Origin of the sequence: Anaeromyxobacter paludicola (genome assembly GCF_023169965.1) — a bacterium.
GTDB classification, from domain to species: Bacteria; Myxococcota; Myxococcia; order Myxococcales; family Anaeromyxobacteraceae; genus Anaeromyxobacter_B; species Anaeromyxobacter_B paludicola.
Genome location: NZ_AP025592.1, coordinates 4235605 through 4291740, shown reverse-complemented (window position 1 = coordinate 4291740; position 56136 = coordinate 4235605). Strand labels below are relative to the sequence as shown.

Annotated in this window: 49 protein-coding genes and 6 tRNA genes (2 of these 55 cut by a window edge); 17 read left to right on the top strand and 38 right to left on the bottom strand. The window is 73.8% G+C overall.

The genetic code is table 11. The features are described 5' to 3' along the window. The 5 genes in view from AMPC_RS19125 to boxC are tightly spaced (at most 46 nt apart) and all read right to left on the bottom strand, a layout consistent with a single transcriptional unit that may run on beyond the window. Nucleotides 1–1302 carry the 5' portion of an MXAN_5187 family protein gene (locus AMPC_RS19125; protein ID WP_248343131.1) on the bottom strand. It extends 474 nt beyond the left edge of the window, so the window shows 1302 of its 1776 coding nt (coding positions 1–1302); it begins with the start codon at nt 1300–1302; the stop codon falls past the left edge of the window. Next, nucleotides 1299–2462 (bottom strand): pyridoxal phosphate-dependent aminotransferase, encoded by a 1164-nt coding sequence (locus AMPC_RS19120; RefSeq protein WP_248343130.1) that lies wholly within the window; start codon nt 2460–2462, stop codon nt 1299–1301. Before AMPC_RS19120 ends, AMPC_RS19125 begins: the two co-directional genes overlap by 4 nt. A 46-nt stretch (nt 2463–2508) precedes the next feature. Then, a complete protein-coding gene (locus AMPC_RS19115; RefSeq protein ID WP_248343129.1) occupies nt 2509–3237 on the bottom strand; it encodes an oxygen-binding di-iron domain-containing protein in 729 nt (242 codons plus the stop codon). Next, a complete protein-coding gene (boxB, locus tag AMPC_RS19110; RefSeq protein WP_248343128.1) occupies nt 3237–4652 on the bottom strand; it encodes a benzoyl-CoA 2,3-epoxidase subunit BoxB in 1416 nt (471 codons plus the stop codon). Before boxB ends, AMPC_RS19115 begins: the two co-directional genes overlap by 1 nt. 3 nt (nt 4653–4655) lie before the next feature. Beyond that, nucleotides 4656–6290: a 2,3-epoxybenzoyl-CoA dihydrolase gene (boxC, locus tag AMPC_RS19105; RefSeq protein WP_248343127.1), complete on the bottom strand. Its 1635-nt coding sequence runs from the start codon at nt 6288–6290 to the stop codon at nt 4656–4658. Between the two features lie 192 nt (nt 6291–6482). On the opposite strand from boxC, the gene AMPC_RS19100 reads away from it, so the two are divergent. Continuing rightward, entirely contained in the window at nt 6483–8540 is a 2058-nt protein-coding gene (locus AMPC_RS19100) for a S46 family peptidase (RefSeq protein ID WP_248343126.1), read from the top strand. A 65-nt stretch (nt 8541–8605) separates the two neighbouring features. On the opposite strand, the gene AMPC_RS19095 is transcribed toward AMPC_RS19100, so the two are convergent. Then, nucleotides 8606–10702: a PAS domain-containing hybrid sensor histidine kinase/response regulator gene (locus AMPC_RS19095; RefSeq protein ID WP_248343125.1), complete on the bottom strand. Its 2097-nt coding sequence runs from the start codon at nt 10700–10702 to the stop codon at nt 8606–8608. A gap of 161 nt (nt 10703–10863) precedes the next feature. On the opposite strand from AMPC_RS19095, the gene gpt reads away from it, so the two are divergent. From gpt to AMPC_RS19070, 5 genes are all read left to right on the top strand, one after another. Next, nucleotides 10864–11424: a xanthine phosphoribosyltransferase gene (gpt, locus tag AMPC_RS19090; protein WP_248343124.1), complete on the top strand. Its 561-nt coding sequence runs from the start codon at nt 10864–10866 to the stop codon at nt 11422–11424. Nucleotides 11425–11489: 65 nt separating this feature from the next. Next, on the top strand, nt 11490–12959 hold the full coding sequence (locus AMPC_RS19085) for an ABC transporter ATP-binding protein (RefSeq protein WP_248343123.1): 1470 nt from the start codon (nt 11490–11492) through the stop codon (nt 12957–12959). Then, on the top strand, nt 12956–14029 hold the full coding sequence (locus tag AMPC_RS19080) for an ABC transporter permease (protein WP_248343122.1): 1074 nt from the start codon (nt 12956–12958) through the stop codon (nt 14027–14029). The genes AMPC_RS19085 and AMPC_RS19080 overlap by 4 nt, the downstream gene beginning before the upstream one ends. Next, entirely contained in the window at nt 14026–14946 is a 921-nt protein-coding gene (locus tag AMPC_RS19075) for an ABC transporter permease (RefSeq protein ID WP_248343121.1), read from the top strand. The genes AMPC_RS19080 and AMPC_RS19075 overlap by 4 nt, the downstream gene beginning before the upstream one ends. Nucleotides 14947–15001: 55 nt before the next feature. Further along, nucleotides 15002–16147, top strand: coding sequence for a BMP family ABC transporter substrate-binding protein (locus AMPC_RS19070; RefSeq protein WP_248343120.1), 1146 nt, complete (start codon nt 15002–15004; stop codon nt 16145–16147). A gap of 212 nt (nt 16148–16359) precedes the next feature. Here the strand turns inward: AMPC_RS19070 and nadA are convergent, their stop codons facing one another. Both nadA and AMPC_RS19060 read right to left on the bottom strand, forming a co-directional pair. Then, entirely contained in the window at nt 16360–17364 is a 1005-nt protein-coding gene (nadA, locus tag AMPC_RS19065; protein ID WP_248343119.1) for a quinolinate synthase NadA, read from the bottom strand. Further along, nucleotides 17361–17579 carry a hypothetical protein gene (locus AMPC_RS19060; RefSeq protein WP_248343118.1) on the bottom strand — a complete coding sequence of 73 codons (219 nt, stop codon included), beginning with the start codon at nt 17577–17579 and terminating at the stop codon, nt 17361–17363. Before AMPC_RS19060 ends, nadA begins: the two co-directional genes overlap by 4 nt. Before the next feature lie 55 nt (nt 17580–17634). On the opposite strand from AMPC_RS19060, the gene AMPC_RS19055 reads away from it, so the two are divergent. Beyond that, nucleotides 17635–18420, top strand: a complete 786-nt coding sequence (locus AMPC_RS19055) for a class I SAM-dependent methyltransferase (protein WP_248343117.1) — start codon at nt 17635–17637, stop codon at nt 18418–18420. 30 nt (nt 18421–18450) lie between these two features. On the opposite strand, the gene lon is transcribed toward AMPC_RS19055, so the two are convergent. From lon to AMPC_RS19025, 6 genes are all read right to left on the bottom strand, one after another. Next, on the bottom strand, nt 18451–20937 hold the full coding sequence (gene lon, locus AMPC_RS19050; protein WP_248343116.1) for an endopeptidase La: 2487 nt from the start codon (nt 20935–20937) through the stop codon (nt 18451–18453). 116 nt (nt 20938–21053) lie between these two features. After that, the gene (locus AMPC_RS19045) at nt 21054–22907 is read right to left on the bottom strand and encodes a sulfatase-like hydrolase/transferase (RefSeq protein WP_248343115.1); all 1854 of its coding nucleotides are present in this window, start codon (nt 22905–22907) and stop codon (nt 21054–21056) included. 32 nt (nt 22908–22939) lie between these two features. After that, on the bottom strand, nt 22940–24178 hold the full coding sequence (clpX, locus tag AMPC_RS19040; protein WP_248343114.1) for an ATP-dependent Clp protease ATP-binding subunit ClpX: 1239 nt from the start codon (nt 24176–24178) through the stop codon (nt 22940–22942). A 48-nt stretch (nt 24179–24226) separates the two neighbouring features. After that, the gene (gene clpP / locus AMPC_RS19035) at nt 24227–24838 is read right to left on the bottom strand and encodes an ATP-dependent Clp endopeptidase proteolytic subunit ClpP (RefSeq protein WP_248343113.1); all 612 of its coding nucleotides are present in this window, start codon (nt 24836–24838) and stop codon (nt 24227–24229) included. Between the two features lie 45 nt (nt 24839–24883). Further along, nucleotides 24884–26173 (bottom strand): trigger factor, encoded by a 1290-nt coding sequence (gene tig / locus AMPC_RS19030; protein WP_248343112.1) that lies wholly within the window; start codon nt 26171–26173, stop codon nt 24884–24886. A gap of 64 nt (nt 26174–26237) precedes the next feature. Further along, nucleotides 26238–26319 (bottom strand) — tRNA-Leu (locus AMPC_RS19025). A 114-nt stretch (nt 26320–26433) separates the two neighbouring features. Between AMPC_RS19025 and AMPC_RS19020 the strand changes: the two genes are divergently transcribed. Beyond that, nucleotides 26434–26844: a hypothetical protein gene (locus AMPC_RS19020; protein ID WP_248343111.1), complete on the top strand. Its 411-nt coding sequence runs from the start codon at nt 26434–26436 to the stop codon at nt 26842–26844. Nucleotides 26845–26906: 62 nt separating this feature from the next. Here the strand turns inward: AMPC_RS19020 and AMPC_RS19015 are convergent. From AMPC_RS19015 to AMPC_RS18955, 13 genes are all read right to left on the bottom strand, one after another. Next, a tRNA-Lys gene (locus AMPC_RS19015) sits at nt 26907–26979 on the bottom strand. Nucleotides 26980–27088: 109 nt separating this feature from the next. Further along, nucleotides 27089–27165: transfer RNA gene (locus AMPC_RS19010), tRNA-Arg, on the bottom strand. 34 nt (nt 27166–27199) lie between these two features. Further along, nucleotides 27200–27275: transfer RNA gene (locus AMPC_RS19005), tRNA-His, on the bottom strand. Nucleotides 27276–27299: 24 nt separating this feature from the next. After that, nucleotides 27300–27376: transfer RNA gene (locus AMPC_RS19000), tRNA-Arg, on the bottom strand. Between the two features lie 40 nt (nt 27377–27416). Next, nucleotides 27417–27490 (bottom strand) — tRNA-Pro (locus tag AMPC_RS18995). A 44-nt stretch (nt 27491–27534) separates the two neighbouring features. Beyond that, a complete protein-coding gene (locus AMPC_RS18990) occupies nt 27535–28248 on the bottom strand; it encodes a non-canonical purine NTP pyrophosphatase (protein ID WP_248343110.1) in 714 nt (237 codons plus the stop codon). Then, entirely contained in the window at nt 28248–28967 is a 720-nt protein-coding gene (rph, locus tag AMPC_RS18985; protein ID WP_248343109.1) for a ribonuclease PH, read from the bottom strand. Before rph ends, AMPC_RS18990 begins: the two co-directional genes overlap by 1 nt. Then, on the bottom strand, nt 28964–29737 hold the full coding sequence (locus tag AMPC_RS18980; protein ID WP_248343108.1) for an N-acetylmuramoyl-L-alanine amidase family protein: 774 nt from the start codon (nt 29735–29737) through the stop codon (nt 28964–28966). The genes rph and AMPC_RS18980 overlap by 4 nt, the downstream gene beginning before the upstream one ends. A 114-nt stretch (nt 29738–29851) precedes the next feature. Beyond that, nucleotides 29852–30898, bottom strand: coding sequence for a selenide, water dikinase SelD (gene selD / locus AMPC_RS18975; protein ID WP_248343107.1), 1047 nt, complete (start codon nt 30896–30898; stop codon nt 29852–29854). A gap of 45 nt (nt 30899–30943) precedes the next feature. Next, nucleotides 30944–31696 (bottom strand): nuclear transport factor 2 family protein, encoded by a 753-nt coding sequence (locus AMPC_RS18970; RefSeq protein WP_248343106.1) that lies wholly within the window; start codon nt 31694–31696, stop codon nt 30944–30946. Further along, on the bottom strand, nt 31680–32456 hold the full coding sequence (locus AMPC_RS18965; protein WP_248346362.1) for an outer membrane protein assembly factor BamD: 777 nt from the start codon (nt 32454–32456) through the stop codon (nt 31680–31682). The genes AMPC_RS18970 and AMPC_RS18965 overlap by 17 nt, the downstream gene beginning before the upstream one ends. A gap of 17 nt (nt 32457–32473) precedes the next feature. Next, nucleotides 32474–33919 (bottom strand): MFS transporter, encoded by a 1446-nt coding sequence (locus tag AMPC_RS18960; RefSeq protein ID WP_263009625.1) that lies wholly within the window; start codon nt 33917–33919, stop codon nt 32474–32476. A gap of 43 nt (nt 33920–33962) precedes the next feature. Beyond that, nucleotides 33963–34202, bottom strand: coding sequence for a hypothetical protein (locus tag AMPC_RS18955; RefSeq protein ID WP_248343105.1), 240 nt, complete (start codon nt 34200–34202; stop codon nt 33963–33965). Between the two features lie 58 nt (nt 34203–34260). Between AMPC_RS18955 and AMPC_RS18950 the strand changes: the two genes are divergently transcribed. After that, complete coding sequence (locus tag AMPC_RS18950; protein ID WP_404800621.1) at nt 34261–35052, top strand: ATP-binding cassette domain-containing protein; 792 nt, start codon at nt 34261–34263, stop codon at nt 35050–35052. After that, a complete protein-coding gene (locus AMPC_RS18945) occupies nt 35049–36512 on the top strand; it encodes a glycine betaine ABC transporter substrate-binding protein (RefSeq protein WP_248343104.1) in 1464 nt (487 codons plus the stop codon). Before AMPC_RS18950 ends, AMPC_RS18945 begins: the two co-directional genes overlap by 4 nt. Before the next feature lie 19 nt (nt 36513–36531). Here the strand turns inward: AMPC_RS18945 and AMPC_RS18940 are convergent, their stop codons facing one another. The 5 genes from AMPC_RS18940 to AMPC_RS18920 form a co-directional block, all read right to left on the bottom strand. Continuing rightward, the gene (locus tag AMPC_RS18940; protein WP_248343103.1) at nt 36532–37179 is read right to left on the bottom strand and encodes a regulatory protein RecX; all 648 of its coding nucleotides are present in this window, start codon (nt 37177–37179) and stop codon (nt 36532–36534) included. Nucleotides 37180–37185: 6 nt separating this feature from the next. Next, nucleotides 37186–38478 carry a type IV pilus twitching motility protein PilT gene (locus AMPC_RS18935; protein ID WP_248343102.1) on the bottom strand — a complete coding sequence of 431 codons (1293 nt, stop codon included), beginning with the start codon at nt 38476–38478 and terminating at the stop codon, nt 37186–37188. A gap of 210 nt (nt 38479–38688) precedes the next feature. Further along, a complete protein-coding gene (gene rpsI, locus AMPC_RS18930) occupies nt 38689–39081 on the bottom strand; it encodes a 30S ribosomal protein S9 (protein ID WP_248343101.1) in 393 nt (130 codons plus the stop codon). Between the two features lie 10 nt (nt 39082–39091). Beyond that, on the bottom strand, nt 39092–39538 hold the full coding sequence (gene rplM / locus AMPC_RS18925; protein WP_248343100.1) for a 50S ribosomal protein L13: 447 nt from the start codon (nt 39536–39538) through the stop codon (nt 39092–39094). 90 nt (nt 39539–39628) lie between these two features. Next, complete coding sequence (locus AMPC_RS18920; protein WP_248343099.1) at nt 39629–41644, bottom strand: ATP-dependent helicase; 2016 nt, start codon at nt 41642–41644, stop codon at nt 39629–39631. Between the two features lie 176 nt (nt 41645–41820). On the opposite strand from AMPC_RS18920, the gene AMPC_RS18915 reads away from it, so the two are divergent. Continuing rightward, a complete protein-coding gene (locus AMPC_RS18915) occupies nt 41821–42057 on the top strand; it encodes a hypothetical protein (RefSeq protein WP_248343098.1) in 237 nt (78 codons plus the stop codon). 368 nt (nt 42058–42425) lie between these two features. Beyond that, a complete protein-coding gene (locus AMPC_RS18910; protein ID WP_248343097.1) occupies nt 42426–43229 on the top strand; it encodes a M23 family metallopeptidase in 804 nt (267 codons plus the stop codon). 31 nt (nt 43230–43260) lie between these two features. Here AMPC_RS18910 and AMPC_RS18905 read toward each other — a convergent pair whose 3' ends face one another. Together AMPC_RS18905 and AMPC_RS18900 are read right to left on the bottom strand one after the other, a co-directional pair. Further along, nucleotides 43261–44016, bottom strand: coding sequence for a hypothetical protein (locus AMPC_RS18905; protein ID WP_248343096.1), 756 nt, complete (start codon nt 44014–44016; stop codon nt 43261–43263). A gap of 6 nt (nt 44017–44022) precedes the next feature. Continuing rightward, on the bottom strand, nt 44023–44829 hold the full coding sequence (locus AMPC_RS18900) for an inositol monophosphatase family protein (protein WP_248343095.1): 807 nt from the start codon (nt 44827–44829) through the stop codon (nt 44023–44025). 137 nt (nt 44830–44966) lie between these two features. Between AMPC_RS18900 and AMPC_RS18895 the strand changes: the two genes are divergently transcribed. Beyond that, nucleotides 44967–46730: an arginase family protein gene (locus AMPC_RS18895; RefSeq protein WP_248343094.1), complete on the top strand. Its 1764-nt coding sequence runs from the start codon at nt 44967–44969 to the stop codon at nt 46728–46730. On the opposite strand, the gene AMPC_RS18890 is transcribed toward AMPC_RS18895, so the two are convergent. Continuing rightward, a complete protein-coding gene (locus tag AMPC_RS18890) occupies nt 46727–47248 on the bottom strand; it encodes a TlpA family protein disulfide reductase (protein WP_248343093.1) in 522 nt (173 codons plus the stop codon). The two genes, AMPC_RS18895 and AMPC_RS18890, sit on opposite strands and share 4 nt — an antisense overlap. Nucleotides 47249–47486: 238 nt before the next feature. Here AMPC_RS18890 and AMPC_RS18885 point away from each other — a divergent pair, with 238 nt between their 5' ends. From AMPC_RS18885 to AMPC_RS18875, 3 genes are read left to right on the top strand one after another with little or no spacing between them, the layout of a single operon-like run. Then, nucleotides 47487–48527, top strand: a complete 1041-nt coding sequence (locus AMPC_RS18885; protein ID WP_248343092.1) for a CxxxxCH/CxxCH domain c-type cytochrome — start codon at nt 47487–47489, stop codon at nt 48525–48527. A gap of 12 nt (nt 48528–48539) precedes the next feature. Next, nucleotides 48540–49853, top strand: a complete 1314-nt coding sequence (locus tag AMPC_RS18880; RefSeq protein ID WP_248343091.1) for a hypothetical protein — start codon at nt 48540–48542, stop codon at nt 49851–49853. Next, complete coding sequence (locus tag AMPC_RS18875) at nt 49853–50920, top strand: cytochrome c3 family protein (RefSeq protein ID WP_248343090.1); 1068 nt, start codon at nt 49853–49855, stop codon at nt 50918–50920. The genes AMPC_RS18880 and AMPC_RS18875 overlap by 1 nt, the downstream gene beginning before the upstream one ends. A gap of 237 nt (nt 50921–51157) precedes the next feature. Here the strand turns inward: AMPC_RS18875 and mpl are convergent, their stop codons facing one another. The 3 genes from mpl to AMPC_RS18860 are packed head-to-tail and all read right to left on the bottom strand — an operon-like array spanning nt 51158 to nt 54598. Then, nucleotides 51158–52570 carry a UDP-N-acetylmuramate:L-alanyl-gamma-D-glutamyl-meso-diaminopimelate ligase gene (mpl, locus tag AMPC_RS18870; RefSeq protein WP_248343089.1) on the bottom strand — a complete coding sequence of 471 codons (1413 nt, stop codon included), beginning with the start codon at nt 52568–52570 and terminating at the stop codon, nt 51158–51160. 19 nt (nt 52571–52589) lie between these two features. Further along, complete coding sequence (locus AMPC_RS18865) at nt 52590–53684, bottom strand: serine hydrolase domain-containing protein (protein WP_248343088.1); 1095 nt, start codon at nt 53682–53684, stop codon at nt 52590–52592. Continuing rightward, nucleotides 53681–54598 (bottom strand): S66 peptidase family protein, encoded by a 918-nt coding sequence (locus AMPC_RS18860; RefSeq protein WP_248343087.1) that lies wholly within the window; start codon nt 54596–54598, stop codon nt 53681–53683. Before AMPC_RS18860 ends, AMPC_RS18865 begins: the two co-directional genes overlap by 4 nt. Nucleotides 54599–54765: 167 nt before the next feature. Between AMPC_RS18860 and acs the strand changes: the two genes are divergently transcribed. Continuing rightward, nucleotides 54766–56136 carry the 5' portion of an acetate--CoA ligase gene (gene acs / locus AMPC_RS18855; protein WP_248343086.1) on the top strand. 525 nt of this gene lie beyond the right edge of the window, so 1371 of the gene's 1896 nt are visible here — the first part of the coding sequence; the start codon lies at nt 54766–54768; its stop codon lies beyond the right edge, outside the window.

Here is a 56136-nt window from a genome sequence, read left to right as displayed (position 1 = left end):
CGGCTCGTAGGGAACCGCGGCCGGGGCCGGCGGCGGCTCGGGCGGCGGCGGCGCGGCGGCGGCGTGGCTCCCGGGCTCGGCGAACAGGCCGGGCTCGGGGCTCTCGGGCGCGAACGGCGCCGCGGCGGGCGCGGGCTCCGGCGGGAGCACCGAGGCGGCGGGCGGCTGCGGCGCCGGCTCCTCCGCGGCCCCCGGGCGCGCGGGAGCGGGCGGCGGCGCGGGCGCGAGCTGCGAAGGCGGCTCCTCGCGGCTGATGGCCTGCATGGCCAGCGCGGCCTGCGAGGCGCGGTTCATGGCCTGGGCGACCGTGCCGAGCGGGCCGGAGACGATGGGGGCCCGCGCGGTGTAGTCGCCCTGCCCCACCTTCTCCGCGGCGGCCAGCAGGTCGCGCGGCATGCGCGGCCCGTCGTGGGCGGTGGCCCCGAGCACGAGGCCGACGAGGAGCAGGAGCGCGAGCGCGACGAGGGCCGCGTACTGGAACGGGACCAGGCCGGAGAGCGCGGGGGCGGTGGGCACGGCCAGGACCACGGCGGCGCCGCTCGCGCCGAGCTTCTCGACCCGCGCCCGCCAGGCCGGCGCCGAGGCCAGCAGGAGCGGGGCGGGGACGCCGGCCACCTGCGCCGGCGCGAGCCGGCCGACGCCGGTGGGCGCCGCGCCGGCCGTCCGCGGCAGGGCGAAGAGCTGCGGCGACTCGGCCGCGGGCAGCGAGCTCACGGTCCGCTTCACGTCGGCGGAGACGAGGAGCTCCGCCCCGCTCTCGGCCCGGAACGCCTTCGCGAAGGCGGCGTCGAGCGGGAGGCCGACGACCAGCGCCGCGCCGGGGCCGGCCGGGAGGGCGACGGCGTACCAGACCCCATCGGCGGTGCGCACGAACCCCTTCTGAGCGGTCCCCGCGGCCGCCTCGACGGCGCGCTGCGCCGGCGGGTCCTTGGGGTCGAGCGGCTTTCCCGCGGCGTCCACGCGCGCGGTCTGCCCCTGGGCGTAGCCGGCGAGGGCGCGGGAGGCGTCGAGCCCGGCGCCCTTCAGCGCGGCCTCGAGGGCGGCCTGCGCGGCCAGGCCGAACCCGGCGCCGTCCGGCGGGGCGGCCTTCACGGCGTCGGCGCGGGCCGCCGCCTCGGCGACCTCGGTGGCCTGCCGGGAGAGGAGCTGGACGCGGGCGTCGAGATGGGCCGCGGCGGCCGAGAGGCGGGCGTCCTGCTCGGCCTGCGCGCGCTCGACGGCGTTGCCGGTCAGGAAGAAGAGGCCGGCCAGCCCGGCACCGACCGCGAGCAGCGTGAGGACCCAGATCTTGAGCCGGTTCATTGAGCCCGTTTATAGCGCAGCCGCGCGCCGATCCGCGAGATCCCGTCCTTGAAACGGCCGGGCTCCGGGAGGAGCGATATCACGAGGTGTCCGTTGCGCTCGAAGTCGTAGAAGAAGCCGGGCTGCGCCACCACGCCGTCCTCCAGCAGCGCGAGGCAGAGCGCCTCCTCGTCCACCGCCTCGCCGAGCCGCAGCACCGCCGACCACCCTCCCCCGCTCCGGAGCAGGTCGAAGGGGGCCCCCTCCGCCTCGGACGCGAGCGCGCGCCGGTTCTGCCCGAGCCGCTCGCGCAGCGGCCCGAGGAAGCGCTCGCGGCGCCCGAGCAGCGCCGGGAGGGCGAGCTGGGCCGGCCCGGAGACCGAGAGCCAGGTGTCGGCCACCACCTCGAGCCGGGCGAGCGCCGGCGCGACCAGCGGCTCGGGGCCGGCGGCCGCGATCCACCCCGCCTTGAGCTGCGGCAGCCCGCACACCTTGGAGAGCCCGGAGAGGTGGAAGGCGAGGCAGCCCCGCGCGCCGGCGGCGCTGGCGCGCGGCGCGAGCGCGGTGTCGGCGAAGACCTCGTCGCCGAGGAGCGCCAGCCCCCGCTCGCCGGCGAGCGCCTCCAGGAACGCGAGGTCGCCGGCGTCGAGCAGCCAGCCCGTCGGGTTGGATGGGCTCACCGCCACCACGGCCCGGGTGCGCGGCCCCACCGCCGCCGCGAGCGCCGCCCGATCGAGGTGCCACTCGCCGTCGTAGCGCAGGGGATAGCGGCGCAGGGCCACCGACTCGAGCCCGGCGAGGAGGTCGAGCAGCGGGTAGCTCGGGGACGGGACCAGCACCTCGTCCCCCGGATCGCAGAGGAGCTTGAAGAGGAGCGCGTAGGCCTCGCTGGTGGACGAGGTGAGCAGGATCCGCTCCGGCGGGACCGCGGCGCCGTGACCGGCGAGGTAGGCCGCCACCGCCTCGCGCGCCGCCGGCAGCCCCTGCGGCGTGGGCTCGTAGTCGGACACCCGCGGGTCGGCGAGCGCCGCGCCGAGCTCGGCGGCGGACCAGCCGAGCCCGCAGCGGGTGGGGTTCGCCTCGGAGAGGTCGAGGAGCGGGCGGCCCGCGGCGCGGAGCGCCTCGAGCCGGCTCGAGAGCCGGTTTCCGGCGAGGTCCCAGGCGGTGCGGCGCGAGAGCATCGGTCCGCTCGCGTACCACGGCGCCGGGGGGCCCGCCAGCCGCCGCTCAGCGCGCCAGCGCCACGGCGAGCTCGCGCAGGAGGGCGGCCCCGTCGCCCTCCCACGCGCTGCCGTGCATGCAGGCGAGCGTCCGCGGCGCGTGCCCGGCGAGCCGCTCCAGGAGCGCGCCCGCGTCCCGGCCGTGCGAGAAGTAGTCGAGCCGGGCGCGCAGGGCCTCGCTCGGGCCGAGCACGTCCTCCCGCGTGAGCGGCGCGCCCCCCTCGCCGCCCTGCGTGAAGAGGTCGCCGCAGAGGAGGGTCCGCGTGGTCTCCTCGTGGAGGTAGCCGCACTCCCAGCCGTGCGGCAGGTGCGGGGTGTCGCGCCAGGTGACGCGGTGGCGCCCGAGGGAGAGGGTCTCGCCGTCGGAGAGCGCGCGCGGGGGCCGGTCCCAGGCGTCGGCGTTGATCATGGCGTTGATCCGCCCGCAGACCGGGGCGGCCGCGGGGGCGGCGGCGAGGAGGTCGTTCACCGCGCCGCACTCGTCCGACTCGAAGTGCGAGAAGGCGAGGTGGCGCAGGCGCTCGACCGGCAGCACCGACGCGATCGCCTCGCGCACCAGCGGGAACATCCGGCGCGGGCCGGTGTGGAAGAGCAAGGGCTCGTCGTCCACGACGAGGTACTGGTTGAAGGAGAAGCCCCCGGGGATGACGGTGGGCGGCACCGGCGTGCTGATCCGGTAGATGCCCTCCGCCACCTCGTCCACCCGCGTCCCCGACTGCGCGTTGGTCACCGGCATCACGCCTCCGTGCGCACGTACTCGAACTCGAGCGGCTTGCCCTCGATCCCCTTCGGCGGCGCCGCGATCCAGGCGGCCATCTCGCCCGGCCGGGTCACCGGGCGCGCCTGCAGGCTCTTCACGTAGGCCCGCTCCTCGGCCGAGGGCAGCCAGGCGGCGGACCGCCGCGCCCACTCGTCCTCGGTGAGCGGCCGCCCGTCGGGATCGAAGCGGTGCCCGGCGAACGCCCCCTGCTGCCGGTGGAAGCGGCGCGACGGGAGCCGCAGCCGGTCCGGGAGCCCCGCCGCGGCGAGGTGCCGGTTCCAGCGCGCCACCGCCCGCTCGCAGTCCTCCACGTAGGCGTCGCGCAGCACCTCGTTCATGGCGTTGCGCAGCGGCACCTCCTCGCGCCGGAGCGCGCCGGCGGCGTCGGGGAGGTCGAGCGGGTAGGCCGCGTCGAGGGCCCGGTGGTCGGCGAAGCGCTCCTCGTGCGCCCGCCCCTTCAGCCCGGCGCCGAAGAACGCGGCCGCGTTGGTGGAGACCTCGCCGCCGAAGAGGTCGAGCGAGAGCGAGAACCAGAGGTTCAGGTACTTCTGCAGCAGCGGCAGCTCGATCCCCCCGCCGCGGCGCGGATCGCCGAGGTCGCGCGTGAGCTCGGCGCTGCGCTTCACCACCCGCGCCACGCCGCTCTCCCCCACGAACATGTGGTGCGCCTCCTCCGTGAGCATGAAGCGGGTGGTGCGCGAGAGCGGATCGAAGCCCGACTCGGCGAGGGCCAGCAGCTGGTACTTGCCGTCCCGGTCGGTGAAGGTGGTGAACATGAAGAAGTCGAGCCAGTCCCGGATGGGCTCGTTGAACGCCCCCAGGATCCGCGGCCGGTCGGCGTCGCCGGAGCGGCGCGCCAGCAGCGCCTCCGCCTCCTCCCGCCCGTCGCGGCCGAAGAAGCGGTGGAGCAGGTAGACCATGGCCCAGAGGTGCCGCCCCTCCTCCACGTTCACCTGGAAGAGGTTGCGCAGGTCGTAGAGCGACGGGCAGGTGTGGCCGAGCATCCGCTGCTGCTCCACCGACGCGGGCTCGGTGTCCCCCTGCGTCACCACCAGGCGCCGCAGCGTGGTCCGGTGCTCGCCCGGCACCTCCTGCCAGGCGGGCTCGCCGAGGAAGTCGCCGAAGCCGATCCGCCGGTCGGGCGGCGAGTCGGCGAGGAAGACGCCCCAGCGGTACTCGGGCATGCGCACGTAGTCGTACACCGCCCAGCCCTCCGGCCGGACCGAGACCGCCGTCCGGAGCCAGACGTCGGCGGCCTGGAAGCCCTCCGGCCCGACCTCCAGCCACCAGCGCAGGAAGTCGGGCTGCCACGCCTCGAGCGCCCGCTGGAGCTTGCGGTCCTCCGCCAGGTTCACGTTGTTGGGGATGGCCTCGTCCGAGAGGTGGGGCATCGGTCAGGTCCTCCGCGGATCGAACTCCGGTCGCTGCCCGGCCTTGCCGTAGAGCGTGAGCGCGCCGCGCTCCCCGGTGGCGCTCGGCCGGGTGAAGATCCAGTTCTGCCAGGCCGAGAGCCGGCCGAAGATCCGCGTCTCCATGGTCTCGGGGCCGACGGCGCGCAGGTTCTGCTCGAGGCCGGTGAGCGCGTCCGGGCTCTGGCTCGCCCGCTCCTCGATCGCGACCCGCACCTCGTCGTCCCAGTCGAGCTCGTCGGGGGCGAAGGTGACGAGGCCGAGGTCGAGGGCGGCGCGGGCCGGGATGGGCCCGGTCATCGCCGCGATCCGGGCGGCCTGGCCCGGCTCGCCGAGGAAGCGGGCCTCGAGCCGGGTGAGGCCGCTCGCGGCCGGGAGCGGCCCGGCGTTCATCGGCCCCGGCCAGAGCGCCGACCGGCCCTGGGGGTCGTCGAGCGCGTACTGCCGGTCGGCGGCCAGGGCGAGCTCGAGGAGCGACCCGGCGAAGGCGGAGCCGGGCTCGACGAGCGCGAAGAAGGTCCGGGCGGTGGCGTCGAGCCGCTTCAGCACCCGCTTCACGTGCGCCAGCACCTCGCGGCCGAGCCAGTGATCCCGGGCGGCGAGGAGCCCCGCGTCGGCGGCGAGCACGCGGGCGGGGTCGCCCTCGGCCCGGAGCAGGACCGTGCCCGCCTCGGGGTGGTGGAAGCGCAGCCGCAGCAGCGCGTCGTCGAGCTCGCGGAAGGCGCGCAGCGCCCAGGCCGCGGCCCCGGCGGCGAGGAGCGCCGGGCCGCCGCGCGGCTCGTCCCCCTCGGGCGCCCGGACCGTCAGGCCCGCCGCCCGGCCGCCCGGCTCGAGCCGCAGCGTGACGAACCGGTACCGGACCTCGCGCTCCGAGACCTCCGGCGCGAGCGGCGGCAGCGGCACGCCGGGGCCGCCCGGCCGATCGCTCGTGGCCGCCAGCTCCGCGGCCGCCTCGGCCACCCGGGCCGCCCAGCGCGAGCGCGGCACGAGCTCGTCCACGAGCCGCCACTCCAGGGCGCGCTTCCCCTTCACCCCCTCGCCGGAGGTGGCGAAGGCGTCGGCGAGGTCGCGCCGGACGCGCCGCTTGTCCACGAGCCGCGTGAGCCCGCCCGTCCCGGGCAGCACCCCGAGCAGCGACACCTCGGGGAGCGAGACCGCGCTCGAGGCGTCGTCCACGAGCAGGATCCGGTCGCAGGCGAGGGCGAGCTCGTAGCCGCCGCCGGCGCAGGTGCCGCCGAGGGCGGCGAGCGAGCGGAGCCCCGAGCAGGCGCTCGCGTCCTCGAGGGCGAGCCGGGTCTCGTTGGTCTCCTTGCAGAAGTTCACCTTGAAGGGGTGCGACGCGCGGCCGAGCATCCCGATGTTGGCGCCGGCGCAGAAGACCCTGTCCTTGAGGCTCTCGACCACCAGCACCTTCACCTCGGGGTGCTCGAAGCGGAGGCGCTGGAGGGCGTCGGCGAGCTCCAGGTCCACGCCGAGGTCGTAGCTGTTGAGCTTGAGCGCGTAGCCGGGCTCGAGGCCGGCGTCCTCGCGCACGTCCATGCCGAGCCGGGCCACCGGACCCTCGAGCGCGAGGCGCCAGTGGCGGTAGCGCGACGGGTCGGTCTCGAAGGAGATGGCCATGGCCCAACGATAAGGACGGCCCCTCGCCGCTCCCTCGCCCGGCGGGGCCGGATCGCGGCCGCGGGCGCGGCGAACCCGTTCAGGCTTTCCCTTGACTCTGGAATCGGGCAGGCGCGAGCATGCTCGTTCGCTTACGTCCCCTCCGGCCCGGAGCCCGAGTCTCGGGGGGCCCGACCTCACCCAGGAGCCGACATGAGAAAGCTGGCCGCTCTCGCCGCTCTCGCGCTCGCGCCGCTCGCCGCGCGCGCCGACGAGGGCATGTGGACCTACAACAACTTCCCTTCTCAGAAGGTGGAGCAGGCCTACGGCTTCCGGCCCTCGCCGGAGTGGCTGAAGCACGCCCAGCTCTCCTCGGCGCGGCTCGCCGGCGGCTGCTCGGCGAGCTTCGTCTCGCCGGACGGCCTGGTGATGACGAACCACCACTGCGCCCACAGCTGCATCGAGCAGCTCTCGACCGGCGAGAAGGACTTCGTGAAGAGCGGCTTCTACGCGAAGACGCTCCAGGACGAGGTGAAGTGCCCCGAGATCGAGGTGAACCAGCTCGTCGAGATCACCGACGTGACGGCCGAGATGAACAAGGCCACCGCCGGGCTCGAGGGGCAGCAGTACTTCGAGGCCCAGAAGGGCGCGATGGCGCGGCTGGAGAAGGCCTGCCAGACCTCCGACGCGCTCCGGTGCGAGGTGGTGACGCTGTACCACGGCGGCGTCTACAACCTTTACAAGTACCGGCGCTTCCAGGACGTCCGGCTCGTCTTCGCGCCCGAGTTCGCCATCGCCTTCTTCGGCGGCGACCCCGACAACTTCATGTTCCCGCGGTACGACCTCGACGTCTCCTTCATCCGCGTCTACGACGGCGGCAAGCCGGCGCAGATGAAGGACTACTTCAAGTGGTCCCCGGCCGGCGTGAAGGAGGGCGACCTCACCTTCGTCTCCGGCCACCCGGGCGGCACGTCGCGCCAGCTCACCATCTCCGAGCTCGAGTACCAGCGCGACGTGGCCCTGCCGGAGCGGCTCTTCAGCCTCTCCGAGCTCCGCGGCCAGCTCACGCAGTACCAGAAGCGCGGCCCCGAGGAGGCCCGCCACTCGAACGCCACCCTCTTCTACGTCGAGAACGGCATCAAGGCGCTCAAGGGGCGCTTCGAGGCCCTCACCGACAAGGCCTTCTTCCAGTCGAAGGTGAAGGACGAGGACGCCCTCAAGGCGAAGCTGGGCCAGGACCCGCAGAAGGCGAAGCAGTTCCTGCCGGCCTTCGACGCGGTCGCCCGCAGCCAGGCCACCCTCAAGGAGATCCGCAAGCCGCTGCGCTACATCGAGCAGGGCGGCGGGTTCCAGGGCGAGCTCTTCCACCACGCCCGGGCGCTGGTCCGCGGCGGCGAGGAGCGCACCAAGCCCAACGAGAAGCGGCTCCGCGAGTTCCGTGAGTCGGCCCTGCCGGCGGTCACCCAAGCGCTCTTCTCGACCGCCCCCATCTACCCCGAGTTCGAGGTCTTCGAGCTCACCTTCTCGCTCACCAAGCTCCGCGAGAACCTGGGCGCCGACGATCCGTTCGTGAAGAAGGTCCTCGGCAAGAAGTCCCCCGAGGAGCTCGCCACCGAGCTCGTGAAGGGCACGAAGCTCGCCGACCCGGCGCTGCGCAAGCATCTCTGGGAGGGCGGCAAGGCGGCGGTGGACGCGTCCAAGGACCCGATGATCGAGTTCGCCCGGTTCGTGGACCCCGATGGCCGCGCCATCCGGAAGAGGTACGAGGACGAGGTGGAGGCGGTGCAGAAGAAGAACGACGAGATCGTCGCCCGCGCCCGCTTCGAGATCGAGGGGACGAGCACCTACCCCGACGCCACCTTCACGCTCCGGCTCTCGTACGGCTCGGTGAAGGGCTACCAGGAGAACGGCAAGTACGTGAAGCCGCTCACCACCATCGGCGGCGCCTTCGACCGGGCGACCGGGCGCGATCCGTTCGCGCTGCCGAAGAGCTGGCTCGACGCGAAGCCGCGGCTCAACCTCGCCACGTCCTTCGACATGGCGACCACCAACGACATCATCGGCGGAAACTCCGGGTCGCCGGTGATCGACCGGAACGGCCAGATCGTCGGCCTCATCTTCGACGGCAACATCCAGTCGCTCGGCGGCGACTACGGCTTCGATCCGGCGGTGAACCGGGCGGTCGCGGTCCACTCGAGCGCGCTCGTCGAGGCGCTCGACAGGATCTACGGGGCCGGCCGGATCGTGAAGGAGCTGAAGGGCCAGAAGTAGCCGTCCGCCCCGACGCGTGAGACGGGAGGGCCCGGTCGCCGCGCGCGGCCGGGCCCTTCGCCGTCTCAGGGCGGCCCGTCGAGGGCCTCGCGCACGCGCTCCGCCAGCTCGTCGGGCGTGAAGGGCTTCGCGAGGAAGCGGCGCCGGGCGCTGCCGGCGAGCCGCCCGCCGCTGTAGCCCGAGACGAAGAGCACCCGCAGCCCGCGCCGCGCCTCACCCACGCGCCGCGCCAGGTCCGGCCCGGAGAGGCGCGGCATGACCACGTCGGTGACCAGCAGGTCGATGGGACCGGCCTCGGCGGCGCGCGCGAGCGCCTCCTCCGGATCGCGGCAGGGCAGGACGCGGTAGCCGCGCGCCTGCAGCCCCCGCCCGTTCACCTGCAGGACGAGCGGGTCGTCCTCCACCAGGAGCACCGTCTCGCCGCCGCCGCGGGCCCCGGGCTCGGCGGGCGGCGGGGCGGAGGCGGCCGGCGGCGTCTCGTGGCAGCGCGGCAGGTAGATGTGGAAGACCGAGCCGACCCCGGGGGCGCTCTCGGCCCGCAGCTGGCCCCCGGCCTGGGCCACCGTCCCGTAGGCCGAGGCGAGGCCGAGGCCGGTCCCCTTCCCCGGCTCGCGGGTGGTGAAGAAGGGCTCGAAGACCCGCTCCAGCACCTCGGGCGCCATGCCGTGGCCGGTGTCGGTCACGAGCACGTGGACGTAGTCTCCGGGGGCGAGGTCGAGCGCCGCCGCGGCGGCGGCGTCGAGCGTGGCGTCGTGCGCCTCCACCGTGAGCTGGCCGCCCCCCGGCATGGCCGCCCGGGCGTTCACCGCCAGGTTGACGATCACCTGCTGGAACTGGGCCGGATCGAGCCGGACCGGCCAGAGCTCGGCGTCGGGCCAGACCACCAGCTCCACGTCCTCGCCGAGCATGCGGCGCAGGAGCTTCTCGGTGGCGACGAGCGACGCGCGCAGGTCCACCACCTGCGGCTCCAGCGGCTGGCGGCGCGCGAAGGCGAGCAGCTGCCGGGTGAGCTGGGCGGCGCGCTGCCCGGCCTCGCGGACGATGGCGATGTCCTCGAGCGCCGGCGCGCCGGCCGGGAGCGACTCGGCCGCGAACTCGGCGGCGGAGAGGATGGAGGTGAGCAGGTTGTTGAAGTCGTGGGCCACCCCGCCGGCGAGCTGGCCCACCGCCTCCATCTTCTGCGAGTGGAGCAGCTGCTCCTCGAGCCGCTTCTCGGCGGTGACGTCGCGGTTCGTGCCGACCACCCGCAGGGGCTCGCCGCGCGCGTCCCGCTCGACCACCTTGGCCCGGCTGCGCACCCAGACCCAGCTGCCGTCCTTCGCCTGCAGGCGGTAGGTGACGTCGAGGTGCGGCCCGTGGGCGAGCTGCTCGCGGGTGGTGCGGAGCAGGTGCTCCCGGTCCTCGGGGTGGGCCCGCCCCACCAGCACCGACCAGTCGGGCTGCAGCTCGTCCGGCTCGAACCCCAGCATCCGCGCCCAGCGGTCGTCCACCACCGCCCGCCCGGCCCGGAGATCCCAGTCCCAGAAGGTGAGATCGCTGCTCCAGAGCGCCAGCGCGAGCCGCTCCCGCGCGGCCACCGACTCGCGCTCGTGCTGCTGCCGCTGCAGCTCGGCGCCGGCGCGCGCCGCGAAGATCTCGAGGAGGGCGCTCGCGGTGGCGAAGTCGGGCTGCGGCCGGCGGAAGAGCGCGGCGAGGAGCCCGACCGGCTTCCCGGCGGTGTCCCGGAGCGGGGTGCCGACGTAGGCGTGCGCGCCCAGGTCGCCGAGCATGGCGTCCGCCGGGAAGGCCTCCTGCACGCCGCCGTTCCAGGCGCAGGTGCGGCCCGAGAGGACGCCGGCGCAGGGGGTGCCGGCGAGCCCGTACGTGACGTTCTCCTGCAGCGCTCCGTCGAGGCAGAAGGCCAGGCTGCGGACCTGGGAGTCGCCCGGCAGGAGCTCTCCCGCCACCACATAGTCGGCCCCGATCGCCTGGGCGAGGTGCAGCACCAGGTTCCTGAAGAAGGCCTCGCCGGTGACGGAGAGGCCCCGCGCCGCCGCCGCGACGGCGGCGCGAACGGCCTCGGCGTCGGGGCTCCCGGACGGGCCCGTGGCTCCGCGGTCCGCCTCGCCGGCGGCGGGCGGCCCAGCAGGCCGCGAGGGGGGCTCGCCGATGGGGGCTCCCATATCGAGAACATGATGATACTGAGAATTGCGCCGCCCTTCCTGGGGTAGCACAAACCCACCCTTGGCGGAGACCACGAGCCCCTGCCGGGGCGAACGTCTTCGTGGCATACTGCCGCGCCAATCTGCCCCGGGCCGGGGCTGGAACGGAGAAGAACCTTCCCATGGCGAACGACCCCAGCGCCCCGCCCGACCGCCCGGGCGCGGCGGCGCGTTCCGAGGATCTCAACCCCTACAAGGACGAGATCGTCATCTCCTGGCCGGAGCTGCACCGCGACGCGCGCTACCTGTCGCGGGTGCTGCACGGGATGGGGGAGTGGAAGGGGATCATCGCCATCACCCGCGGCGGCCTCGTCCCGGCCGCGCTCATCGCCCGGGAGCTCGAGATCCGGCTCATCGACACGGTCTGCGTGGTGAGCTACGGCGCGAGCTCCGCCGGCGGGGCGCAGCAGAAGCAGGGCGAGCTCACCTGGCTCAAGATGGTGGAGGGCGACGGCGAGGGCTGGCTCCTCGTGGACGACCTCGTGGACACCGGCCGGACCGCCCGCGCCGTGCGGGAGCGGCTCCCGAAGGCCCACTTCGCCTGCCTCTACGCGAAGCCCAAGGGGCGGCCGCTGGTGGACACCTTCGTGAAGGAGTTCAAGCAGGAGAAGTGGATCTACTTCCCCTGGGACATCGACTACCGGTTCGTCACCCCCATCAAGCACGGGAGCGACGCCCCCTGACCGTCCCGCGCCTAGAGCTCGCGCACGTCACCCGCCGCTTCGGGCCGGTCGTCGCCAACGACGACGTGGCCCTGACGGTGATGCCGGGGGAGATCCACTCCGTCCTCGGGGAGAACGGCGCCGGCAAGTCCACGCTGATGAAGATCATCTACGGCGCCCTCGGGCCGGACGCCGGGGAGATCCGCTTCGACGGGCGGCCGGTCGAGATCCGCAGCCCGCACGAGGCGCGCGCGCTCGGGATCGCGATGGTCTTCCAGCACTTCTCGCTCTTCGACACGCTGACCGTCGGCGAGAACGTCTGGCTCGGGCTGGACCGGCGCACCCGGCTCAAGGACGTGGAGGCCGGCATCCGGCGCAAGGCCGCCGAGTACGGGATCGAGATCGAGCCGGAGCGGCCGGTCCACACCCTCTCGGTCGGCGAGCGGCAGCGGGTGGAGATCGTGCGGGCGCTGCTGACGGAGCCGAGGCTGCTCATCCTCGACGAGCCGACCTCGGTGCTCACGCCGCAGGCGGTCGAGAAGCTCTTCGTCACCCTGCGCAAGCTCGCCGCGACCGGCTGCTCGATCCTCTACATCAGCCACAAGCTCGACGAGATCCGCGCCCTCTGCCACGCCTGCACGGTGCTGCGCGGCGGCAAGGTGGCCGGGACCTGCGACCCGGCGCGGGAGACCACCGCCAGCCTGTCGCGGCTCATGATCGGCGCCGAGCCGCCCAAGCTGCAGCGCAAGGCGCCGGTCATCGGCGAGCTGGCGCTCCGGGTCCGGGACCTCTCGCTCCCCAAGGTGGACCGCTTCGGCGTGGACCTGAGGCACGTGTCGCTCGACGTGCGCGGCGGCGAGATCGTCGGCATCGCCGGCGTGTCCGGGAACGGGCAGCAGGAGCTCCTCGCGGCGCTCTCCGGCGAGGACCCGCGCGCCGACACCGGCGCCGTGCAGCTCTTCGGGAACGGCATCGGCCACATGGGCGCCGGGCACCGGCGGCGGCTCGGGCTCCACTTCGTCCCCGAGGAGCGGCTCGGGCGCGGCGCGGTGCCGGGGCTCTCGCTCGCCGCCAACCTGCTCCTGACCCGCCACGAGGCGCTCGGCAAGCTCGGCTGGATCGACCGCGGCTTCCTGCGCAACCAGGCGGCGGCCATCCTCGACCGCTACCGGGTGAAGGCGGCCGGGCCGGGCGCGGTGGCGCGCAGCCTCTCCGGCGGGAACCTCCAGAAGTACATCGTCGGCCGCGAGCTCGACGCGCTGCCCAAGGTGCTCATCGTGGCCCAGCCGACCTGGGGCGTGGACGTGGGCGCCGCCGCCCAGATCCGGGGCGAGCTCATCGCGCTGCGCGACAAGGGCTGCGCGCTGCTGGTGGTCTCGGAGGAGCTCGACGAGCTCTTCGCCATGACCGACCGGCTGCACGTGATCGCGCGCGGCCGCCTCTCGCCCTCCATCCCCACCGAGGACGCCACCGTGGAGCTCGTGGGAGAGTGGATGAGCGGCCTCTGGCCCGAGCCCGGCCAGCCGGCGCAGGGCACCACGGGGGCCCACCGGTGATCCGCTTCGAGTCCCGCCCCTCCCCGTCCGCGCTCATGGGCCTGCTCTCGCCGGTGATCGCGCTCGCGCTCACGGTGGCGATCGGCGGCGGCATCTTCTACGCCCTCGGGAAGGACCCGGGCCGCGCGCTGGCGGTCTTCCTCGTCGATCCCTTCGACGGCCCCCGCGCCCTCGCCGAGCTGGCCCTCAAGGCGACGCCGCTCGTGCTCTGCTCGCTCGGGCTCGCGCTCTGCTTCCGCTCCAACATCTGGAACATCGGCGCCGAGGGGCAGTTCCTGCTCGGCGGCATCACCGCCGGCGGCGTCGCGCTCCTCGCCACCAACGCCGGGACCACCGTGAGCCCGTGGGCCTTCCTGCCCGTCGCCCTCCTCGCGGGCGCGCTCGGCGGCGCCGCGTGGGCGGCCATCGTGGCGCTCCTGCGCGACCGCTTCCACGCCAACGAGATCCTGGTCAGCCTCATGCTGGTCTACGTGGCGAACCTCTTCCTCTCCTGGCTGGTGTTCGGCCCGTGGAAGGACCCGCACGGCTTCAACTTCCCGCAGACCGTGCAGTTCGCCGCCGCGACCGAGATCCCGCGGCTGTTCCGCGGCATGCGCGTCAACGCCGGCTTCCCGCTGTCGCTCGTGGCGGCGGTGGCGATGTGGCTGTTCATGTTCCGCACCTACCGCGGCATGCAGCTGCAGGTGGGCGGGCCGGCGCCGCTCGCGGCGCGCTACGCCGGCTTCTCCTCCCGCGCGGCCATCTGGACCACCCTCCTCGTCTCCGGCGGGCTCGCCGGCGTGGCGGGGGCGCTCGAGGTGACCGGCCCCATGGGCCAGCTCACCCCCCACGTCTCGATGGGCTACGGGTTCACCGCCATCATCGTGGCCTTCGTCGGGCGGCTCCACCCGCTCGGCTGCATCCTCTCGAGCCTGCTCCTCTCCACCTTCCTCATCGGCGGCGAGCTGGCCCAGTCGCGGGTGGGGCTCCCCTCGGCGCTGGCGGGCGTGTTCCAGGGCGTGCTGCTGCTCTCGCTCCTCGCCTGCGACGCCCTCGTCCACTGGCGCCCCCGCCTCCGGAGGTCCCCGTGAACGGCCTCGACCTGCTCGTCGCCGCGACGCTCAGCGCCGGCACCCCGCTCGCCATCGCCGGTCTCGGCCTGCTCGTCAACGAGCGGGTGGGCGTGATCAACCTGGGCGCCGAGGGGCTCATGCTGGTCTCGGCGGTGAGCGGGTTCGCCGTCGCCCTCCACACCGGGAGCGAGTGGCTCGGCTTCGGGGCCGGCGCCCTCGCCGGCGCCGCGCTGTCGCTCGTGCTCGGCTGGCTCGTCATCTGGCTCAACACCAACCAGTACGCCACCGGGCTCGCGGTGAGCCTCTTCGGCTCGGGCCTCTCCGCCTTCGCCGGGATCCCGCTCGTGGGCCGTCAGCTCCAGACCGGCTCGCGGCACGGGGTGCCGCTCCTCGCCGACCTCCCCTTCGTCGGCCCGGCGCTCTTCCGGCAGCACCCCATGGTCTACCTGGCCATCGCGCTCGCGGGGGCGATGGCCCTCGTCTACTACCGGACGCGGCTCGGGCTCGTGGTCCGCGCCGTCGGGGAGTCGCCGGTCTCGGCGCACGCGCTCGGGTATCCGGTGCGGCGCATCCGGCTCGCGGCGGTGGTGCTGGGCGGCGCCCTCTGCGGCGTGGCCGGCGCCTACCTCTCGGTGGTCTACACGCCGCTCTGGGTGGAGGGGATGGTGGCGGGGCGCGGCTGGATCGCCCTCGCGCTCACCGTCTTCGCCACCTGGCGACCGGCCCGCGTGCTCCTCGGCGCCTACCTGTTCGGCGGCGTCACCATGCTGCAGCTGCACCTCCAGGCCGGGGGCGTGCAGCTCCCGGCGCAGTTCATGGCCATGCTCCCCTACCTCTCCACGGTGGTGGTGCTGGTCCTCATCTCGCGGAACCCGCTCTGGATCCGGCTGAACATGCCCGCGTCGCTGGGCAAGCCGTTCGTCCCGGGCGCTTGATGGAAGCCTCGCACCCGAGCAGCGAACCCACACCCCGAAGAGGAGAACCCCGAAGATGAACCTTTCCCTGACGAAGCACGCCGCGCTCGCCGCGGCGCTCGCCGCCGCGCTCGCCGGCTGCAGCAAGAAGGAGGCGCCGCCGGCGCCCGCCGCGCAGCCGGAGGCCGCCGCGCCGGCTCCCGCCAAGCCCGCGCCGCTCAAGGCCGGCTTCATCTACGTCGGGCCGGTCGGCGACGCCGGCTGGACCTTCGCCCACGACAAGGGCCGCCGCGAGGCGGTCGAGAAGGTCGGCGCCGACAAGGTCACCACCACCTTCGTCGAGAAGGTCCCCGAGGGGCCGGACGCCGAGCGCGTCCTCCGCGACCTCGTCGCCCAGGGCAACAAGGTGATCTTCGCCACGTCCTTCGGCTTCATGGACGCCATCGTCAAGGTGGCGAAGGACAACCCGGACGTCTACTTCGAGCACGCCACCGGCTACAAGACGAGCGACAACCTCCGCGTCTACGAGGCCAAGTTCTACGAGGGCGCCTACCTCGCCGGCATCGTCGCCGGCAAGATGACCAAGACCAACGTCCTCGGCTTCGTCGGCTCGTTCCCGATCCCCGAGGTGCTCCGCAACATCAACGCCTTCACCCTCGGCGCCCAGAGCGTGAACCCCAAGATCAAGACCAAGGTGGTCTGGGTCAGCGCCTGGTTCGACCCGCCGAAGGAGACCGAGGCGGCCCAGTCGCTCTTCAACGGCGGCGCCGACGTGCTCCTCCAGAACACCGACTCCTCCGCCGTGCTGCAGGCCGCCGAGCGCAACGGCAAGTACGCCTTCGGCTGGGACAGCGACATGAGCGCGGTGGCCCCCAAGGCCCACCTCGGCTCCTGCGCGCTCGACTGGAGCGGCTACTACGTGAAGACCTTCAACGACGTCCTCAACAAGACCTGGAAGCCCGAGGTCACGAAGTGGGGCGTGAAGGAGGGCACGGTGGATCTCGTCAAGGTGGCCGAGTTCGCGCCCGCCGAGGCGAAGGCGAAGGTCGAGGAGGCGCGCCAGGGGCTCAAGGCCGGCACGCTCGCGGTCTTCACCGGCCCCATCGTGGACAACACCGGCAAGGAGGTCCTCGCGAAGGGCGTCGTGGCCGACGAGGCCTGGAAGGGCGCGGTCAACTTCTACGTGAAGGGCGTCGAGGGGAAGGTCCCGGCGGGCAAGTAGCCGCCGCAAGATCACGCTGAAACGCGACGGCCGCGCTCCCCCCCCCGGGAGCGCGGCCGTTCTGTTATGCGAACTGAATGGCACTCCTCACAAGGCGCACAAGCCCGAGCCGAGGTCGGGCGCGTGAGGAGCGAGCAGCGCAGCCGTACTAAGGTACGGCGAGCAGCGCAGTCGACGAGCCCGCCCGAGATCGGCCGGGATCGTGCGCCGAGCTACGAATCGCGCGGGACCGCGATCATCCTCTCCAGCGCCCGCCGCGCCCCCTCGGCCACGTCGGCGGGGACGTCGATCTCGTGCTTCCCGCGCCGGAGCGCGTCGCGCACCATCTCGAGGTCCACCATCTTCATGTAGGGGCAGTGCATCCGGCAGCCGATGCAGCCGTCGGCCACCACGAACTCCTTGTCGGGGTGGCGCTGCTTGAGCTGGTGGAGGATGCCGTGCTCGGTGGCGACGATGAAGGTGTGGGCGCCGGGGTGCCGCTCGACCGCGCCGAGCATGGCGGTGGTGGAGCAGACCTCGTCGGCGAGCGCGATCACGTCCTCGCGGCACTCGGGGTGGGCGATCACCACCGCGTCGGGCCGCGCCTTCTTCACGCCGCAGACGCTCGCGCCGCGCAGCACGTCGTGGACCGGGCAGCAGCCGTCGTAGACCACGATCTCCTTCTCGGGCACCTTCTTCTTCACCCAGTTGCCGAGGTTCCGGTCGGGGGTGAAGAGGATCTTCTGCTCCGGCAGGGAGCGCACCACGCTCGCGGCGTTGGCGCTGGTGCAGCAGACGTCGGAGAGCGCCTTCACCTCGGCGGTGGAGTTCACGTAGGTGACGACGGCGTGGCCGGGGTAGCGGGCCTTCCAGTCCTCCAGCGACTCGGCGGTGATCGAGTCGGCGAGCGAGCAGCCGGCGGAGAGGTTCGGGAGCAGGACCCGCTTCGAGGGGTTCAGCACCTTGGCCGACTCGGCCATGAAGTGCACGCCGCAGAAGACGATGGTGGACTGCGGGGCGCGCTGCGCCTGGATGGCGAGCTGGAGGGAGTCGCCGGTGAAGTCGGCGATCCGCTGCACCTCCGGCACCTGGTAGTTGTGCGCCAGGATGACGGCGTCCTTCTCGCGCGCCAGGGCCCGGATCTCGGCCTCGAGCTCGCCGATCTGGGCGGCGGAGAGGTCGCTGCCGGCGCGCGGGCTGGCCACCGGATCGTGGATGGGGAAGGCGGGCAGGCTCATGATTTCACCCGGGCGCCCTGGGCGGGGCGGATGCCGGCGGTGCCGGCGGGGAACAGGCGCCAGAACTCGCGCCGGACCAGCCCGACCAGGGTGGCCGAGCGGGTGAAGCCGTGGTACCCGGCCACGGCCTCGAGCATCGCCAGGTCCTCGTCGGTCGCCGAGAAGCTGCGGACCCTGGCCGCGCGGCCAGCGGGCTTCCTGTTGCGGGGTGGCATGCAACAATTCAATAACTTTTATCGATGAGCCGTCAAGGCTAGGATTCCGCTCCGAGTGAGAGTCACCGTCACCACCCCGCTCCATCCCCGGTCGGACGAGCGGGCCGCCGCCCGCGCCGCCGCCGATCGGCACGGCCTGCCGTTCGCCGAGCGCGGCCGGCGTTCGCTGCCGGAGGTGGCCCGGGAGGCGGGCGCCGAGGCGCTGCTGGTCCTCTCCCCGCGCGCGGCGGCGCTCTGGCTCGACGGCGCCGAGCGGCGCTGGGATCCGGGCATGGGCGCGCTCCGGCTGAAGCGGCTCGACAAGGCCGGCGACCCGACCGCCGACCCGTTCCTCGCGGCGGCGGCGATCCGCCCGGGCGAGCGGATCCTCGACTGCACCCTCGGGCTCGGGGCCGACGCGCTCGTCGCCGCGGCCGCCGCGGGACCGGAGGGGCGCGTCGTGGGGCTGGAGGCCTCGCCGGCGCTGGCGGCGCTGGTGGCGGAGGGGCTCGCGCGTCACCCGCACCCGGCGGCGCGGCGGGTGGAGGCGCGCGCGGGCGACGCGGCGGCGCTCCTCGCCGGGCTGCCGGCCGGGAGCTTCGACCTCGTCTGCTTCGACCCGATGTTCCGCTACGGCCGCGCCGAGCCGCCCGGCTTCGACCTGGTCCGGCGGCTCGCCGATCCGCGCCCGCTCGCGCCCGAGACGCTCCGGGAGGCCCGGCGGGTGGCGCGAAGGGCGGTGCTCGTGAAGGACGGCGCGCCGGGCTGGGACCTCGCGCGGCTGGGGCTCGCGCCCCTGCCGAGCGCGAGGGGCGCGAAGCGGTACTACGCGCGGGTGGAGCCGCTCCGGGAACCGGGGTGATCCCCTCCCTGGCGGCTCCCCCGCCCGGCGTCAGTGCGCGGTCGGCTCGGCGGCGCCGGCGCCGGCGCCCGGCTCGCGCTTCTTCGCCGCCACCTCGTCGGCCACGGCCCCCACGGCCTCCACGCCCTCGACGCCGTTCTCGGGCGGCTGCTTCAGGAAGGTCTCCGGGTTGGCGAGGACCAGCGCCTCCCGGAGCACCTCGTCCATGTGCTCCACCGGGATGATCTCGAGGGCGTCGCGGACCCGCTTCGGGATCTCGCGCACGTCCTTCTCGTTCTCCTTCGGGATCAGGATCTTCTTGATGCCGCCGCGGTGGGCGGCGAGGACCTTCTCCTTGAGCCCGCCGATGGGGAGCACCCGGCCGCGCAGGGTGATCTCGCCGGTCATGGCCACGTCCTTGCGGACCGGGATCTTGCAGAGGGCGGAGACGAGCGTGCTCGCCATGGTGATGCCGGCCGACGGGCCGTCCTTGGGGATGGCGCCCTCGGGGACGTGGACGTGGATGTCCATGTTCTCGATGAAGCGGGTGTCGAGGCCGAGCGCGCGGGCCCGAGACCGCACGTAGCTCATGGCGGCCTGGGCGGACTCCTGCATCACCTCGCCCAGCTTGCCGGTGATCATGAGCTTGCCCTTGCCGGGCAGCACCGTGGCCTCGATGGTGAGGAGCTCACCGCCGAGCTCGGTCCAGGCGAGGCCGGTGGTGAGGCCGACCTGGTCCATCGCCTCCGCGGTCCCGTAGCGGAACTTGGGCGGGCCGAGGAGGCGCTGGACGGTCTTCTGGCCGACCACCCACTTCTTCTCCTTGCCGTTCTTGAGCACGTCGCGCGCGATCTTGCGCGAGATGCTGGCGATGGTCCGGTCGAGGCTGCGGACGCCCGACTCCTTGGTGTAGCGATCGACGAGCAGCCGCAGGCCGTCCTTGCGGAAGCGCAGGTCCACGCCCTCGAGCCCGTTCTGCTCCACCTGCTTCGGCACGAGGTACCGGTTGGCGATGGCGAGCTTCTCGAGGTCGGTGTACCCGGCGATCCGGATGACCTCCATGCGGTCCTGGAGCGGGCCCGGGATGCCGCCGAGCGTGTTGGCGGTGCAGATGAACATCACCTTCGACAGGTCGTAGTCGAGGTCGAGGTAGTGGTCGTTGAAGTTGTGGTTCTGCTCGGGGTCGAGCACCTCGAGCAGCGCCGCGGAGGGATCGCCGCGGAAGTCGGTGGACATCTTGTCCACCTCGTCGAGCAGGAACACCGGGTTCCCCGAGCCGCCCTTCTTGAGCGACTGGATGATCTTGCCGGGGAGCGCGCCGATGTAGGTGCGCCGGTGGCCGCGGATCTCGGCCTCGTCGCGGACGCCGCCGAGGCTGATGCGCACGAAGCGGCGGCCCATCGACCGGGCGATGCTGCGGGCGAGCGAGGTCTTGCCGACGCCGGGGGGGCCCACGAAGCAGAGGATGGGGCCCTTGATCTTGTCCACCAGCTTCTGGACGGCGAGGTACTCGAGGATGCGCTGCTTGGGCTTGCGCAGGCCGAAGTGGTCCTCGTCGAGGATCTTCTCCGCCTCGGCGATGTCGAGCTTGTCCTCGGTGTACTCGTACCAGGGGAGCGTGAGGATCCAGTCGATGTAGTTGCGGACCACCGTGGCCTCGGCGCTCATCGGGCTCATCATCTTGAGCTTCTTGAGCTCCTTCTTGGCCTTGAGGGTGGCCTCCTTCGACATCTTCTTGTTCTTGATCTTCTCCTCGAGCTCCTGGATCTCGTTCTTGAACTCGTCCCGCTCGCCGAGCTCCTTCTGGATCGCCTGCATCTGCTCGTTGAGGTAGTACTCCTTCTGCGTCTTCTCCATCTGCTTCTTGACGCGGGTGCGGATCTTCTTCTCGACCTGCAGGATCTCGATCTCCCCCTGCATGAGCTCGTAGAGCTTCTCGAGCCGCTTCTGCGGGCTCTCGGTCTCGAGGATCGCCTGCTTGTCGTTCAGCTTGAGCGAGAGGTGCGCGACGATGGTGTCGGCGAGGCGCGCCGGGTCGTCGATGGTCGAGACGCTCATCAGCATCTCGGGCGGGATCCGCTTGTTGAGCTTGACGTAGGCCTCGAACGTGGAGTGCACCGAGCGCATCAGCGCCTCGAGCTCCACGGTCCGCTCCACCGGCTCCGCGATCTCCTCGGCCTCCACCTCGAAGAACTTCTCGCTCGGGCCGAAGCGGACGATGCGGCAGCGCCGCTTGCCCTCGACGAGCACCTTCACCGTCCCGTCCGGGAGCCGCAGCAGCTGGATGATGGAGCCGAGGGTGCCGACCGCGAAGATGTCGTCCGGCGAGGGCTCGTTCGTCTTGGCCTTCTTCTGGGCGCAGAGCAGGATGGCCTTGTCCTGCGCCATGGCCTCCTCGAGCGCGGCGATCGACTTCTCGCGCCCGACGAAGAGCGGGACCACCATGTGCGGGAAGACGATGATGTCCCGGAGCGGCAGGAGCGGCAGGCTGCGCGCGCGGGGCTTGTCGCCCTTCTTGTCGTCTTTGTTGAAGAACATCGGCACGGCGGGCTCCTGTGGTGGGCGTCGAGGGGGGACGCGGGGAGGAGGGCCTCCAACCTAACACCCCGACTTGTAATGATCGGGGACCCTTCGGGCTTCCCCTCTTTCGTGAATCAGCGCAGGAAGGCGCCGAGCTCGGCGATGGTCTCGGACACGTGTGGAGAGAGGTGCGCCAGGCGGCCCCGCCGGTCCCCGATCCGGCGGTAATCCGGCGCGTAGACCTGGGCCGCCGCGGCCCCACCCTCCGCGGGCACGAAGGTGGTGTAGCCGTCGGGCTCCACGATGGCGCAGCCGCGGAACCCGCAGGCGACCTGCGGCAGGTCGGGCGGCAGGGCGAGTAGCGAGCGGCCGTGCGACCAGTCCCGCGGAGGGCTCTCGCAGCCCAGCAGCGACATCAGGGTGGGGGCGACGTCCACGTGGCGCGACGTCTCGGGGTGGAGGGCGGGCGCGAGCCCGGGGACGCGCAGCGCCAGCGGGACGGCCGTCTGCTCCCGGTCGAAGGCCGAGTTGTGGCCGAAGCGGCCGTGCTCCCAGAACGCCTCGCCGTGGTCGGCCACCAGCAGCACCACCGTGTCCTGCCCGAGCCCCTGCCGCGCGAGCTCGTCGAGCACCTCGCCGACGCGCCCGTCCACCCAGCGCGCCGCGTTGCGGTACCGGTTCCAGATGGGCGCCCGCGGCTGCGGCTCGTCGAGGTCGCGGAAGACCAGCTTCTCCGGGTAGGGCCGGTAGGGATCGGCCCCGGCGGGGAAGCTGTAGGGCATGTGCGTCGAGTCGAAGAAGAGGGTGAGGAGGAACGGGCGCGAGCGGTCGCGCTCGGAGAGGAAGCGGCGCGCCCGCCGCGCGAGCTCCTCGTCGCGCTCGGCCGGGCCGGCGCCGGGCAGCGCGTCGTCGATGGCGGACGGCGGCACGTTGGCGAAGACGGTGTCGCGCAGGGGCGGCGAGGCGAGCGTCTGGGCCGCCATCACGCGCGTGTCGTAGCCGAGCTCGCGGGCCCGGTCGAACAGGAGCGGACCGCGGTGGGCGGCGAGGAACCGCTCGGCGTAGGCGCCGTGCAGGCCGTAGAAGAGGCTGAAGGCGCCGAACCAGGTGCCGTTCCCGCCCGAGCGGTGGCGCGGGTACCACTGCGCCTCCTGGGCGAAGCGCCACATGTTCGGGGTGACCTCGCGGTCGAAGGCGTCGGCCCGGAAGCTCTCGAGGAGGATGACGAGGACGTTGAGCTTCTGCTTCGGGGGCTCGAACCGGAGCGGCCGCGCCGGCCAGGCGAGCCCGCCGTCGGCCGGGTCGCCGCCGCGCAGCGCCTTCACGAGGGGCCGCAGCTCCTCGGCGCGGTAGTAGGGCACCGCCTCCGCCGCCTCGGTGACGTCGGAGCGCGAGACGCGGTTGGCGGTGGCGTAGGCGGCCCGGTCGGCGGCGAGCACCGCCGCGGCCACCGCCGCGAGCCGCGCCCAGCGCCGCAGCTCGGCGCCGGCCTGCTCCTCCCCGCCCGCCCGCGCGCCCCGCGCGTACACGGCGAGCTCGAGGGCGAAGAGCAGCGTGAGCGCCCCGCCGAACTGCGCGATCTCGGCCCAGGGGATCTCGAGCGACTTCACGCCGCTCGAGGTGAAGACCACGCCGAGCACGAACCGGTTCACGTGGAAGTGGAGGATCGCCCAGACCTTCCGGTCGATGTAGAGGAAGGCGTGGAGGAGCGTGTAGGCGGCGGGGGCCGCGACCGGCACCGCCCGCCAGAGCGGCCCCGCCAGCGCCAGGAGCGCGAGGACCAGCCCGAGCGCCAGAACCGCCCCCCACATCTGGCCGAGGAGGGCCAGGTGGAGGAAGGCGAGGGCGAGGCTGGAGAGCTCCCCTCCCCCGGCGCGGGCGAAGAGCACCACGTGGGGGAGGCAGAGGATCGCGTTCCCGACCACCAGCGCGAAGAGGCCGTGCCGGCAGGCCCGGCGGCGTTCGTCGGCTGGGAGTGGGGCGCGCATGGCGCCGGTCATTGTACCGCGGAGGCGGGGCGCTAGGCGCTCTCCGCCTCCTTCTGCAGCACCACGAGCGGGGCCTCGTTCTTGTCGATGACGTCCTCGGAGATGACGATCTCGCGGACGTTCCGCTTGCTCGGGACGTCGTACATGATGTCGAGCATCGCCGACTCGAGGATGGCGCGCAGCCCGCGGGCCCCCGCCCGGTTCTTGAGCGCCGCCCGGGCGATGGCCTGGAGCGCCCCGTCGGTGAACTTGAGGGACACCCCGTCCATCTCGAGGAGCTTGCGGTACTGCTTCACGAGGGCGTTCCGCGGCTTGGTCAGGATCTCGATGAGCGCCGGCTCGTCGAGCTCCTCGAGGCTCGTGACCACCGGCAGGCGGCCGACGAACTCGGGGATCATGCCGAACTTGAGCAGGTCGTCGGGCTCCACCATCGCGAGCAGCTCGCCCACGTTCTTCTCGGTCTTGCTCTTCACGTCCGAGCCGAAGCCGAGGCTGCGCCCGCCGAGCCGCCGCTCGATGATCCCCTCGAGGCCGCAGAAGGCGCCGCCGCAGATGAAGAGGATGTTCGAGGTGTCCACCTGCAGGAACTCCTGCTGGGGGTGCTTGCGGCCGCCCTTCGGCGGGACGTTCGCGACCGTGCCCTCGATGATCTTGAGGAGCGCCTGCTGCACGCCCTCGCCCGAGACGTCGCGGGTGATGGACGGGTTCTCGCTCTTGCGCGCGATCTTGTCGATCTCGTCGATGTAGACGATGCCCTTCTGCGCCCGCTCGATGTCGTGATCGGCGGCCTGCAGGAGGTTGACGATGATGTTCTCGACGTCCTCGCCCACGTAGCCGGCCTCGGTGAGGCAGGTGGCGTCGGCGATGGTGAACGGGACGTTCAGGATCTTGGCGAGCGTCTGCGCGAGCAGCGTCTTGCCCGAGCCGGTGGGGCCGAGCAGGAGGATGTTCGACTTCTGCAGCTCGACGTCGTCGAGGGCGACGCGGGTCTCGATCCGCTTGTAGTGGTTGTGGACCGCGACGGCGAGCGTCTTCTTGGCCCGCTCCTGGCCGATGACGTACTCGTCGAGGATGGTCTTGATCTCGGAGGGGCGCGGGATCCGGAGCTTCTGGTCCTTCTTCTCCTCCCCGGCGATCTCCTCGGCGATGATGTCGTTGCAGAGCCCGATGCACTCGTCACAGATGTAGACGGTGGGCCCGGCGATGAGCTTCTTCACTTCCTTCTGCGACTTCCCGCAGAAGCTGCAGCAGAGCGTCTCGCGCTTTTCCAATTTCGACCTCCTCGGCGCCTGACGCCGGCTGCTCCGTACAACAGGAACCTACTGCGGCTTCTTCTCGACCGCCCGGCTCTGGGTGATGACGTCGTCGATGAGCCCGTATTCCTTGGCTTCTCCGGCGCCCATGAAGTAGTCGCGGTCGGTGTCCTTCTCGATGCGCTCGATCGGCTGCCCGGTGTGCTTGGCGAGCATCTCGTTGAGCCGGGCCTTGAGCCGCAGGATCTCCTTGGCCTGGATCTCGATGTCGGTCGCCTGGCCCTGGAAGCCGCCGAGCGGCTGGTGGATCATGATCCGGGAGTTCGGCACCGAGAAGCGCTTGCCCTTGGCCCCGCCCGAGAGCAGGAAGGCGCCCATGCTGGCCGCCTGCCCGAGGCAGATGGTCGAGACGGCGGGCTTCACGTACTGCATGGTGTCGTAGATCGCGAGCCCGGCGGTCACCGAGCCGCCCGGGCTGTTGATGTACAGCATGATGTCCTTGTCCGGGTCCTCGGACTCGAGGAACAGGAGCTGCGCGATCACCACGTTGGCGACGTCGTCGTCCACGGGCGTGCCCAGGAACACGATCCGGTCCTTGAGCAGGCGCGAGTAGATGTCGTAGCTGCGCTCGCCCCGGTGGGTCTGCTCCACGACGTAGGGCATCGGGATGTAAGGCATCGTTCTTCCCCGTGAATTTTCGACGTTGGGCCGCGCCGGACCCGGTTACTTGAGTGTAGCTTCCGAGGTGAGGAAGGCAAGCGCCCTATCCTCCCTGAGCCGGTTCCTTAGCGCGCTGCGGGCGTTCCCGCCCTTCATCTGCTGCTGGAGCTTCGCGAGGGGTATACCCATCTCGCCGGACATGCGCGCGAGCTCGGCCTGGACGTCGTCGTCGGTCACCTCGATCTTCTCGGCGTCGGCGATCGACTCGAGGAGGAGCGCGCCCTTCACCTGGAGGAGCGCCTGCTCGCGCAGGTCGGCGCGGAGCCGCGGGATGTCGAGGTCGAGCTGGCGGGGGTCGAGCCCCTGCCTGGCGAACCGGGAGAAGGCGCCCTGCAGCATCACGTCGATGGCGTGCTCGACCATCGCCGGGGGCACCTCGAACTCGTTCTTCGCGAGGGCGGCCTTGATGACGGCGTCCTTGAGCTCCGCCTCGGCCCGCTGGGTCTCGCGCTTCTCGAGGTCGGCGCGGATGCGGGCCTTGAGGGCGTCGAGGGTCTCGATCCCCTCCAGCCCGACGTTCTTCGCGAGCTCGTCGTCGATCGACGGGACCTCGCGGCTCTTGAGCGACTGGAGCTTCACGCGGAAGTGGGCGGTCTTGCCGCGGAGCGGCTCGTAGCCGGCGTCGGCGGGGAAGGTCTGGTCGAGCTCGACCGCGTCGCCCACCTTGGCGCCGGCGAGCTGCGGGATGAAGCCGGCGGTGAGGTCGCCCGGCTCCACCTTGATGGTGACGCCCTCGGCCTTGCTCCCCTCGAACGGCTGGCCGTCCACGGTGCCCTCGTGGTCGATGACGGCGTAGTCGCCGGTCTGCGCCTCGAAGCGCCCCTCGACCGGCACGAGCCGGGAGAGCGAGTCCTGGATGCGCGTGAGCTCGTCCGAGACCATCTGGTCGGTCACCTCGGCCGGCTTCCGCGTCACCTCGAGCTGCTTGTAGTCCTTCGGCTCGAGGCGGGGCTTCACCTCGACGCGCGCGCTGTAGCGGAAGGGCTGGCCGGCGGCGAGGCCCGGCTCGGCGACGTCGACGCGGGGGGAGGCCACCGGCTGCAGGTCGTGCTGCGAGACCGCCTCGCCGAAGCTGGCGTTCACGACGGTGTCCACCACCTGCCGCTCGACCTCGTCGCGGAAGTGGCGCTCGAGGACGTTGCGGGGCACGTGCCCGGCGCGGAAGCCCCGGAGCTTCACGCGGCGCCCCAGCCCGGCGTAGGCCTTGTCGAGCTCGCGGGCGACCCGCTCCGGATCCACCTCGACGGTGACCTTCTTCTCGACGGGGGAGATGGCTTCGACCTCGATCTTCATCGCGATTCCTTTGTCTTTGAAAGCGGCTACAGGTACGGCCCGCACGCGGCGGGGTCAAGAAGATTGGGCGGGGAGGGGCTCGAACCCTCACGCCTTGCGGCACGAGATCCTAAGTCTCGCGCGTCTGCCAGTTCCGCCACCCGCCCTCGGGGGCCGGCGGAGCGAGCCGCCGGCCGGTCGCCACCCACCTCGAAGCCCCCGCTTGAGGGACCGCAGGTCGGGGAGCGACATGGCCGATCGCAGTGTAGTAGAAAACTTCCATGATGGACGCCGCCCACGAGCACCCGCCGGAGGCGCCCTGCGCACCCGGCTGCCCGGGGTGGGCGGAAGGCGCACTCCACCTCTTCCACCTGCAGCACCGGTACGCGGAGATGATGGAGGCCTGCCGGACGGCCAAGGACATCGAGTGCGTCATCGTGAACCCGGCGACGCCGGGGGTGGTGCTGCCGGAGTACCTCGCCGAGGAGGAGGCGGTCCGGCTCAACCTCGTGCTCGGCCGCGACACCCGTGAGGTCCTCATCGACGAGTGGGGGCTCCGCTGCAGCCTCACCTTCCAGCGGCGGCGGTTCGACTGCGCCCTGCCCTGGCCGTCGGTGATGGCCGGCATGCTGCGGCCGCCGGAGCGCCGCCGGCCGCGCTTCGCGGTGATCGAGGGCGGCAAGAAGGACTGAGCGAGGCAGGACGGCCACAAAAACCAAACGGGGACCCCGTTACCAGGGTCCCCGTTCTCGTTTGAGCGCAGAAGGAATCGAACCTTCAACCTATGGATTAAGAGTCCATTGCTCTGCCAGTTGAGCTATGCGCCCTCGCTGCTCTACGTGCTGCGTACCGCGGTGTGGATGCCTTCGTCGCCGAAGGGGCCGCCGATCTACATCGCCCCCGCCGTGCTGTCAACGCCGAATCGCCCTGCGTTGCTGGCGCGCCCGGAGGGAGTCGAACCCCCGACCCGCGGCTTAGAAGGCCGCTGCTCTGTCCAGCTGAGCTACGGGCGCGAAGCCCTGTCGCGCGGCCCTCGTCGAAAGAAGATGGGGTGAGTAAAGGGGCTCGAACCCTTAACCCCCGGATCCACAGTCCAGTGCTCTACCGATTGAGCTATACTCACCGTAAACCAAGAAAACCTCGAAGCTGGCGCGCCCGGAGGGAATCGAACCCCCGACCTGCGGCTTCGAAGGCCGACGCTCTATCCAACTGAGCTACGGGCGCGAAGTCCTGCCCGGCAGCATCCACACCATCATTTCAAAGATCGGGGCGGCGGGATTCGGACCCGCGACCTCCTGCGCCCAAGGCAGGCGCGCTACCAGGCTGCGCTACGCCCCGGAGCGTACCGGGAGCGGCGAGCGCCCACGGAAAGACGGCTGTTACTAGCCTTGCCTCTCGCTCTTGTCAAACGCTAGCTGGCCGAGCAGCGGTCGAAGCATGCGAAAGGCCCGCCCGCGGTGCGAGAGCGCGTCCTTCTCCTCCGGGGCGAGCTCGGCCATGGTGAGCTCCCCGGGCCCGCTCCCGCGCTCGGGGACGAAGAGCGGGTCGTAGCCGAACCCACCCTGGCCCCGGCGCGCCAGGCCGATCCGGCCCCGGCAGGCGCCCTCCACCGCGGCGTGGATGGTCCCGTCGGACCGCGCCAGCGCGAGCACCGCCACGTAGGCCGCGCCGCGGCGGTCGTCGGGCAGCCCCGCGAGCTCCTCGAGCAGCTTGTCGTTGTTGAGCTCGTCGCGGACTCCGCGCGAGGCCTCGGGGCCGAGCTCGCCCAGCCCGGCCTCGCCGAGCGCGCAGGCCGGGCTGGCGCTCGCGCGGAGCGGCTCGAGCTCGGACCAGCGGGCGCTGTGGACGCCGGGCCGGCCGCCGAGCGCGTCCACGCAGAGGCCCGAGTCGTCGGCCACCGCCCAGGTCCCGGCGAAGCGGGCGAAGGCGGCGGCCTTCTTCTCAGCGTTGGCCCGGAAGGTGGCCCCGTCCTCCACCACCTCCGGCAGCGGCCGGCCGAGGTCCTCGGGCGAGATCACCCGGACCGGCAGCCCGGCCACGAGCCGGCGCAGCTCCCGGAGCTTCCCGGGGTTGGTGCTGCCGAAGAAGAGGTCCATCACCGGAGCGCCGCCTCCTGCGCCGCCTTGAGGGTGGCGATGCCGCCGAGCGCGGCGTCGAGCATCCGGTCGAGGTCCTCGCGCCGGAAGGCCTTCCCCTCGGCGGTGCCCTGCACCTCGACGAGCGCCCCCTCGCCGGTGGCGACCACGTTCATGTCCACCTCGGCGGTGGAGTCCTCGTCGTAGTCGAGGTCGAGCCGCACCGCGCCGTCCACGATGCCGACGCTCACCGCGGCCACGTGCCGGAGCACCGGCCTCGCGGTCTGGGAGAGCTTCTTGCCCTGCAGGGCGCGCACCGCGAGGGCCAGGGCCACGAAGCCGCCGGTGATGGCGGCGGTGCGGGTGCCACCGTCGGCCTGGATCACGTCGCAGTCCACGGTGATGGTCCGGGGCCCGAGGGCGCGCAGGTCCATGGCGGCGCGCAGGGCGCGGCCGATGAGCCGCTGGATCTCGAGCGTGCGCCCGCCCTGCTTGCCGCGGGCGGCCTCGCGCGCCATGCGCTCGTGCGTGCTGCGGGGCAGCATCCCGTACTCGGCGGTGACCCAGCCGGCGCCGGTGCCGAAGACGTGCGGGGGCACCTTCTCGTCCACCGAGGCGGTGCAGAGCACGTGGGTGTCGCCGAAGCGGGCCAGGCACGAGCCCTCGGCGTGCTTGCTGACGCGGGGCTCGAGGGAGACGGGGCGGAGGTCGAGAGCGGCGCGGCCGAAGGAGCGGTTCATGGGCCGCGTAGGATAGCGGCAGAGGCCGGCCTGCGCCACGCCGCGATCCCGTCGGCCACCGCCTGCGCCAGCCGCTCCTGGTACGCCGCCTCGGCGAGGCGGCGGGCCTCGGCGGGCTGGCTCACGAACCCGAGCTCCACCAGCACCGCCGGCATGCGCGCGCCGGCGAGCACGTAGAACGGGGCCTGCTTCACGCCGCGGTCGGGCGCGCCGCTCCGCGCCACCACCGTGCGGTGGATGGCGTAGGCGAGCCGTGAGCTCTCGGCGAGCGTCTCGGCGTCCTGGAGGTCCTGCAGGATCCCGCCCACCGGATCGGCGGCGTCGAAGGGCGCGCCGCCGGCGAGCCGGTCGGCGTTCTCGCGGGCCGCCACCGCGTTGGCCCGGGCGTCGGTGGCGTCGGCGGAGAGGAAGTAGGTCTCGATCCCGCGCGTCGCGGCCCGGGCGCGGCCGGGCATGGCGTTGAGGTGGATCGAGACGAAGAGGTCGGCCTGCTTCGCGTTGGCGAGCGCGGCGCGGCGGGCGAGGTCCACCGGCTGGTCGGCGTCGCGGGTGAGGAGCACCTCGGCCCCGTCGGCGCGGAGGCGCGCGGCGAGCCTCCGGGCGATCGCGAGCGTGAGGTCCTTCTCCCGGAGCCCGGCGGGCGAGAGCGCCCCGTCCTTGTCGCCGCCGTGGCCGGGGTCCACCACCACCACGAGCGGGGGCGCGGCCGCCGCGGCCAGGGCGGGGGCGAGCGAGAGGAGCAGGGCGAAGGAGAGGGCGAGGCGGCGCACGGCGGGAGCATCGTAGCATCCGGGCGGGGCGCGCGCCTCGGGGGGGCGCCTGGCGGCCCCTCCCCTGCCCTCCCCGTCCGGCGGGGAGGGAGTGACCCGGGGCTCGCCCGGGCTTCAGATCACCTCGAGCCGCGCCGGCCCCTCGAGCACCTCTCCCACGTCGGCGGCCCGGACGCCGGCCCGCTCGAGCGCGGCGAGCAGCTTGCCCGCCCGCTTCTCGGGGACGGCGGCGAAGAGGCCGCCGTTGGTCTGGGCGTCGGCGAGCACGAGCCGCAGGGCCGGATCGACGCCGGGGCCGAAGTCGGTGTTCGGCTCCACCCAGGCGAGGTTGGCCTTGGTGCCGCCGGGCACGACGTCCTGCGCCGCCAGCTCGCGCACCCCGTCCTGCACCGGCACGCGCGAGGCCTCCAGGCGGAGCCGCACGCCGGAGCCCTCCGCCATCTCCCAGGCGTGGCCGAGCAGGCCGAAGCCGGTGATGTCGGTGAGCGCGTGGACCGCGCCGCTCGCGGCCAGCACCTCCCCGGCGATCCGGTTGAGCTCGGCCATCACCTCGACCGCCACCGCGGCGACGTCGCGCGGGGCGACGTCGCGCTTGATGGCGGTGGTGACGATGCCGGCGCCGAGCGGCTTCGTGAGGAGGAGCCGGTCGCCCGGCCTCGCCCCGACGTTGCGGAGCACGTGGCGCGGGTGGACCTCGCCCGTCACCGCGAGGCCGTACTTCGGCTCCGGGTCGTCGATGCTGTGGCCGCCGAGGATGGGCGCGCCCGCCTCGCGGGCGGTGTCGGCGCCGCCCCGCAGGATCTCGGAGAGCGTGGACATCGGCAGGGTCTTCACCGGGAAGGCGACCAGGTTGAGCGCGAAGAGCGGCCGCGCCCCCATGGCCCACACGTCGGAGAAGGCGTTGGCGGCGGCGATGCGGCCGAACCAGTAGGGGTCGTCCACCACCGGCGTGAAGAAGTCCACCGTCTCCACGATCGCGCGCGAGGGCGTGAGCTGGTACACGGCGGCGTCGTCGTGCGTCTCGTGACCGACGAGCACGCGGGGGTCGTGGTTCCTCTCGACGTGGCGCAGGACCTGCGCCAGATCCGCGGGGCGGATCTTGCAGGCTCAACCGGCCCCGTGGCTCAGGCTGGTGAGCCGGATCTTCTCCGCCGTGTCCATGCGTTCCCAATAGCGCCGCGGGCCCCGGGGGGCAAGCCGGCGGCGTCAGAGACCGGAGGTGAAGAGCCAGCGCGCGCCGTCGCGGGCGAGCCGGTAGTGGGCCCGCAGCCGCCGCGCCTCGTGGCCGGGGACGGCGAGCTCGTAGTCCTCCCCCACCTCGGCCGAATCGCGGTCGGCGCGGATCTGCCAGGCGAGGATGCGCACCCGCGCGCCGGGCTCGGCGGCGTAGTCGCCCGCGGCGCGCCGGAGCGCCTCGGCCCGCGGGCCGTCGTGGCCCGGGCTCGCGAGCCGCCCGAGCGCCGCCGGGTCGCGCGCGTTGAAGGCGTCCTCGCGCCGGAAGAGGGCGAGCAGCACGCCCCGCAGCCGGTCGAAGCCGTCGCCCTCGGCGCAGTAGAGGGCGATGCTGCACGGGTGCATGTGGAAGCGCTCGCGCCCGAGGTAGGTGAGGGTGGCCGACTGGCCGCGCCAGTCCACGTGCCCCTCCGCCTCCAGCTGCGCGGTCACGAGCGCCTTCGGGCCCTCGAAGGCCACCACCACGTCGCGGTAGCGCACCGGCGCGAGCTCGGCGGTGCCGCCGGCCCGGTAGCCGTACACGTCGTCGAGGTGGGCGCGGCCGAGGTTGGCGACGGCGTGGCGGACCTGGGTCTCCGGGCTCTCGACGGCGCCGGACCCGATCGCGGCGAGCTCGGCCCGGTAGGTCCAGAGCAGCGCCGCGGCGCCCGCGGCGGCGAGGATGGGGACGAGGTACGGCGCGCCGCTCCGGAACGGCCGCCGCTCGCGCCTATCGAAGCGCCTCAAGGCGCTTCTCCGCCCCCGCGGCGCGCGCCGCGTCCGGGTGGCGGGTGATGAGCTGCTGCAGCGCCTGGCGGGCGCGGAACCGATCGTCGAGCCGGACCGCGTAGAGGTCGGCGAGCTGCAGGTAGGCGTCCACCTCGTGCCCCGAGCCGGGGAAGTCGCGGACCAGCCCCTCGAGGCGGCCGGCGGCCCCGGCCCACTTCTCGCGCTTGGCGTAGAACTGGGCCACGTACCACTCGTGCTCGGCGAGCCGGTTCTGCGCGTCGCCGGCGAGCTTCTCGGCCTCGGCGCGGTGCTTCGAGCCGGGCCACGCCTTGAGGAACTCCTGGAAGCGCTGGCGGGCCTTCTGGAGCTGCGCCTGGTCCTTCTCGTAGGTGGGCGGGAAGAGGATGAAGCCGGAGGGGGCGTCGCGGTAGAGCGCCTCGGCGGCGCGGAAGGCGGCGTAGTCGGCCTTCTCGTGGGTGGGGTGCAGCTTCACGAAGGCGTCGTAGGCGTCGGCCGCCTCGGCGAAGGCGTCCTGCTCGAACTTCACGTCGGCGACGGCCAGCTCCGAGAGGGCGGCGTACTTGGAGAAGGGGTACTTGGTGCGCGCGTGCTCGAAGAACTTCACCGCCTCGAGCCAGTTGTGGTCCTTCATCTCGGCCTGCCCGGCGGCGTAGTCCTCCTCGGCGGTCTTGCCGTAGAGCACCTCGCCGGTGAGCGAGACGCGGGAGCTGCCGCAGGCGGCGGCGAGGAGCAGGGCGAGGGCGAGCAGGCGGCGCATGGAACGCGCAAGATAGCCTACCCGTCCGCCGCCTGCATCCCCGGAGAGGCCGCGCCGGCGGCCGCCCGTCGCGGACCGGGGCCGGGCGGGGCCGGGGGCCCGGGGCGCCGCGGGGGCGGCGGGAGCGTCGCGAAGGCGGCGAGGCCGCCGGCGGCGCAGGCGAGGGCCGCCGCCCGCAGCGCCACCCGGCAAGCCGCGGCGAAGGCCGGGGTGTCGGCCGCCGCCGGGTCCACGCCGGCGAGGCCGGGGATGACCGCCACCCCGAGCAGCCCGGCCACGCGCGCCACCGCGTTGTTGAGGCCGGAGGCGATCCCGGCGCGATCCTCGCCCGCGCCGGTGATCGCCGCGGTGGTGAGGGGCGCGACGGTGGTGGCGAGCCCGAGGCCGAGGAGCGACACGGCCCCGAGCAGCGGCGCCGTGCGCTCCACCTCGGCGAGGACCGCCAGCCCGGCGGCGGCCACGAGCGGCCCCGCGGTCATGGGGAGCCGGAAGCCGATCCGCCCGGCGAGCCGCCCGCTGGCGGGCGAGAGCAGCAGCATGAGCAGCGTCACCGGGGCGAGGGCGAGCCCGGAGGCGAGGGGGGACCAGCCCTGCCGCGCCTGGAGCCGGAGCACGACCAGGAAGAGGGCCGCCGAGAGCGCGAAGTAGACGGCGAAGGTGGTGAGGTTGGCGCCCGAGAGCTGGCGGCTGCGGAAGAGGTCGAGCGGGAGCATGGGGTGCGGCGTGCGCCGCTCCCGGAGCAGGAAGGCCGCGAGCGCGCCCAGGCCGGCCGCGCCGCCCCAGAGCACCGGGGGGCTCCACCCGGCGCCCGGGCCGGCGATGAGCGCGAGCACGAGCCCGGCGAGCCCGGCGGCGGCAAGGAGCGCGCCCGGCCAGTCGAGGCGGGCCGCGCGGCGCGGCGACGGCGTCACGCACCGGGCGGTGAGCCAGAGCGCCGCGGCCGCGACCGGCAGGTTGAGGAGGAAGATGAACCGCCAGCTCGCGGCCTGCACCAGCCAGCCGCCGAGGAGCGGGCCGGCGGCGGTGGTGACGCCCGAGAGCGCCGACCAGGCGCCGACCGCGGCTCCCTGCTCCTCCGCGGCGAAGGAGCCCCGCACGATGGCGAGGCTGCCGGGCACGAGCAGCGCCGCCGCGCAGCCCTGCAGGGCCCGCGCGAGCCAGAGCACCGGCAGGGTGGGCGCGAGCCCGCACAGGGCCGAGGTCACCGCGAACAGCGCCACCCCGGCGGCGAAGACCGCCCGGCGCCCGAGGAGGTCGCCGAGCGCGCCGCCGAGCAGGAGCAGCGACGAGAGCGTCAGCAGGTAGGCGTCCACCACCCCCTGCAGCCCGGCGAGCCCGGCGTGGAGCTCGCGCGCGATCGACGGGAGCGCGACGTTCACCACCGTGGTGTCGAGGAACGCCATCCCCGACGCGAGCACCGTGGCGGCGAGCACGCCGCGGCCCCGCGCGGACCGCAGCGGCACGGGGCCGCCCGGCGGCGGCGGGGCGCGCGGGGACGCCACGGCGTCAGGCGCGGTCGCGCAGCTCGGGGGCGCCCGCCTGGTGCGCGCAGTGGGCGCAGCAGTAGAACTTGCCGCCGGCCTCGACGCCGTGCCCGATGACCCGGCAGTCGCAGTGCTCGCACCGGGGCGCCATCCGCTGGATGGCGCACTCGAAGCTGTCGAACACGTGGGTGGCGCCGCCCGCCACCACCTGGAACGACTTGTCGTAGCTGTTCCCGCAGACCTCGCAGCTCTGTTCCTGCACGCGGCACCTCCCCCGCCCGGCGCGGGCGGCCAGAGCCCCAAGATGCGCACGCCGCGGCTTGCGCGAGCCGCCCGGGGAGCTAGAGATCCCCCGCCTGCCCCCTCCGCCCGCCATCGCGCTCGACGCGGTCGTGAAGCGCCACGGGACGGGGGCGGTGGTCGGCCCCATCTCGCTCGCGCTCCCGCCCGGGCGCACCCTCGCGCTGGTGGGGCCGAGCGGCGCGGGCAAGTCCACCCTGCTCCGGCTGGTGCTGGGGCTCATCCGCCCCGACGAGGGAACGGTCGGCTTCGAGGGCGCGCCCATCGGCCCGCGCGACGACGCCCTACGGCGCCGCATGGGCTACGTGGTGCAGGGGGGCGGGCTCTTCCCGCACCTCACCGCCCGCGGCAACGCCGGGCTCCTGGCGCGCTGGCTCGGCTGGCCGGCGGCGCGGATCGACGCGCGGATCGCCGAGCTCGCGGCGCTGGTCCGGCTGGAGCCGGAGGCGCTCGATCGCTTCCCCGGCGAGCTCTCGGGCGGGCAGGCGCAGCGGGTGGGGCTCATGCGCGCGCTCCTGCTCGACCCGGCGGTGCTGCTGCTCGACGAGCCGCTCGGCGCGCTCGATCCCCTCACCCGCGCCGCGCTGCAGGACGACCTCCGCGCGGCCTTCGCGGCGCTCGGCAAGACCGTGCTGCTCGTGACCCACGACCTCGCCGAGGCGGTGTTCTTCGCCGAGCGGCTCGCGGTGCTCGCCGGCGGCCGCGTGCTGCAGGAGGGGACGTTCGAGGAGCTGCTCCGGTCCCCCGCCGATCCGTTCGTGACCCGCTTCCTGCACGCCCAGCGCGGGCTCTCGTTCCCGGAGGGGCGGTGAGCGCGCTCGCGGCCGCGCTCTCGCTGCTCCTCGCCGCCATCCCGGCGGTCCGGGTCGGGTCGAAGAAGTTCACCGAGTCGGTGCTGCTCGGCGACCTCGCCGCCGGGCTCGTCGCCGGGGCCGGAGCGCGGGCCGAGACCGTCCGCGAGCTCGGCGGCACGCGGGTGCTCTGGGAGGCGCTGCGGCGGGGCGAGCTCGACCTCTACCCGGAGTACACGGGGACGCTGGCGCGCGAGATCCTGGGGGCGGACCGGCCGCTCGACCTCGACGCGCTGCGCGACCGGCTGGCGCCGCTCGGGGCCGGGCTCACCGGGCCGCTCGGCTTCGAGGACACCTACGCCGTGGGGATGCGCGCCGACCGCGCCGAGGCGCTCGGGATCCGCACCCTCTCCGACCTGGCGCGCCACCCGGAGCTCCGGCTCGGCTTCACGAGCGAGTTCCTCGACCGGGCCGACGGCTGGCCGGCGCTGCGCGACCGGTACGGGATCCGGGCCCGGCCGCGCGGGCTCGACCACGACGTCGCCTACCGGGCCGTGGCGCAGGGCGAGCTCGACGCCATCGACCTCTACTCGACCGACCCGGAGATCGCCGCCTACGGCCTGCGCGTCCTCGAGGACGACCGGCGCGCCTTCCCGGAGTACCAGGCCGTCCTCGTCTACCGGCTCGATCTCGCGCGGCGCGCCCCGGCGGCGCTCGCGGCGGTGCGGCGGCTCGACGGGCGGCTCGGCGCGGCCGAGATGATCCGGCTGAACGGCAGGGTGCAGCTCGCCGGCGAGCCCTCCGAGGCGGTCGCGGCGGCGTGGCTCCGGCAGGCCTTCGGCGCGGCGGCGCCGGTCCGGGCCGAGGGGCTCCTCGGGCGGGTGGCGCGGCGCACGGGGGAGCACCTCCTCCTCGTGCTCACCGCGCTCGCCGCGGCGGTGGCGGCCGGGGTGCCGCTCGGGGTCGTCTCGGCGCGCCGCGCGGCGGTGGGCCGGGCGGTGCTCGGCGCCGCGGGGCTCGTCCAGACGGTGCCCTCGCTGGCGCTCCTCGTCTTCCTCCTGCCGCTGCTCGGCATCGGGGCCCGGCCGGCGGTGGCGGCGCTCTTCCTCTACGGGCTGCTCCCGATCGTCCGGGGGACCCACGCCGGGCTCGCCGGGATCGCCCCGGAGCTGCGCGAGTCGGCCGAGGCGCTGGGGCTGCCCCCGCGGGCGCGGCTGCGGCTCGTGGAGCTGCCGCTCGCGCTCCCCTCGATCCTGGCCGGCGTGCGGACCGCGGCGGTCATCGCGGTGGGCACGGCCACGCTCGGCGCCCTCATCGGCGCGGGCGGCTACGGGCAGCCCATCCTCTCCGGGCTGCGGCTCGCGTCGGTGCCGCTCATCCTGGAGGGGGCGGTGCCGGCGGCGCTGCTGGCGCTCCTCGTCGAGGCCGGGTTCGAGGGGCTGGAGCGGGCGGTGGTGCCGCGCGGGCTGCGGCGGCGGTGAGCGCGGCAATCGCCAGGCCTCAGTCCTCCTCGGGCGCCCACCCGAGGCCGAGCGCGCGGGCCACCACCTGGGCGGAGAAGCCGCGGCCGGCGAGGAAGCGGGCGTGGCGGGCGCGGGCCTTCTCGTCGAGGCCGGCCGGCGCAGCGCCCCGGAGCCGCCGCTCGAGCGCGGCGCGGCAGAGGGCGAGCTCGCGATCGGCGGGGCGGGCGCCGTCCTCGCCGAGGGCGGCGGAGACGGTGGCGCGGGCCTCGGCGCCGGGGATCCCGGCCGCCTGGAGCCGCCGCTCGGCGAGCCGCGGCCCGGCCCGGCCGCCCGCGAGGAGCGACCGCGCGCGGGCGCGGGCGTAGGCCCGGTCGTCAAGGTAGCCGAGCCGGGTCACCCAGGCGATCACCTCGTCCGCGACCTCGGAGAGCCCGTCCTGCGCGAGCCGCGTCCGGAGCTGGCGCTCGGTGCGGGCGTGGTAGGCGAGCACCCGGAGCGCCACGGCGCGCCCCCGCTCGAGCGGGCTCGCCTCCTCCTCGGGGCGCGCGGCGCTCCGGGCGCGCCGGGCGGCGCGCGGCGGCGGGGCGCGCTCGGGGACGGCCTCGGGCGAGCTCGTCTCCGCCTCGTCGGCGGCGGGCGGACCGCGGCGCGGCCGGCGCCGCTCTCTCGGCGTCCTGGGGGGCACCCTCGGCTAGAACCGCTCGATCTGGAAGTCGTCGTCGGCGGCGGGCGCGGGCGCGCGGGCCGGCACCTGGGCCGGCTGGATGCGCGCCACCGGGGCGCCGGCGGCGGCCGCGGGGCGGGGCGCCACCGGGGGGCCGGCCCGCGGCGCCGCCGGGGCGGCCGCGGCGGGGGCCGGGACCGGGCTCGGGGTGCCGCCGGCCTCGAAGCTGTCCCACTTCGAGTCGCTCGTGCCCGAGACGCCCGACACCCGCAGGGCGAAGTCGTCCGGGTTGGTCGCCTGCCGGAGCGCCTCCTCGTAGGTGATGAGGTTCGACTTGAGGAGGAACATCAGCGACTGGTCGAAGGTCTGCATCCCGTAGGAGACGTGCCCCTGCGCGATGGCGTCGTGGACCTCCTTCGTGCGGTCCTTGTCCTCGATGAGCTCGCGGACGCGCGAGGTGTTGAGCAGCACCTCGATGGCGGGGACGCGGCCGCGCCCGTCGGCGCGCGGCACGAGCCGCTGGCTGATGACCGCCTTGAGCACCGAGCCGAGCTGCAGCCGCACCTGCTTCTGCTGGTACGGCGGGAAGGCCGAGATGATGCGGTTGATGGTCTCGGTGGCGTCGAGGGTGTGCAGCGTGGACATCACGAGGTGGCCGGTCTCGGCGGCGGTGAGCGCGGTCTCGATGGTCTCGAGGTCGCGCATCTCGCCCACCAGGATCACGTCGGGGTCCTGGCGCAGGGCGCTCTTCAGCGCCTGCCCGAAGCTCATCGTGTCCACCCCGACCTCGCGCTGGTTCACGATCGACCGCTTGTCGCGGATGAGGAACTCGATCGGATCCTCGATGGTCATGATGTGGCAGGTCTCGGTGGCGTTGATGTGGTCGATCATCGACGCGAGGCTGGTGGACTTGCCGGAGCCGGTGGTGCCGGTGACGAGCACGAGGCCGCGCTGCTCGCCCGCGATCTTCTCCAGGATCTTGGGGAGCAGGAGCTGCTCGATCGACTGGATCTTGAACGGGATGACGCGGAGCACCACGCCGACGGTGCCGCGCTGCTGGAAGACGTTGACGCGGAACCGGCCCAGGCCCGGCACGCCGTAGGCGAGGTCCACCTCGTTGGTCTGCTTGAACCGCTCCCGCTGGAACTCGTTCATGATCCCGGCCGCCATCTTGGCGATCTCCTCCGGGGGGAGGCGGCGGGCGTCCTTCAGCGGGACCAGCTGGCCGTCCACGCGGAACATGGGCGGGAGGCCGGCCTTGAGGTGGATGTCGCTGGCGTTCCCTCGGAGGGCGACCTGGAGGATCTCGTTGAGTTCCATAGGGGGTGCCTGGGAGGGTACCACCCGGGTCGAGCGGAAATCCATGAGGGCGCTCGCTCCCTGGGCCGCCTCGGTGGGACCCGCGCGCACATGGGGAGGGCGCCCCGCGCAGCGGGGGAGCGGCGGGACAGCAGGTCCCGTTCAAATGCCAACGGCCGGCCGCGAGTGATCGCGGTCGGCCGTTGCGGATCGGCGGGTGCCGAGGTGCGCTTAGCGCTTGCTGAACTGGAAGCGCTTGCGGGCGCCCGGACGGCCGTACTTCTTGCGCTCGACGGCGCGGGCGTCGCGGGTGACGAAGCCGGCCTTCTTGAGGACCGGGCGGTACTCCGGGTTGAGCTCCATGAGCGCCCGGGTGATGCCGTGCCGGATCGCGCCGGCCTGGCCGGAGAGACCGCCGCCGCAGGCGTTCACGAACACGTCGAGCTTGCCCATCTGGTCGACGAGCTTGAGCGGCTCGACCAGGATCATCTTGGACGTCTCACGGCCGAAGTACTCGTCCATGGTCCGGCCGTTGATGGTGATGTTGCCGGTGCCGGGGGAGAGCCGGACGCGCGCGATCGACTCCTTGCGGCGGCCGGTGGAGAGCTTGAGCTGGGTGGCCATGTTCGGATCCTTACAGCGAGAGCTTCAGCGCCTCGGGCTTCTGGGCGGCGTGCGGGTGCTTCTCACCCGCGTAGACCTTGAGCTTGCGCATCATGTCGCGGCCGAGCGCCGACCGGGGCAGCATCCGGCGGACCGCGTTCAGCATGATGTCTTCCGGGTGCCGCTCGCGCAGCTTCTTCATCGGCGTGAGCTTCTCGCCGCCCGGGTGCATGGTGTGCGTGAAGAAGACCTTGTCGTCTTCCTTGTTGCCGGTGAAGCGGGCCTTCTCCGCGTTCACGATCACCACGAAGTCGCCGACGTCCATGGAGGGCGTGTAGTTCGGCTTGTGCTTGCCCTTGAGGATCTTGGCGATCTGGCTGGCGGCGCGGCCGACGGTCAGGTCGGTGGCGTCGACGAGCCACCACTTGCGGCCCTCGAGGGCCTCGTCACGGGTCGCGCTGTGAGTCCGGTTGTTCATGGAAAACCTTCTACTTGGGCCTGAAAATGAAGTGCGGCTTCTAGAGTAAAGCAGGCTCCCTGTCAAGGGAGATCGCCTGGACGAGTGGTGTCAGCCCCGGGCCGCGGCCAGGCGAGCCCGGAGGCTCGCGAGGACCTCGCTCGAGCGGGCCGCCGTCTCGGGGCTCCTCGAACCGGACGACGGATCATACAGGGCAAAGGCCCCGGAGGGAAGGTCCTCGAGAAAACGGCTGGGAGTTCGCGGGAGAAGCTTGCCCCGCTTGAGCCGCGCGGAGGCCCGGGTGAGGGTGAGCTCCTCGCGCGCCCGGGTGATCCCGACGTAGGCCAGGCGCCGCTCCTCGTCGAGATCGCGGGCCTCCCCCTGGATGCCGGCGGAGGGGAGCAGGTCCTCTTCCATCCCGATCAGGAACACCACCGGGAACTCGAGCCCCTTGGCCGCGTGGAGGGTCATGAGGGTCACCCCGTCGCCGCCGTCGGGGTCGTCCTCGCGGGAGTCGAGCGCCATCCGGTTGAGCCAGGTCATGAGCCGCGGGCGCCGGGAGCGGTTCTCGAAGGACTCGAGCGAGCGGAGCACGCCGTCGAGGGCGTCCACCTTGCGGGCGCCCGCCTCGGCCGACTGCACCTGGCCGCGGGCGTGGCTGTAGAGGTCCACCTCGGCGACGAGCCGCTTCGCGGGGTCGGTGATGGCGCCGGTCGCGAAGGCGGCCTGGTAGCGGCGCACCAGGTCCACGAAGCCCGTCATCCGCTCCGCGGCGCCGCGCGGCAGCCCCTCGATCTCGCCGGCGCGCGCGAGGGCGTCGAAGAGGTGGACCCGGTGCTGCAGCGCCCAGTCGTGCACCTTCTCGAGCGAGGCGTCGCCGATGCCGCGGGCCGGCACGTTGACGATCCGCGCCAGCGAGACCTCGTCGTCGGGGTTCACGCAGACCTTGAGGTAGGCGAGCAGGTCGCGCACCTCGGCCCGGTCGAAGAAGGCCGGCCCGCCGTGGACCTTGTACGGGATGCCCTGCTCGCGCAGCGCCTCCTCGATCGGGCGGGACTGGGCGTTGAGCCGGTAGAGCACCGCGCAGTGGCGCCAGGCCCGCCCCTCGGCGCGGGCGCGGCCGATCTCCTGGGCCACGAACTGCGCCTCCTCCTCGTCGGTCTGGAGGGCGGCGAGCCGCACCGGGACGCCGTCGCCGGCGGCGGTCCAGAGCCTCTTCTCCTTGCGGCTCGCGTTCTTGCCGATGACGCCGTTGGCGCAGGCCAGGATCCGGCCGGTGGAGCGGTAGTTCTGCTCGAGCCGGACCTCCTTCGCGCCCGGGAAGTGCCGGTCGAAGCGCAGGATGTTCCGCACCTCGGCGCCGCGCCAGCCGTAGATGGCCTGGTCGTCGTCGCCCACGGCGCACACGTTCATCCGCTCCCCGGCGAGCAGCTTCAGGAGCTCGAGCTGGCAGCGGTTCGTGTCCTGGTACTCGTCCACCAGCAGGTAGCGGAAGCGGGCCTGGTACTTCGCGAGGACCTCCTCGCTCCCGCGCAGGAGCTGCACCGGCTTGGCGATGAGGTCGTCGAAGTCCACCGAGCGCTGCGCCTTGAGCGCGAGCTCGTAGCGCGGGAAGACCTCGGCGGCGACCAGGTCGTAGTCGTCTCCTTGGCCGGCCGCCTTCGGGTCGAGCCGCTTGCGGAGCGCGTTCTTGGCCTTGGAGATGAGCGCCAGCACCCGCTGCGGGTCGAAGCTCCGGTCGTCCACCTTCACCTCGCGCATGCAGCGCTTGAGGGCCGCGAGCTGATCCGACGCGTCGAGGATGGCGAAGCGCTTCGGCAGGCCGGCCGCCTTGTGCTCCTCCTTGAGGAGCCAGAGGCCGAAGCTGTGGAAGGTGGAGACGAAGACGTCGGCCCCGGGCGGCCCCGCGAGCTGGGTCACGCGCTCGCGCATCTCGCCGGCGGCCTTGTTGGTGAAGGTGACGGCCAGGATCCGCTCCGGATCGACCCCCTTCTCGACGAGGTGGGCCACCCGGTGGGCGATGACGCGGGTCTTGCCGGAGCCGGCGCCGGCGAGGACGAGCAGCGGGCCCTCGGTGGTGGTCACCGCCTCGCGCTGCGGCGGGTTGAGCGTGGAGAGATCGAGCATGGGGCGGCCCGCGAAGGAGTGGCTGCTTCTCACGGGACGGCGGTGCCCGGCAAGGGGTTGACAGTCGCCCCGCGGCGGGCTCCGCCGGCGGGGGTCGCGGACGTCCGCGCGCGGGCCGCGCCGACGGGCGTCGCGGACGTTGCGCACCGGGGCGGGTCGTGGTCGGATTCGCGCCCGTGAAGACCCTCCTCGCCCTCTGCCTCCTCGCCCTCGCCGGCTGCGCCACCCTCCGCAGCGACGAGACGGTCTGCCCGGAGTACCGGGACCTGCGCTGCCTCACCGCGCCCGAGTGCTCGCTCGACCGGACCCGCGGCTGCCGGGTCTGCCAGTGCCGCAAGGTGGACGCCGCGCCGGCGAAGGAGGACGGACGGCTCCCGAGCAACCTCCCGCCGGACCAGGTGGTGAAGCCCTGAGAGCCCTCCGGGTCACGGCCGCGGTCCTCGGCGTGGGCCTGGGCCTGGGCCTCGGCGCGGGCGCCCTGGCCGCCCCTCCCCTGCCCTCCCCGCCCGGCGGGGAGGGAGTGGCCCCCATTCCCCCCGGCGGCGCAATAGCCGCTGCCATTCCCCCCGGCGGCGCAATAGCCGCTGCCCTTCCCTCCGGTGGAGCAGCCGCTGCCCTTCCCTCCGGCGGAGCAGCCGCTGCCCTTCCCCTCTCCCGCGGAGCGGGGGAGGGCCAGGGAGGGGGCGAGACACGAGGCCCACCGGAGCGCCTCGGCATCGCTCCTGCGCTGCCCTCCCCCTCTCCCGCGCAGCGGGGGAGGGATGGGGAGGGGGCACTCGCGGTGCCCGCCCTCGCCGTCCGCCCGGCCTCGGTGCGCCCCGGGGACGCCTTCCTCGTCGAGGCGCGCGGGGTGGCGGCGCCGCCCCTCGGGGCGGTCGCGGGCCGGCCGCTCGAGTTCTACCCGGTATCCGGCGGCTACGAGGCGATCGCGGCGCTGCCGCTCGAGACGCCGCCCGGAACCCTCGCCGTCGAGGTCCGCGCGCCGTCGGCGACGGATCCCCAGGCGCGGCTCGCCGCGCCGCTCGAGGTGGTGGAGCCCCGGTTCCCGGCCCGGACCCTCTCCGTCGAGCCGCGCTTCGTCGAGCCCGCGCCGGAGGTGCGCGCCCGCATGGAGGAGGACAAGGCGGCCATCGCGCGCGCCACCGCCGTCCCCTTCTCGCCCCCGCTCTTCGACGCGCCCTTCGCGTGGCCGCGGCCGCCGTCGTTCACCGGGCGCTACGGGGATCAGCGCGTCTACAACGGCAAGCTCGCGAGCCAGCACTACGGCCTCGACTTCCGCGGCGCCCCGGGCGACCCGGTCCGCGCCGGGAACGCCGGCCGGGTGGTGCTCCGGCGCGACTGCTACGCGAGCGGCCTCACCGTCATCCTCTCGCACGGCGCCGGCCTCTTCACGAGCTACTTCCACCTCTCGAAGGCGCTCGTGCAGGAGGGCGAGCGGGTCGAGCGCGGGGCGCTCCTCGGCGCGGTGGGCGCGAGCGGCCGCGCCACCGGCCCGCACCTCCACTACTCGGTGCGCGTGGGCGACCTCTTCGTGGACCCGGAGTCGGTGATGCGGCTGCCGTTCGTCCCGCGGGAGGCGCGCTAGACGCGAAGGCCGTCGCCCGGCGATGCACGACTCAGCAGCCCCGCAAGGCCGCCGCGAGCAGGAGGGCGAGGACCGCCGCGATGGCGAGCGCCGCTCCGTGGCGCCGCGCGGCGGAAGCAGGACCCGGCGCGGCCGGGACCGGGAGCGCCGGCGGAGGATCCTCCGGCCCCCCGTGGACCGCGGCGGAGCTCGCAGGCCGGGGCGCTTGCCTCGGCGGGGCGAGATCGACGGGGCGCCGCGAGGCCATCGCCAGGAGCAGGTCCTCGAGCCGCCCCGCCCGCTCGGGCGGGATCTGGGCGGGCGCTCCCGGGGACCGCTCGCCGGACTCGGGCCCGGGCGCGGCCTCCCCTCCCCCGAGCCGGCGCGCCAGCCCGGCGATCCGCGCGGGCAGCGTCCGCGCCGCGAGCTCGGCGAGCAGCGTCCGGGCGGCGCCTCCCAGGTCGCCGCGCGCCCCCGCGACCAGCACCTCCCAGCGCCCCGCCCAGCGCGCCACCTCGCCCTCGAGCCAGCCGTCGAGGAGCTCCAGCTCCTCCGGGGAGATCACGCCCGGGCGCCCCTCGCCCGCCGCGCGCGCCACCCGGTCGAGCGGCGGGAAGAGCGCCGCGAGCACCCGGCCCGCCGGAGCGCGGCCGGCGGCCCCGAGCTCGAGCTGGCCGGAGAGGGAGCGAAGGGAGGGCCGCGCCGCCACCGCCTGCGCCGCCCGCGGCAGGAGGGCGCCGAGCAGCGTCCGCTCGCCCCCGCCGGGCGGCCCGGCCCCCTGCCCCTCGCCCACGCGCATGCGGCTCACGCCGGACTACCCGGGCTCGCCCCGCGCCGTCACCTCGGCGATGGTCTCGAGCAGCAGCTCCTGCAGCGCGGGGGTGGCGGCGACCACGTCGCCCGTGCGGAGCATCCCCTCCCCGCCGTCGAGGTCGTTCACGAGCCCGCCCGCCTCGCGCACCATCAGGATCCCGGGCGCGATGTCCCAGGGCTTGAGCTTCATCTCCCAGAAGCCGTCGAGCCGGCCCGCGGCCACGTAGGCGAGGTCGAGCGCGGCCGAGCCGAGCCGCCGCACCGCGCGAGCCTTCACCATGAAGGCGCCGAAGAGCCTGAGCGGCAGGTCGTAGTGCTCGTGGATGTCGTAGGGGAAGCCGGTGCAGAGCAGCGCCCGCCGCAGCTCGGCGGCGCCGGAGACGCGCAGGGGCTCGCCGTTCAGCGTGGCCCCCTCGCCGCGCGCGGCGGTGAAGAGCTCGTCGCGCAGCGGGTCGTAGGTGGCGCCGGCCGCGATCCCGTGCTCGTCCACCACGCCGACGTTGCAGGCGAAGACCGGCAGGCCGTGGGCGTAGTTGGTGGTGCCGTCGAGCGGGTCCACGATGAAGCGGAGCCGCCCGTGCCCGCCGCCGCTCGCGCCCGACTCCTCGGCGAGCACGTCGGCGTCGGGGAAGCGCGCCCGCAGGAACGAGAGCAGGGCCTCCTCGCTCGCCTTGTCGGCGTCGGTGACGAGGTCGATGCCGCCCTTGTACTCGATGGTCCGCCGCTGCCCGAAGCGCTCGCGCAGCACCGCACCGCCTCGCCGCGCCGCCTCCGCGCAGGCCTCCCGCAGCTCGTGTCGCTCGGACAAGACGCTCTCCTGGCCCCCCAGGGTCGGCGGAGGATAGCGCGGTCCGGCCCCCGGCGCCCCAGGTTCCGCGCCCCCGTCCGCCCGGCGCTCCCCTCCTGCGCTCCGCCCCCGCCGCGCCGTTCGTCTACACTCGCCGGGTGCCCGGGCTCCGATCGCTCGCCTACCGCCTGAAGAGCTGGCTGCGCCGGCGCGACGTGACCGTCTGGTACTCGCCCGCCTACCGGATCCCGCTCTCCGGCCTGGAGCAGTCGGCCGGCGTCGAGCCGCGCCGGGCCGACTTCGTCGCCTGGTGGCTGCTCGAGTCGGGGGCGGTGCCGGCGTCGAGCCTGCGCGCGCCGCACCGGATCCCGTTCGCCGACCTCGACCGCGTGCACACCCTCGAGCTCCTCGACTCGCTCGGGCGGCCGGAGACGCTGGCGCGCATCTTCGCGGTGGACCCCTCGGACGTGCCGACCGACGAGCTCGTGAACACCGCCCGCCTCGCCTGCGGCGGCACGCTCGAGGCCGCGCGCGAGACCCTGCGCACCCGCGCGCCGGCGCTCAACCTCCTCGGCGGCTTCCACCACGCCGGGCCCGGGAGCGCCGGCGGCTTCTGCCCGATGAACGACGTGGCGGCCGCGCTGGCGGCGCTGCGGGCCGAGGGGTTCGAGGGGACCGCGGTGGTGCTCGACCTCGACGCCCACCCGCCCGACGGGATCGCGGGCTGCCTCGCCTCGGACGCGCCCTCCTGGATCGGCTCCATCTCCGGCTCGGACTGGGGGCCGCTCACGCGCGTGGACGAGACGGTGCTGCCGGAGGGCGCCGGGGACGACCTGTACCTCGAGACGCTGGAAGGGCTGCTCGGGCGGATGCCGCGCCCCGACCTCGCCTTCGTGCTCGCCGGCGGCGACGTCCTCGCGGGGGATCGCTTCGGGAAGCTCGGGCTCACGCTCGACGGGGCGCGCCGCCGCGACCTGCGGGTCGCGGTCGAGCTGGAGGGCGTCCCCTCGGTCTGGCTCCCGGCGGGCGGCTACAGCCCGAACGCCTGGCGCGTCTTCGCCGGCACCGGGACGGTGGTGGCGACCGGCGCGCTCGACCCCATCCCCGCCGACTACGACCCGCTGCAGGCCCGCTTCGCCGACATCTCGGCCACCATCCCGCAGGAGTCGCTGGGCGAGTCGGGCGACTTCTCCGCCGCGGACCTCGAGGAGGCGCTCGGGCTGCGCCCGCAGCGGGACCGGCTGCTCCTCGGCTACTACACCCGGTCCGGCCTCGAGCACGCCCTCTACCGCTACGGCATCCTCGACCACCTGACGCGGCTCGGGTTCGAGCGCTTCCGGGTGGAGTTCGACCGGGCCAACCCGGGCGACCGGCTCCGGCTCTTCGCCACCTCGCGCGGGCGGGAGGAGCTGCTCCTCGAGTTCGTCTACGAGCGGCGGCGGGTGGCCGGGCGCGACGTGCTCTACGTGCACTGGGCGAGCCTGCGGAACCCCCGGGCCCGCTTCAGCGAGAAGCGGCCGCGCCTCCCCGGGCAGGAGGTGCCGGGCCTGGGGCTCGCGCGCGAGGCGGGCGAGATGACGGCCCTCATGGCGAAGCGGCTCGGCCTCGCCGGCGTGGCGTTCCGCCCGGCCTGGTACCACACCGCCTTCGGCGCCCGGCACAACTTCGCCTTCGTCGATCCGGGCCGGCAGGGCCGGTTCGAGGCGATGGTGCGCGACCTCGCCGGCCTGCCCCTGCGCGAGTCCACCCTCGCGGTGTCGGAGGGGCGCATCCTCATGAACGGCCAGCCCTACGCCTGGGAGGCCGACGAGATGGCCTTCTGGCTCGAGCCCGCGCCGCGCGACCTCGCCGCCGTCCAGGCGGAGCGCGACCGCGTCCACTTCGACTGGAACCGGGCGCCGGCCGAAGGGCGCGGGGCCTAGGGCTCGGCGAGGAGCTGCTCCACCTCGCGCCGCTCGTCCGCGAAGGTGGTCGCGTCGTAGCCCTCGTGGACGAAGCGGATCACCCCGCGCCGGTCCACGACGAGGGTGGTGGGCAGCCGCGCCACCTCGTAGCGGGACGCGTTCGCCGCGCCGCCCTTGTCCCAGTAGATGCCGAAGTGGACCGGGACCGCGGCGAGGAAGGGCGGGAGCTGCGCCTGGTCCTCGTCGAAGGCCACCGCGTAAACGGCGAAGCCGCGCTCGCCGAGCTCGAGGTAGAGCCGGTCGAGGGCGGGGAAGTATTCCTTGCACGGCTCGCACCAGGTCGCCCAGAAGTCGACGATCCGCACCTTCCCCTGCCCCTCGGCGAGGTCGAGGCGGCGGCCGTTGAGGTCGGTGCCGTCGACGGCGAGCGGCTGGCCGATCTTGGCGGCGGCGCGGACGTTCGCGTGCGGGCCGGCGCAGGCGGCGGAGAGGAGGGCGGCGAGGAGGACGGCGGCGGACGACGGGGACACTCGCATGGGTCCGCCGAATGTAACCGCACGGGCCCCTTCCGGTCACCCTTCACCGAGAGGCGAAGCGCTCGTGCACCCCTTTGTAGCTTTGGAGAAAATCCGGATCCCTTGACCTTGCTCAAGGCGTAATCTTCCGGCGTCGTGCCATCGTCCGCCTCCGAAAAAGGGCGTTCACGCGCCCGGTCCCGGAGCGCCTTTGGCGGGCGTCCAACGCGGTCGCTTCGAGCCTGAGGGAGAGAGAACCATGGGTAGACCTCTGCGAGCGGTCCTGGTCCTCGCGGCCGGACTCGTCGGAGCCGGCTGCGGGTCGAGCCGGGAGACGGTGGTGGCGAACGACCAGACCACCTGCACGACGTGCCACGGGATGCCGCCGGCCACCGGGGCCCACCTCGCGCACGTGGATCCGCTCGGCTCGGGCTCGCCCTCGGGCGCGGTGCTGCAGAAGCCGCTCGACTGCGACAGCTGCCACTTCAAGCCGCACGCCGTGAACGACCCGGGGCACATCGTCCAGGCCAACGGCCAGGCGGTCCCGAAGCCGGCCCAGGTCCGGTTCGACCTCGGGCCCTTCGGGGCGAAGCAGCCGGCGGCCGTGTTCGACCCGGCCACCCGGACCTGCAGCAACGTCTACTGCCACGGCGGCACGGGCGTCAGCGCCGGCGGCATCCTCACCGCGCCCAGGTGGGAGGACCCGCCCAGCTCCGCCGCCTGCGGCACCTGCCACGGCATCCCGCCCACCGACCACGACCCGCGCATCGCGCAGACCGCCTGCGCCAACTGCCACGCGCCCTCGATCACGCCGTTCGGCGCGCTCGATCCGGCCACCCACCTCGACGGCCAGGTGACCCTCGGCACGGGCGTGACCGGCATCCACGCGGCGCACGTGAGCTCCCCGATCTCGCAGGGGCTCGCCTGCACCGAGTGCCACGTCTCGCCGCCCTCCAACGTCTCCATCGACTTCACCGGCAAGCTCGCCGCCACCACCGGGCTCACGCCGGCGTACGACCCGAACACCGGGAAGTGCTCGAGCACCTACTGCCACGGCAACGGCACCACCACGCCGAGCGCGTCGCCGCGCACCGGCCTCGCCTCGACCGGCGGCACCACCAAGACGCCGGTCTGGGTCGCGGACGGCTCGTCGGCCCAGTGCAACACCTGCCACGGCTACCCGCCCACCAACCACGACCCGTCCCAGACCAGCTGCGGCGACTGCCACACCCGCACCGGCGGCACGAACAAGGTCATCAAGGACAAGTCCGCCCACGTCAACGGGATCCTCGACTTCTAAGGAGCGTCGTCCATGCGAATCCGACTTGCGGCAGCCGCCGCCCTCGTCCTCGCTTCGACCGGCGCCCGGGCCGACACGGTCGAGGTGAGCTCCACCACGATGTTGATGGGCCGGCAGGAGTTCCGGCTCCCGGCCAGCACCTCGGTGTCGCAGACCGTGGAGCTGCGGACGGTGGTGCCGCTGCTGGAGCTGCTCAGCCTCTCCGCGCGCGACATCCAGAACCCGGTGGTCGAGAACCTGCAGCTCGAGCTCAGCACCTGGGGCGGGCTGGAGCTCGCCGACCACCGGTGGCAGCCGGGTCTGGGGCAGTCGAGCGACTTCTCGGGCGACCTCGACCTCGCGTACGTCCGCGGCGACCTCTTCTCGCGCGCGCTGACGGTGCGGCTCGGGCGCCAGCACGTGGTCGAGGGCAACGCCCGCATGCTCCACCTCGACGGCGTGGACGCCGCCGTCCGCCTCCCCGCGAACCTCGGCATCTCGGGCTACTTCGGCAAGCCGGTCGCCTCGCGCTTCGACGCGGTCGGCACCGACCGGACCACCAACCCGACCCGCGGCGACTACGCCGGCGGCGGCCGCGTGTCGTACCTGCTCCCGGGCTGGTTCGAGGCCGGCGCCTCCTTCGCCTGGGCCGTCGACCACGGCGAGCTGTCGCGCCAGGACCTCGGCGGCGACCTGCGCATCACGCCGCTCCGCGCGCTCACGCTGAACGGCTTCGTGGACTACAGCCTGTACGAGGCCCGCCTCGCCGAGGGCACCGCGATGGCCACCTGGCAGATGAGCCGCAAGCTGTCGCTGGCGGCCGACTACAGCCACCTCGAGCCCGACCTGTTCCTGCCCCGCGACTCGATCCTGGCGGTCTTCTCGAACGGCAAGCAGGACAACGTGGGCGGCACGATCCACCTCGCGCCCTGCCTGGGCGTGGGGGTGGACGGCATCTACCACGCGCTCTTCGAGCCGGGCGGGACCGGCCACGACGCCCGCCTCAAGGGCACCGTCCACCCGTACAGCCCCTACACCACCGTCGGCGGGGAGCTGCGCTACCTGCACAACACCGACAACGGCTACAGCGAGGCGCGCCTCTTCGGCGGCCAGGAGCTGGGCCGGCTCGCGCTCACGCTCGACCTGCAGGGCTTCTACTTCGAGCAGCGCGTGAACGGCGAGCGCACCAGCCTGCTGGCCACCGCCACGGCCGGCTACGACCTCGGCGGCGGGTTCCGCGCCCAGGTGTCGGCGGCCGGCGGCGCCACCCCCTTCGTCTCCGACCAGCTCGAATTCATGGCCAAGCTCGTCTACAACCAGACCTACCACGTGCGGGAGGTGCGGTGATGAACGCCCGCCAGCTCGTCGTCGCCGCCGCCGCCACCCTGGCGCTCGCCGGCTGCAGCGCCCTCAAGAACCCCGAGCAGCGGTCGGCGAAGGTGGTCTTCCCGCACTCGAAGCACCTCGGCTTCGGCTGCACCGACTGCCACGACGCCATCCAGAAGCAGGCCAAGGTGGCCTGGGACCAGCTCCCGACGGCGGCGAAGTGCGGCGACTGCCACGACACCGCCAAGGAGCCGGCGGTGGCCGCCGCGGCGGCCGGGCTGCGGAAGCCGGCCGACTTCAAGGACAGCAAGATCACCTTCTCGCACGCCGACCACCTGCCCAAGGTGAACAACAAGTGCGAGGGCTGCCACCAGGTGCTCTCGGATCCGGCGCAGAAGTCCTCGGCCACGCCGCCGATGGCCACCTGCACCGCCTGCCACCACCACTCCGAGGAGTTCGCGCAGGCGCGCTGCCAGCCCTGCCACGTGGACCTCAAGAGCTACCCGCTCAAGCCGGTCAGCGCCTTCGCGCACGTGGGCAACTTCCGGAAGGATCACGCCCAGTACGCGCGCAACAGCGCCGCCACCTGCGCCGTCTGCCACGACCAGACCTACTGCGCCCAGTGCCACTCGACCGAGACCCGGCCCATGAAGCCGTCGCTCATCTTCCCGGAGAAGGTGCAGGCCGACTTCATCCACCGCGGCGACTACGTCTCGCGCCACCAGATCGAGGCGAGCGCCGATCCGGCCAGCTGCCGCCGCTGCCACGGCAGCGGCTTCTGCCAGAGCTGCCACGAGGAGCAGCGGCTCTCGAGCGGGAAGAACCTGGGCCAGGCGGGGACGCGCAACCCGCACCCCCGGGGCTGGGTGACCCGCGGCTCGGGTGAGTTCCACGGCACCGCGGCGCGCAACAACATCGTCGCCTGCGCCGCCTGCCACGACCAGGGCGCGGCGTCGATCTGCGCCACCTGCCACCGCGTGGGCGGCATCGGCGGGAACCCGCACCCGGCCGGCTACTCGAGCCAGCACCCGGCGAGCGACATCGCGAAGACGCCGATGTGCCGCGTCTGCCACACGAGCGGGACGTAGCAGCCGGCGAAGGGCCTGAAGCAAGACGCCCCCTGATCCTCCCGGATCAGGGGGCGTTGTCATTATCGCGGGGCATGCTGCCCCGCCCCGCCGGCAGAGCCGTCGGGGCCCCACCCTCCGCTCGCCGGTTCCCTTGCGCTTCGCCTCTGGCGAAGCGCGCCCGGCCTGGAGGGGCTCCGCCCCTCCCCGGCTGCGCCGGGGCCCCTCCCCAGCCACCGTACGCGGAGGCCCCCGGACCTAACTCCCGAGCGCGCTCAGCAGCTTGTCCCAGATGCCCCCGAAGGCGCCGTTGCTCATGGCGACCACCACGTCGCCGGGGCGGGCGTCCTTCGCCACCGCCGCGACCATCTCCTCGACGGTCGCGCAGGCGCGGGCCGGCTGCCCGGCGGCGGTGATCTCGCTCGCCAGCCGCTTCACGTCGAGCCGCTCCGACTCGGGCACCCTGTCGGTGGGCGCCGGGGTGAGGATGAAGACCTCGGCGGCGCTGCCCCAGGCCGACACGTACTCGTGCTGGTGCAGGTTGCGCCGGCTGGTGTTGGAGCGCGGCTCGAAGCAGGCGAGGAGCCGCGCGCCGGGGTAGCGCGAGGCGACCGCCTCGAGGGTCCGGGCCACCGCGGTGGGGTGATGCGCGAAGTCGTCGAGGACCGTCACCCCGCCCGCCTGGCCGCGCACCTCCTGGCGCCGCTTCACCCCGCGGAAGGCGGCGAGCCCGGCGGCGATCTCCTCCGGCGAGAGCCCGAGCGCCGTGGCCGCGGCGGCGACGCCGAGCGCGTTCTCCACGTTGTGCGCCCCGCCGAGCGGGAAGTGCACCCGGGTCAGCTCCCGCCCCTTGCGCACGAGCGCGAAGCGGGCGCCGTCGGCCGAGAGCGCGAGCTCGCGCGCCTCCCAGTCGGCGGGGCGCCCCACCGCGTAGGTCTCGACCGGGCAGCGCGCGCCGCGCGCCAGGCGCAGCACGCTCTCCCAGCCGGCGCAGGCGGCGAGGAACCCGTCCGGCGGCAGGATCTCCACGAAGCGCTCGAAGGCGCTCTCGTAGTGCGCCTCGTCCCGGTAGATGTCGATGTGGTCGAGCTCGCAGCTCGTGAAGATGGCGGTGCGCGGGCGGTAGTGGAGGAACTTGGGGCCCTTGTCGAAGTAGGCGGTGTCGTACTCGTCCCCCTCCACGACGAAGTGGGGGCCGCCGCCCAGCCGGTAGTTGGAGTCGAAGTCGCGGGTGACGCCGCCCACCAGGAACGACGGGTCGCGCCCGGCGTGGTGCAGGAGCGCGCCCATCATGGCGCTGGTGGTCGTCTTCCCGTGCGTCCCCACCACCACCACCCCGTGGCGCGGGCCGATGAACAGATCCCCGAGCGCCTGCGGGAAGGAGACGTGCGGGAGCCCGCGGTCGCGCATGGCCGTGGCCTCGGGGTTGTCCCGGCGCACCACGTTCCCCACCACCACCAGGTCCGGGCGGGCGCGGTCGAGGTTCTCGGGCCGGTAGCCCTGGAGCACGTCGATGCCCCACTTCTCGAGCTGGGTGGACATCGGCGGGTAGACGTTCTGGTCGGAGCCGGTGACCTCGTAGCCGGCGGACTTGAGCATCCCCGCGAACGAGCCCATGCCGGTGCCGGCGACGCCGATGAGGTGGATCCGCTTCACGTTCGAGTAGTCCATGGTCCTTCCCGTCCCGGGCTCAGCCGAGCTGGAGCGCCGCGCCCACCGCGTCGTGGAAGGCGCGGCGGAGGGCGTGGATGCGCGCCCGCTCGGCGCCGCCCGGGTGGCAGTGGTTGGTGAGGAGGGCGCAGGCGAGGCCGGCGTCGAGGTCGAGCCAGAGCGAGGTGCCGGTCCAGCCGAGGTGGCCGACGGCGCCGCGCGGCCCGCGCCCGAGCCGCCGGCCGAGGGTGGTCTCGGGGCCGCTCGGCGTGTCCCAGCCCAGGGCCCGGGCGCTCCCGGGCGCGGCGTCGCGGCGCGCGAAGACGCGGGCGAGCTCGGGCGGGAGCAGGCGGCCGTCGCCGTCGAGCGCGGCGCGCCAGGCCTCGCCGAAGGCGGCCACCTCGGCCGCGCCCGCGAAGAGCCCGGCGTGTCCGGCGACCCCGCCGAGCGCCCAGGCGTTGTCGTCGTCCACCTCGCCCTCGAGCACGCGCCCGCGCGAGGGGGCGAGCCGCGTCGCGGCGAAGCTTCGGGTGGCGCGGCGGGCCTGGGCCGCGGGGTCGGCCGCCGGCAGGAAGGAGGTGTCCCGGAGCCCGAGCGGCGCCGCGACCTCGTCGGCCACGAGCCGGTCGAGCGGCGCGCCGCCGGCGCGCTCCAGGACGAGCTGGAGGGCGAGGAAGCCGAGGTCGCTGTAGACGGCGCGGGCGCCGGGAGGGGCCTCGAGGGGCTCGGCGGCGAGGAGCGCCTCGACGTTCGCGCCGGCCTGCAAGGCCTCCCAGTACGGCCGCCACGCCGGCAGCCCGCTCGCGTGCGCCAGCAGGTGGCGCGGCGTGATGGCGGCCTTGTCGCCGCCGAACCCGGGCAGCCAGCGCGAGGCGGGCGCGTCGAGCTCGAGCCGGCCGGCGGCGACGAGCCGCGCCGCCACGGTGGCGGTGTAGAGCTTCGTGAGCGACGCGAGATCGAAGAGGTCCCCGTCGCCGAGCGGCCGCGGCGTGGGCACGAGGCGCGCCTGTCCGAGGGCCTCGGCGTGGAGCACCTCGCCGCGGCGGACGACGACGGCGGCGATCCCCGGCGCGAGCCCCTCCCGCTGGCCCGCCGCGAGCGCCCCGGAGACCTCGGGCAGCCGCGGTGCCGTCACCCCGCCGCTCCGAGCAGCTCGAGCCGGGGCGCGCCGCCCTCGCCCGCGGCCGGCGCGACGAGCCGGGCGGGCGCGCCGAGCGTCAGCGCGAAGTTCCGGTCGTCGTGGCCCGCCGGGATCCCCTCGACGGCGGGCACCCCGAGCGCCCGGGCGTGCGCCCGCAGGACCTCGGCCGCGCTCGCGCCGGGAGGCTCGCTCGCCCGGTCGCAGTCGAGGAGCTGGCCGACGGCGATCCCGGCCACCCCCTCGAGCGCCCCCGCGAGGGCGAGGTGGGTGAGGTAGCGGTCGAGCTTGTAGGGCTTCTCCCCCACGTCCTCGAGGAAGAGCACCGCCCCGGCGAGGCGCGGCTGCCACGGGGTGCCGCAGAGGTGCGAGAGGAGCGTCAGCGAGCCCCCGCGGAGCGGCCCCTCGACCGTGCCGGGCACCACCGTGGCGCTCGCCTCGACCACCGCCCGGCCCGCCCCGAAGAGCAGGTCGCGCAGGTGCTCGCGCGCCGCGACCGGGAGCCGGGCGAGCTGGCCGACCATGGGACCGTGCAGCGTCACCAGCCCCGCCTGGTTCAGCGCGGCGTGCAGCGCGGTCACGTCGGAGAGGCCGATCACCCACTTCGGCCGGGCGAGCAGCGGGGTTGGGTCGAGCCCCGGCAGGAGCCGCATCGCCCCGTAGCCGCCCCGCACGCACCAGACGGCCCTCGCCTCCGGGTCCTCGCAGGCCTCCCGCCACTCGGCGGCGCGGCGGGCGTCGTCCCCGGCCAGGAAGCCGCTGCGGGCGAAGACGTCGTCGCGGAAGCGGGGGCGCAGCCCGAGCTCCCGGAGCACGCCCAGGCCGGCCTCGAAGGCGCCGCGATCGAAGGGGCTCGAGGGGGCGACGAGGCGGACGACGTCGCCGGGGGCGAGGGCGCTGGGCCGGATCACGGGCGCGAAGATAACCGCGCCGGCCCGGCGGGTCGAGGTTCGCGGCCGGCGCGGCCCGGCGCCCGGCCGCTCCCTCCGGGACCTCATTGGTCGTTGACTGGGAGGAAGCGCCCGCCTACCAACGAATTTCGCCCTTTTCTCCCAATCCCCCGTCCGCGGAGCGCGCGATGAGCGACAAGCAGAGCCTCGAAGGAGAGGTCTTCTACCCGTCCCCGGAGGTGATCGAGCAGGCGCGCATCAAGGACTGGGAGGCGGTGGCGCGCCGCGCCGAGGCCGACCTCGAGGGCTTCTGGGCCCAGGAGGCGGCCGAGCTCGAGTGGTACCAGCGCTGGGAGAAGGTGCTCGACGACTCGAACAAGCCCTTCTTCCGCTGGTTCGCCGGGGCCAAGACCAACATCGTCCACAACGCCCTCGACCGGCACCAGAAGACCTACCGGAAGAACAAGCTCTCGCTCGTCTGGGTGGGCGAGAAGGGCGAGGTCCGGACCTACTCGTACTTCGCGCTCAACCGCGACGTCTGCAAGTTCGCCAACGTCCTCAAGGCGATGGGCGTGAAGAAGGGCGACCGGGTCACGATCTACATGCCCCGTATCCCCGAGATCGTGATCGCCATGCTCGCCACCGCCAAGGTGGGCGCGGTCCACTCGGTGGTCTACGGCGGGTTCAGCGTGGACGCGCTGCAGGGCCGGATCGAGGACTCCGAGTCGAAGGTGGTCGTCACCGCCGACGGCGGGTTCATGAACGGCAAGGTGGTGGAGCTCAAGAAGACGGTGGACGAGGCGGTCCGGCGCTGCCCCACGGTCGAGACGGTCATCACCGTGCAGCGGACCCACCACGAGATCCGGATGGAGCCGGGCCGCGACTACTGGTACCACGAGCTCATGAAGCTGCCGCTCGCGAGCGGCCACTGCGCGACGGAGGTGATGGACGCCTCCGACCCGCTCTACATCCTCTACACCTCGGGCACCACCGGGCAGCCGAAGGGGATCATCCACGCCCACGGCGGCTACATGGTGGGCGTCTACTCCACGCTCAAGTACGTCTTCGACCTCAAGGACGAGGACCGCTGGTGGTGCGCCGCCGATCCGGGCTGGGTGACCGGCCACTCGTACATCGTCTACGGCCCGCTGCTCATGGGCGCGACCACCTTCATGTACGAGGGGGCGCCGACCTACCCGTACCCGAACCGCTGGTGGTCGCTGGTCGAGAAGTACGGCATCACCGTGCTCTACACCGCGCCCACCGCCATCCGCGGGCTGATGCGCTTCGGCGAGAGCTGGCCCAACCGCCACGACCTCTCCTCCCTGCGGCTCCTCGGCTCGGTGGGCGAGCCCATCAACCCGGAGGCGTGGAGGTGGTACCACCGCGTCATCGGCAAGGGGCGCTGCCCGATCATGGACACCTGGTGGCAGACCGAGACCGGCATGTTCATGATCACGCCCACGCCGAGCGTGCCGCTCAAGCCCGGCTCGGGGACGCGGCCGTTCTTCGGCCAGAAGGCGGAGATCCTCGACGACCAGGGCAACCCGGTGCCGGAC

Coding starts and splice junctions, on each gene's coding strand:
- AMPC_RS19100 (WP_248343126.1), top strand. CDS start 6,483: ATGAGAAAGCTGGCCGCTCTCGCCGCTCTCGCGCTCGCGCCGCTCGCC.
- AMPC_RS18965 (WP_248346362.1), bottom strand. CDS start 32,456: ATGCGCCGCCTGCTCGCCCTCGCCCTGCTCCTCGCCGCCGCCTGCGGC.
- AMPC_RS18935 (WP_248343102.1), bottom strand. CDS start 38,478: ATGGAACTCAACGAGATCCTCCAGGTCGCCCTCCGAGGGAACGCCAGC.
- AMPC_RS19115 (WP_248343129.1), bottom strand. CDS start 3,237: ATGCCGGTGACCAACGCGCAGTCGGGGACGCGGGTGGACGAGGTGGCG.
- mpl (WP_248343089.1), bottom strand. CDS start 52,570: ATGGACTACTCGAACGTGAAGCGGATCCACCTCATCGGCGTCGCCGGC.
- boxC (WP_248343127.1), bottom strand. CDS start 6,290: ATGGCCATCTCCTTCGAGACCGACCCGTCGCGCTACCGCCACTGGCGC.
- gpt (WP_248343124.1), top strand. CDS start 10,864: ATGGCGAACGACCCCAGCGCCCCGCCCGACCGCCCGGGCGCGGCGGCG.
- rpsI (WP_248343101.1), bottom strand. CDS start 39,081: ATGGCCACCCAGCTCAAGCTCTCCACCGGCCGCCGCAAGGAGTCGATC.
- nadA (WP_248343119.1), bottom strand. CDS start 17,364: ATGAGCCTGCCCGCCTTCCCCATCCACGATCCGGTGGCCAGCCCGCGC.
- AMPC_RS18990 (WP_248343110.1), bottom strand. CDS start 28,248: ATGGACCTCTTCTTCGGCAGCACCAACCCCGGGAAGCTCCGGGAGCTG.
- AMPC_RS19095 (WP_248343125.1), bottom strand. CDS start 10,702: ATGGGAGCCCCCATCGGCGAGCCCCCCTCGCGGCCTGCTGGGCCGCCC.
- AMPC_RS18880 (WP_248343091.1), top strand. CDS start 48,540: ATGCGAATCCGACTTGCGGCAGCCGCCGCCCTCGTCCTCGCTTCGACC.
- tig (WP_248343112.1), bottom strand. CDS start 26,173: ATGAAGATCGAGGTCGAAGCCATCTCCCCCGTCGAGAAGAAGGTCACC.
- boxB (WP_248343128.1), bottom strand. CDS start 4,652: ATGCCCCACCTCTCGGACGAGGCCATCCCCAACAACGTGAACCTGGCG.
- AMPC_RS19120 (WP_248343130.1), bottom strand. CDS start 2,462: ATGCTCTCGCGCCGCACCGCCTGGGACCTCGCCGGAAACCGGCTCTCG.
- AMPC_RS18890 (WP_248343093.1), bottom strand. CDS start 47,248: ATGCGAGTGTCCCCGTCGTCCGCCGCCGTCCTCCTCGCCGCCCTCCTC.
- AMPC_RS19045 (WP_248343115.1), bottom strand. CDS start 22,907: ATGCGCGCCCCACTCCCAGCCGACGAACGCCGCCGGGCCTGCCGGCAC.
- AMPC_RS19020 (WP_248343111.1), top strand. CDS start 26,434: ATGATGGACGCCGCCCACGAGCACCCGCCGGAGGCGCCCTGCGCACCC.
- AMPC_RS18875 (WP_248343090.1), top strand. CDS start 49,853: ATGAACGCCCGCCAGCTCGTCGTCGCCGCCGCCGCCACCCTGGCGCTC.
- AMPC_RS19070 (WP_248343120.1), top strand. CDS start 15,002: ATGAACCTTTCCCTGACGAAGCACGCCGCGCTCGCCGCGGCGCTCGCC.
- lon (WP_248343116.1), bottom strand. CDS start 20,937: ATGTTCTTCAACAAAGACGACAAGAAGGGCGACAAGCCCCGCGCGCGC.
- AMPC_RS18920 (WP_248343099.1), bottom strand. CDS start 41,644: ATGCTCGATCTCTCCACGCTCAACCCGCCGCAGCGCGAGGCGGTGACC.
- AMPC_RS18885 (WP_248343092.1), top strand. CDS start 47,487: ATGGGTAGACCTCTGCGAGCGGTCCTGGTCCTCGCGGCCGGACTCGTC.
- rph (WP_248343109.1), bottom strand. CDS start 28,967: ATGAACCGCTCCTTCGGCCGCGCCGCTCTCGACCTCCGCCCCGTCTCC.
- clpP (WP_248343113.1), bottom strand. CDS start 24,838: ATGCCTTACATCCCGATGCCCTACGTCGTGGAGCAGACCCACCGGGGC.
- AMPC_RS19060 (WP_248343118.1), bottom strand. CDS start 17,579: ATGCCACCCCGCAACAGGAAGCCCGCTGGCCGCGCGGCCAGGGTCCGC.
- rplM (WP_248343100.1), bottom strand. CDS start 39,538: ATGAACAACCGGACTCACAGCGCGACCCGTGACGAGGCCCTCGAGGGC.